This window comes from Marivita sp. S6314, from assembly GCF_023015985.1.
Classification (GTDB): domain Bacteria; phylum Pseudomonadota; class Alphaproteobacteria; order Rhodobacterales; family Rhodobacteraceae; genus Marivita.
Map to the genome: position 1 here is coordinate 171,104 of NZ_JALKAO010000005.1, position 57,671 is coordinate 228,774.

The 57,671-nt window shown below is 60.4% G+C and carries 51 protein-coding genes and 1 tRNA gene (2 of these 52 running past the window's edge); 29 read left to right on the forward strand and 23 right to left on the reverse strand.

The features are described 5' to 3' along the window. Nucleotides 1–728, forward strand: the 3' portion of a protein-coding gene (locus MWU54_RS15015; RefSeq protein ID WP_247085307.1) for a Phenylacetic acid catabolic protein. It extends 34 nt beyond the left edge of the window; 728 of the gene's 762 nt are visible here — the last part of the coding sequence; its start codon lies off the left edge, out of view; the stop codon is at nucleotides 726–728. A gap of 19 nt (nucleotides 729–747) precedes the next feature. Here MWU54_RS15015 and MWU54_RS15020 read toward each other — a convergent pair whose 3' ends face one another. The 4 genes from MWU54_RS15020 to paaG are packed head-to-tail and all read right to left on the reverse strand — an operon-like array spanning nucleotide 748 to nucleotide 3,893. Then, nucleotides 748–1,344: a TetR/AcrR family transcriptional regulator gene (locus MWU54_RS15020; RefSeq protein WP_247085309.1), complete on the reverse strand. Its 597-nt coding sequence runs from the start codon at nucleotides 1,342–1,344 to the stop codon at nucleotides 748–750. Between the two features lie 2 nt (nucleotides 1,345–1,346). Then, nucleotides 1,347–2,657: a phenylacetate--CoA ligase PaaK gene (paaK, locus tag MWU54_RS15025; protein WP_247085311.1), complete on the reverse strand. Its 1,311-nt coding sequence runs from the start codon at nucleotides 2,655–2,657 to the stop codon at nucleotides 1,347–1,349. Nucleotides 2,658–2,679: 22 nt separating this feature from the next. After that, entirely contained in the window at nucleotides 2,680–3,105 is a 426-nt protein-coding gene (gene paaI, locus MWU54_RS15030; protein ID WP_247085313.1) for a hydroxyphenylacetyl-CoA thioesterase PaaI, read from the reverse strand. Between the two features lie 2 nt (nucleotides 3,106–3,107). Then, nucleotides 3,108–3,893, reverse strand: coding sequence for a 2-(1,2-epoxy-1,2-dihydrophenyl)acetyl-CoA isomerase PaaG (paaG, locus tag MWU54_RS15035; protein WP_247085315.1), 786 nt, complete (start codon nucleotides 3,891–3,893; stop codon nucleotides 3,108–3,110). Between the two features lie 95 nt (nucleotides 3,894–3,988). Here paaG and MWU54_RS15040 point away from each other — a divergent pair, with 95 nt between their 5' ends. From MWU54_RS15040 to MWU54_RS15065, 6 genes are all read left to right on the forward strand, one after another. Further along, nucleotides 3,989–5,998, forward strand: coding sequence for an FAD-dependent oxidoreductase (locus tag MWU54_RS15040; RefSeq protein WP_348647657.1), 2,010 nt, complete (start codon nucleotides 3,989–3,991; stop codon nucleotides 5,996–5,998). Nucleotides 5,999–6,022: 24 nt separating this feature from the next. Beyond that, on the forward strand, nucleotides 6,023–7,039 hold the full coding sequence (locus tag MWU54_RS15045) for a TRAP transporter substrate-binding protein (protein ID WP_247085319.1): 1,017 nt from the start codon (nucleotides 6,023–6,025) through the stop codon (nucleotides 7,037–7,039). 76 nt (nucleotides 7,040–7,115) lie between these two features. Then, nucleotides 7,116–7,622, forward strand: coding sequence for a TRAP transporter small permease subunit (locus MWU54_RS15050; protein ID WP_247085321.1), 507 nt, complete (start codon nucleotides 7,116–7,118; stop codon nucleotides 7,620–7,622). Then, nucleotides 7,619–8,971, forward strand: coding sequence for a TRAP transporter large permease (locus MWU54_RS15055; RefSeq protein ID WP_247085323.1), 1,353 nt, complete (start codon nucleotides 7,619–7,621; stop codon nucleotides 8,969–8,971). The genes MWU54_RS15050 and MWU54_RS15055 overlap by 4 nt, the downstream gene beginning before the upstream one ends. Nucleotides 8,972–9,001: 30 nt before the next feature. Further along, entirely contained in the window at nucleotides 9,002–11,038 is a 2,037-nt protein-coding gene (gene paaZ, locus MWU54_RS15060) for a phenylacetic acid degradation bifunctional protein PaaZ (RefSeq protein ID WP_247085325.1), read from the forward strand. A gap of 37 nt (nucleotides 11,039–11,075) precedes the next feature. Then, nucleotides 11,076–11,876, forward strand: a complete 801-nt coding sequence (locus MWU54_RS15065) for a PaaX family transcriptional regulator C-terminal domain-containing protein (protein WP_247085327.1) — start codon at nucleotides 11,076–11,078, stop codon at nucleotides 11,874–11,876. A 47-nt stretch (nucleotides 11,877–11,923) separates the two neighbouring features. On the opposite strand, the gene arfB is transcribed toward MWU54_RS15065, so the two are convergent. From arfB to MWU54_RS15095, 6 genes are all read right to left on the reverse strand, one after another. After that, nucleotides 11,924–12,346 (reverse strand): alternative ribosome rescue aminoacyl-tRNA hydrolase ArfB, encoded by a 423-nt coding sequence (gene arfB / locus MWU54_RS15070; protein ID WP_247085329.1) that lies wholly within the window; start codon nucleotides 12,344–12,346, stop codon nucleotides 11,924–11,926. Nucleotides 12,347–12,610: 264 nt separating this feature from the next. Then, nucleotides 12,611–13,240: a queuosine precursor transporter gene (locus MWU54_RS15075; RefSeq protein ID WP_247085331.1), complete on the reverse strand. Its 630-nt coding sequence runs from the start codon at nucleotides 13,238–13,240 to the stop codon at nucleotides 12,611–12,613. Between the two features lie 91 nt (nucleotides 13,241–13,331). Then, complete coding sequence (locus tag MWU54_RS15080; RefSeq protein WP_247085332.1) at nucleotides 13,332–14,159, reverse strand: esterase-like activity of phytase family protein; 828 nt, start codon at nucleotides 14,157–14,159, stop codon at nucleotides 13,332–13,334. A gap of 23 nt (nucleotides 14,160–14,182) precedes the next feature. Continuing rightward, nucleotides 14,183–15,106, reverse strand: coding sequence for a penicillin-insensitive murein endopeptidase (gene mepA, locus MWU54_RS15085; RefSeq protein WP_247085335.1), 924 nt, complete (start codon nucleotides 15,104–15,106; stop codon nucleotides 14,183–14,185). After that, entirely contained in the window at nucleotides 15,103–16,443 is a 1,341-nt protein-coding gene (locus MWU54_RS15090; protein WP_247085337.1) for an MFS transporter, read from the reverse strand. The genes mepA and MWU54_RS15090 overlap by 4 nt, the downstream gene beginning before the upstream one ends. 60 nt (nucleotides 16,444–16,503) lie before the next feature. Beyond that, nucleotides 16,504–17,049 (reverse strand): acyl-CoA thioesterase, encoded by a 546-nt coding sequence (locus tag MWU54_RS15095; RefSeq protein ID WP_247085339.1) that lies wholly within the window; start codon nucleotides 17,047–17,049, stop codon nucleotides 16,504–16,506. A 139-nt stretch (nucleotides 17,050–17,188) separates the two neighbouring features. Here MWU54_RS15095 and MWU54_RS15100 point away from each other — a divergent pair, with 139 nt between their 5' ends. The 3 genes from MWU54_RS15100 (at nucleotide 17,189) to yaaA (ending at nucleotide 20,979) form a co-directional block, all read left to right on the forward strand. Then, nucleotides 17,189–17,482, forward strand: coding sequence for a YggT family protein (locus MWU54_RS15100; RefSeq protein WP_247085341.1), 294 nt, complete (start codon nucleotides 17,189–17,191; stop codon nucleotides 17,480–17,482). A 639-nt stretch (nucleotides 17,483–18,121) separates the two neighbouring features. Then, complete coding sequence (recQ, locus tag MWU54_RS15105; RefSeq protein WP_247085343.1) at nucleotides 18,122–20,164, forward strand: DNA helicase RecQ; 2,043 nt, start codon at nucleotides 18,122–18,124, stop codon at nucleotides 20,162–20,164. A gap of 35 nt (nucleotides 20,165–20,199) precedes the next feature. After that, complete coding sequence (yaaA, locus tag MWU54_RS15110; protein WP_247085345.1) at nucleotides 20,200–20,979, forward strand: peroxide stress protein YaaA; 780 nt, start codon at nucleotides 20,200–20,202, stop codon at nucleotides 20,977–20,979. On the opposite strand, the gene MWU54_RS15115 is transcribed toward yaaA, so the two are convergent. The 4 genes from MWU54_RS15115 to MWU54_RS18765 all read right to left on the reverse strand — a co-directional run bounded on the left by MWU54_RS15115 (nucleotide 20,964) and on the right by MWU54_RS18765 (nucleotide 26,023). Continuing rightward, nucleotides 20,964–23,111, reverse strand: coding sequence for an ATP-binding protein (locus MWU54_RS15115; protein ID WP_247085347.1), 2,148 nt, complete (start codon nucleotides 23,109–23,111; stop codon nucleotides 20,964–20,966). The genes yaaA and MWU54_RS15115 overlap by 16 nt on opposite strands. A gap of 137 nt (nucleotides 23,112–23,248) precedes the next feature. Next, the gene (locus MWU54_RS15120) at nucleotides 23,249–24,427 is read right to left on the reverse strand and encodes an acetyl-CoA C-acyltransferase family protein (protein WP_247085349.1); all 1,179 of its coding nucleotides are present in this window, start codon (nucleotides 24,425–24,427) and stop codon (nucleotides 23,249–23,251) included. Between the two features lie 68 nt (nucleotides 24,428–24,495). Then, on the reverse strand, nucleotides 24,496–25,830 hold the full coding sequence (locus MWU54_RS15125) for a mechanosensitive ion channel domain-containing protein (RefSeq protein ID WP_247085352.1): 1,335 nt from the start codon (nucleotides 25,828–25,830) through the stop codon (nucleotides 24,496–24,498). Between the two features lie 61 nt (nucleotides 25,831–25,891). Next, on the reverse strand, nucleotides 25,892–26,023 hold the full coding sequence (locus tag MWU54_RS18765; protein ID WP_281496133.1) for a hypothetical protein: 132 nt from the start codon (nucleotides 26,021–26,023) through the stop codon (nucleotides 25,892–25,894). A 275-nt stretch (nucleotides 26,024–26,298) separates the two neighbouring features. Between MWU54_RS18765 and leuC the strand changes: the two genes are divergently transcribed. From leuC to MWU54_RS15195, 14 genes are all read left to right on the forward strand, one after another. Beyond that, on the forward strand, nucleotides 26,299–27,702 hold the full coding sequence (leuC, locus tag MWU54_RS15130) for a 3-isopropylmalate dehydratase large subunit (protein WP_247085354.1): 1,404 nt from the start codon (nucleotides 26,299–26,301) through the stop codon (nucleotides 27,700–27,702). Next, nucleotides 27,702–28,307, forward strand: coding sequence for a 3-isopropylmalate dehydratase small subunit (leuD, locus tag MWU54_RS15135; RefSeq protein WP_247085356.1), 606 nt, complete (start codon nucleotides 27,702–27,704; stop codon nucleotides 28,305–28,307). The genes leuC and leuD overlap by 1 nt, the downstream gene beginning before the upstream one ends. A gap of 98 nt (nucleotides 28,308–28,405) precedes the next feature. Next, a complete protein-coding gene (locus MWU54_RS15140; RefSeq protein WP_247085358.1) occupies nucleotides 28,406–28,924 on the forward strand; it encodes an ATP-binding protein in 519 nt (172 codons plus the stop codon). Nucleotides 28,925–29,187: 263 nt separating this feature from the next. Then, a complete protein-coding gene (locus MWU54_RS15145; RefSeq protein ID WP_247085360.1) occupies nucleotides 29,188–30,024 on the forward strand; it encodes a hypothetical protein in 837 nt (278 codons plus the stop codon). Nucleotides 30,025–30,083: 59 nt separating this feature from the next. After that, nucleotides 30,084–30,983, forward strand: a complete 900-nt coding sequence (locus MWU54_RS15150) for an endonuclease/exonuclease/phosphatase family protein (protein ID WP_247085362.1) — start codon at nucleotides 30,084–30,086, stop codon at nucleotides 30,981–30,983. Nucleotides 30,984–31,040: 57 nt separating this feature from the next. Further along, nucleotides 31,041–32,147 carry a 3-isopropylmalate dehydrogenase gene (gene leuB / locus MWU54_RS15155; protein WP_247085364.1) on the forward strand — a complete coding sequence of 369 codons (1,107 nt, stop codon included), beginning with the start codon at nucleotides 31,041–31,043 and terminating at the stop codon, nucleotides 32,145–32,147. Nucleotides 32,148–32,165: 18 nt separating this feature from the next. Continuing rightward, on the forward strand, nucleotides 32,166–33,143 hold the full coding sequence (locus MWU54_RS15160) for a DMT family transporter (protein ID WP_247085366.1): 978 nt from the start codon (nucleotides 32,166–32,168) through the stop codon (nucleotides 33,141–33,143). 88 nt (nucleotides 33,144–33,231) lie between these two features. Beyond that, a tRNA-Pro gene (locus MWU54_RS15165) sits at nucleotides 33,232–33,308 on the forward strand. A gap of 250 nt (nucleotides 33,309–33,558) precedes the next feature. Next, complete coding sequence (locus tag MWU54_RS15170; RefSeq protein ID WP_247085368.1) at nucleotides 33,559–35,115, forward strand: trimethylamine methyltransferase family protein; 1,557 nt, start codon at nucleotides 33,559–33,561, stop codon at nucleotides 35,113–35,115. Between the two features lies 1 nt (nucleotide 35,116). After that, on the forward strand, nucleotides 35,117–35,791 hold the full coding sequence (locus MWU54_RS15175; RefSeq protein ID WP_247085370.1) for a TetR/AcrR family transcriptional regulator: 675 nt from the start codon (nucleotides 35,117–35,119) through the stop codon (nucleotides 35,789–35,791). Beyond that, entirely contained in the window at nucleotides 35,788–37,038 is a 1,251-nt protein-coding gene (locus tag MWU54_RS15180) for a sarcosine oxidase subunit beta family protein (protein ID WP_247085372.1), read from the forward strand. The genes MWU54_RS15175 and MWU54_RS15180 overlap by 4 nt, the downstream gene beginning before the upstream one ends. 11 nt (nucleotides 37,039–37,049) lie before the next feature. After that, nucleotides 37,050–37,316 (forward strand): sarcosine oxidase subunit delta, encoded by a 267-nt coding sequence (locus MWU54_RS15185; RefSeq protein ID WP_247085374.1) that lies wholly within the window; start codon nucleotides 37,050–37,052, stop codon nucleotides 37,314–37,316. Next, entirely contained in the window at nucleotides 37,313–40,114 is a 2,802-nt protein-coding gene (locus tag MWU54_RS15190) for a 2Fe-2S iron-sulfur cluster-binding protein (RefSeq protein ID WP_247085376.1), read from the forward strand. The genes MWU54_RS15185 and MWU54_RS15190 overlap by 4 nt, the downstream gene beginning before the upstream one ends. Next, nucleotides 40,104–40,631, forward strand: coding sequence for a hypothetical protein (locus MWU54_RS15195; protein WP_247085378.1), 528 nt, complete (start codon nucleotides 40,104–40,106; stop codon nucleotides 40,629–40,631). Before MWU54_RS15190 ends, MWU54_RS15195 begins: the two co-directional genes overlap by 11 nt. Before the next feature lie 26 nt (nucleotides 40,632–40,657). Here the strand turns inward: MWU54_RS15195 and MWU54_RS15200 are convergent, their stop codons facing one another. From MWU54_RS15200 to mutM, 9 genes are all read right to left on the reverse strand, one after another. Continuing rightward, nucleotides 40,658–41,680 (reverse strand): phosphotransferase, encoded by a 1,023-nt coding sequence (locus MWU54_RS15200; protein WP_247085381.1) that lies wholly within the window; start codon nucleotides 41,678–41,680, stop codon nucleotides 40,658–40,660. Beyond that, complete coding sequence (locus MWU54_RS15205; RefSeq protein WP_247085383.1) at nucleotides 41,677–42,906, reverse strand: acyl-CoA dehydrogenase family protein; 1,230 nt, start codon at nucleotides 42,904–42,906, stop codon at nucleotides 41,677–41,679. The genes MWU54_RS15200 and MWU54_RS15205 overlap by 4 nt, the downstream gene beginning before the upstream one ends. A gap of 164 nt (nucleotides 42,907–43,070) precedes the next feature. Next, a complete protein-coding gene (gene gyrB, locus MWU54_RS15210) occupies nucleotides 43,071–45,488 on the reverse strand; it encodes a DNA topoisomerase (ATP-hydrolyzing) subunit B (RefSeq protein ID WP_247085385.1) in 2,418 nt (805 codons plus the stop codon). A gap of 107 nt (nucleotides 45,489–45,595) precedes the next feature. Then, a complete protein-coding gene (gene recF / locus MWU54_RS15215; RefSeq protein WP_247085387.1) occupies nucleotides 45,596–46,705 on the reverse strand; it encodes a DNA replication/repair protein RecF in 1,110 nt (369 codons plus the stop codon). Nucleotides 46,706–46,734: 29 nt separating this feature from the next. Continuing rightward, entirely contained in the window at nucleotides 46,735–47,853 is a 1,119-nt protein-coding gene (gene dnaN, locus MWU54_RS15220; RefSeq protein WP_247085389.1) for a DNA polymerase III subunit beta, read from the reverse strand. Between the two features lie 155 nt (nucleotides 47,854–48,008). Further along, nucleotides 48,009–49,382, reverse strand: a complete 1,374-nt coding sequence (gene dnaA / locus MWU54_RS15225; protein ID WP_247085391.1) for a chromosomal replication initiator protein DnaA — start codon at nucleotides 49,380–49,382, stop codon at nucleotides 48,009–48,011. Between the two features lie 480 nt (nucleotides 49,383–49,862). Next, nucleotides 49,863–50,126 (reverse strand): 30S ribosomal protein S20, encoded by a 264-nt coding sequence (rpsT, locus tag MWU54_RS15230; protein WP_247085393.1) that lies wholly within the window; start codon nucleotides 50,124–50,126, stop codon nucleotides 49,863–49,865. Between the two features lie 143 nt (nucleotides 50,127–50,269). After that, the gene (locus MWU54_RS15235) at nucleotides 50,270–51,046 is read right to left on the reverse strand and encodes an enoyl-CoA hydratase (RefSeq protein WP_247085395.1); all 777 of its coding nucleotides are present in this window, start codon (nucleotides 51,044–51,046) and stop codon (nucleotides 50,270–50,272) included. Between the two features lie 65 nt (nucleotides 51,047–51,111). Next, entirely contained in the window at nucleotides 51,112–51,963 is an 852-nt protein-coding gene (gene mutM / locus MWU54_RS15240; protein WP_247085397.1) for a bifunctional DNA-formamidopyrimidine glycosylase/DNA-(apurinic or apyrimidinic site) lyase, read from the reverse strand. 205 nt (nucleotides 51,964–52,168) lie between these two features. On the opposite strand from mutM, the gene ubiE reads away from it, so the two are divergent. From ubiE to MWU54_RS15265, 5 genes are all read left to right on the forward strand, one after another. Further along, nucleotides 52,169–52,921, forward strand: a complete 753-nt coding sequence (gene ubiE / locus MWU54_RS15245; RefSeq protein WP_247085399.1) for a bifunctional demethylmenaquinone methyltransferase/2-methoxy-6-polyprenyl-1,4-benzoquinol methylase UbiE — start codon at nucleotides 52,169–52,171, stop codon at nucleotides 52,919–52,921. A gap of 1 nt (nucleotide 52,922) precedes the next feature. Then, complete coding sequence (ubiB, locus tag MWU54_RS15250) at nucleotides 52,923–54,455, forward strand: 2-polyprenylphenol 6-hydroxylase (protein WP_247085401.1); 1,533 nt, start codon at nucleotides 52,923–52,925, stop codon at nucleotides 54,453–54,455. A gap of 95 nt (nucleotides 54,456–54,550) precedes the next feature. Next, nucleotides 54,551–55,192, forward strand: coding sequence for a transglycosylase SLT domain-containing protein (locus MWU54_RS15255; protein ID WP_247085403.1), 642 nt, complete (start codon nucleotides 54,551–54,553; stop codon nucleotides 55,190–55,192). Then, complete coding sequence (flhA, locus tag MWU54_RS15260) at nucleotides 55,189–57,276, forward strand: flagellar biosynthesis protein FlhA (RefSeq protein WP_247085405.1); 2,088 nt, start codon at nucleotides 55,189–55,191, stop codon at nucleotides 57,274–57,276. The genes MWU54_RS15255 and flhA overlap by 4 nt, the downstream gene beginning before the upstream one ends. Nucleotides 57,277–57,278: 2 nt before the next feature. Next, nucleotides 57,279–57,671, forward strand: partial view of a flagellar biosynthetic protein FliR gene (locus MWU54_RS15265; protein WP_247085407.1) — the 5' portion only. 309 nt of this gene lie beyond the right edge of the window; 393 of the gene's 702 nt are visible here — the first part of the coding sequence; the start codon lies at nucleotides 57,279–57,281; the stop codon falls past the right edge of the window.

The following is a 57,671-nucleotide window of genomic DNA, read 5'->3' on the forward strand; positions in this document are numbered from 1 at the left end:
CCCAAGGCGGTCGCCTGACGAACCCTGCCAATGTGCCGACGCGCTACCGCGCGGAACTGATGAAGATCATGGCCACATTTGTGGACAGCGAACTGGCGGGTGCTGCGGGCTTTGCCGATGTGATCAATGCCGGTCCCGGTATCAAGGAACGCATCGCTGCCGCGCGGATCGTTCTGGAAAAGACCGACAACGCCGACAAAGTGCTGAAACTGATGGGGGAATTCGGCGCGAACACCGATCGCTATGCCAATCACCATCCGTGGTCGGACCGCCTGCCGCGCGACACCGCGCCGGGCACGACACGCAACGCGCATGACATGCGGCTGTCGGTCCTCAACTATCCGCTGGATGGCTGGGTCGATGCGGTTGTGATGAACATGCTCATGGGGCTGGCCGTCGGTGTGCAGCTGTCGGAATTCCTGACCTCGTCATACCAGCCCTTCGCCGAAGCCATCCGCGAGGTTGTCCCGCGCGAACAGCGCCACACGGAACTGGCTATCGAAGGTCTGCAAAAGCTGATCAATGAGGGCGAGACCGACGCCGTGACCGAAAGCGTTGCCTATTGGTGGCCGCGTGTCAGCGAAAGCTTTGGCGCTGGTGTGTCCGCGCGCAGCGAAGCGCTCAAGGCGATGGGTCTGCGCAGCAAGACCAACGCAGAGCTGCATGATGCCTGGGTCGCCGCGGCGACAGACTCCCTGAAAAGCCTCGGGCTGGACCGCCCGGCATAATCAATGACATGCGCGGCTGTCAGAGGCCGCGCACACCTGTCAATGTCAACCGGGTCACCAGTGTCGCGTATTCATCCCGCGCGGTCTGGTCCGCCGGGCTGTTCCACATGTAAAACCAGTTCAGCATCCCGAAAACCGACATCACCGTCGCGCGCAGTTTCTTAGGGTCGTCGGCGAACACCTCGGGCGCGACCTGTTTCACGATCTCGCTCATCTGCATCACCAAATCACGCTGATAGGCCTTCAGGACCCTTTGCTGATCTTCGGGCAGCAACGGGATGCCTTCGGTCTGGATCTTGTGTTCGTGATCCATGCCTTCATACGCGCGAAGCGTTTCAATCACGATCCGCCCCAGTTGATCAGACGGATCAAGCCCCGCCAGATCAAGACCGATGATCCGGTCCCGCAGCGCAGACAGGTAGGTATCCAGAATGTCGAACAGCAGCGCGTCCTTGCTGCTGTAATAGTGGTAGATGTTGGCTTTGGAGATGCCACAATCCTTCGCCACCTGAGACATCGACGCCCGCGCGAAGCCTTGATCGGCAAACACGCGGGCCGCGATTTTCAGGATATGCGTCCGTTTTTCGTCATGGTCTTTTGCGATAGGGCGCGACACGATTACTCCTTGTTCCGGTTGTCCACCACGCGGACGGCTTTGCCCTGGCTGCGTGCAACCGATCCCGGATCGCCGACCACAACTTCGGTGGACACGCCAACGATGTCCTTGATGTGCTTGGTCAACATACGCGCCGCCGCTGTCTTGGACAATTCGTCTGCCGCATCGGGGTTCGCTTCGACAAAGACCCGCATCGCATCCATGCGTCCGGATTTGTAAAGCTCGATCTGGAAATAGGGCGCAAGACCACCCGTGGCCATCACCTGTTCCTCGACCTGGGTTGGGAACACGTTCACACCCCGCAGGATGATCATGTCGTCTGACCGTCCGGTGATCTTTTCCATCCGCCGCATCGTCCGCGCGGTGCCCGGCAACAGCCGCGTCAGGTCGCGGGTGCGGTAGCGGATCATCGGCATGCCTTCCTTGGTCAGCGTGGTAAAGACCAGTTCGCCTTCCTGACCGTCCTCAAGCACCTCGCCCGTGACCGGGTCGATGATTTCCGGGTAGTAGTGATCTTCCCAGACATGCAGACCGTCTTTGGTTTCGACACATTCGTTGGCCACACCCGGCCCCATGATTTCCGACAGGCCATAGATGTCGACCGCATGCATGTCGAACGCATCTTCGACCTCTTTGCGCATCGCGTTCGTCCACGGCTCGGCCCCGAACACGCCCACTTGCAAAGACGATGAGCGCGGATCAATGCCAGCCTTGTGGAAACCTTCCAGGATGTTGAGCATGTAAGACGGCGTTACCAAGATGCCGGTCGGTTCGAAATCGGTGATCAGGCCCACCTGCTTTTCGGTCTGACCGCCGCCCATCGGCACCACTGTCGCCCCCAGCTTTTCAATGCCGTAATGCGCCCCCAGGCCGCCGGTAAACAAACCGTAGCCATAAGCGTTGTGGACGATGTCGCCTGCCCGCAGACCCGACGCGCGCAGACTGCGCGCCAGCGTGTCGGCCCAGACCTCGATGTCGTTCTTGGTGTAGACCACAACCGTCGGTTTGCCCGTGGTCCCGGAAGACGCGTGAATCCGGACCAGCTTTTCCTTTGGCACCGCAGACAGGCCAAACGGGTAATTGTCCCGCAGGTCGTTCTTGTAGGTGAACGGGAACTTCGCCAGATCTTTCAGGTCCTTGAGGTCATCGGGATGCACCCCGGCCTCATCGAACCGTTTGCGGTACATCGGGACGTTGTCATAGGCATGCCGCACCGACCATTTCATCCGCTCAAGCTGCAGGGCCTGAATTTCGTCACGGCTGGCAATTTCAATGGGGTCCAGATCGGCTTTTGCCGGGCTCAGGTCTTTCATGTGATGTCCTCCATCCCTCGGATTATTCTTCGAACAAGTGGCCTTTGATCGACCGTGACAGGCCGCGCATTTCGGCGATTGTTTCATCGTTCTGATTGCTGACGCGCACGTCATAGATCCCGCTGCGTCCGGTCAGGGACACTTCGCGCGCGGTCGCGGTCAGCGTATCCCCCAAACGGGCAGGCGCGGTGTAGGTGATATGGTTGCTTGCCGCGACCGTCGCCTGATTGCGGCTGTTGCAGGCAAAGGCAAAGGTGCTGTCGGCCAGCGAAAAGGTGATGCCACCGTGGCACATGCCATGGCCGTTGCAGTGGTGTTTCTCGACGGTGAGCGTCATCACGGCGGTGCCCTCGTCGACGGACACAAGCGTCATTCCCAGCCATTTCGATGCCCCGTCGTCTGACCACATTGCGGCAGCGGAACGTGTGGCGCGATCTTGTGGTGTCATGCTCAGGCCCCTTTGAACGCAGGTGCGCGCTTGTCGAGAAAGGCAGACACGCCTTCGGCATAATCGGCGCTTTCCCCGCAGGTTTTCATGTAATCGGCCTCAAGATCGAGGTGATCGTCAAGCGTATCGGTCGCCGCTGCCTGAATGGCGGCTTTGCTCAGCCCAAGACCCAGCGTTGGCCCATTGGCGAACCCTTCCGTCATGGCGCGCGCCTCATGCATCAGGTCTTCGTCAGGCAGCGCCTTCCAGATCAGGCCCCAGTCTTCGGCCTGCTGCGCGGGCAGGGGCTGGGCAGTGAACGCCAACCCCTTGGCGCGCGCCTCGCCCAGAAGGCGCGGCAGATGCCAGCTCCCGCCGGTGTCGGGGATCAGGCCGACCTTGGAAAACGATTGGATGAATTTTGCGCTCTGCGCCGCAACAACAATATCGCAGGCCAGTGCAAGGTTCGCGCCAGCCCCGGCAGCGACGCCGTTCACGGCACACACAACCGGAAACTCCAGTGATCGGATCAACCGGACAAGCGGCGCATAATAGGTGCGCACCGTGGCCCCAAGATCGGGGGGCGATGTCATCTTTGATGGGTCACGATCGCCCAGATCCTGCCCGGCACAAAAGCCCCGGCCAGCCCCGGTCAGAAGAACCGCACGCGTGCCGTTGTCCCGCGCGGACTCAAGGGCTGCGCGCAGGGCCAGATGCATCTCATCATTGAAGCTGTTGAGTCGATCTGGTCGGTTCAGAGTAATTTCTGTCCAGTTTTCATGGGTTTGAACTAGAATCGAATCCGTCATTCTGCGTCACTTTCTGGCTTCCACAAATTCATACTTGCATAAACCGACCGGTTGGTCAATTAATGAAGCATAACGATTCTGGTGGAGGAAACGTCGTGAGCATCGTCGATATACGCTTGGAAGATGACCTGGCCTGGGTGACGGTAAACAATCCCCCGGTGAACGCGACGTCGACAGCTGTGCGGCAGGGTCTGCTTGACGCGGTTCACAAGGTTCAGGGCGCCCGACTGGCCATCCTGCAATGCGCAGGCCGCACCTTTATCGCCGGTGGCGACATGAGCGAATTCGACGCGCCTCCGCAGGAACCCCACCTGCCCGATGTGGTCAACGCGATTGAAGCCAGCGAAACGCCGTTTGTCGCGGTGATGCACGGAACCGTTCTTGGCGGTGGTCTCGAAATAGCGATGGGCTGCGCCTATCGGATTGCCAAACCGGGCACCAAGTTTGGTCTGCCCGAAGTCAATGTCGGCCTGATCCCCGGTGCCGGTGGCACGCAACGCGCACCGCGCCTGTTCGGGTGGGAGGCTGCGATTGATATGGCCTGTTCCGGCAAACTTCTGACGGCCCAACAGGCGTTAAAGCTTGGCGCGATCGACGCAATTGAGGACGATCTGGAGGCGGCTGCAAAGGCGCTGACGGTGGAAGACCGCACACCTGTGTCGCAACGTCCCGTTCCGCCATTGGATGGCGACTGGTTCAGCGAAAAGCGGATCACGCTGAAGAACCGCGCGCGGGGTCAGGCCGCGCCTCTGCACAATCTGGATGCCCTGCACTGGGCCACGCGCCCCTTCGCCGAAGGCCAGCCCAAGGAACGCGCGCTGCACCTGTCGCTGCGCGCCTCGGATGAAAGCCGCGCTTTGCGGCATGCGTTTTTTGCCGAACGCGCTGTGGCGCAGCCTGCGGAAATCGCAGGGGCAACACCGAAAGACATCACCAATATCGCCATTGTCGGCGGGGGTCTCATGGGCGCGGGGATCGCCGCCGCCTGTCTGAGTGCAGGCTATCGCGTGTCCATCATCGAACGGGATCAGGATGCCGCCAAAGCCGCGCGCGACCGCGTGCAGGGCCTCATCGCCGGTGCGCTGAAACGCGGCAAGATGGACCAGGCAAAGCACGACGCACAGATCGCGGCGTTCACTGCGGATGTGGGATACGACGTCGCCAAGGATGCGGACCTCGCCATTGAGGCCGTGTTCGAAGACGTTGATGTCAAGAAAGCCGCTTTTGCGGGTCTGGCAGCGGTTATGGCCAAGGATGCCATCCTTGCGACCAACACCTCGTATCTTGATCCGCGCGATATCTTTGCCGGGATCGACAATCCATCCCGCTGCGTCGGGCTGCACTTCTTTTCGCCTGCCCATATCATGAAGCTGCTCGAAGTCGTGAAGCTGCCCGACACGTCGAAAGACACGCTGGCCACCGCGTTCGCGCTGGGCAAACGGCTGCGCAAGGTGTCGGTTCTGTCAGGCATTTGCGATGGCTTTATCGGCAACCGGATGCTGGCCGCCTACCGCCGCGCGGCAGAATACATGCTGGCTGATGGCGCAACCCCGAAACAGATCGACGACGCCATGCGCGCCTTTGGCATGGCCATGGGCCCGTTCGAAGCGCAGGACATGGGTGGCTTGCAAATCGCCGAAGCCAACCGCCGCCGCCAGGACGCCACGCGCCCTGCCGCCGAACGCTATGTCACCATCTCGGATCAGCTTTGCGCGCTGGGCCGTTTGGGTCAGCGGTCCGGCAAGGGCTGGTACATGTATGCTGAAGGCGACCGCGCGCCCAAGGTAGACCCGGTCGTCACCGACCTGATCACGCGCTACTCGGACGACGCGGGCATCACCCGCCAGACCTACACGCAAGACCAGATCCAAACGCAACTTCTGGCCATTCTCGCCAACGAAGGCGCGCGGATCGTCGAGGAAGGCATCGCCGAAAACGACGCTGCCGTCGATATGGTCAAACTGCATGGCTACGGTTTCCCACGCTGGCGCGGTGGCCCGATGTTTGCCGCCCAAACCGCTGGCGCCCCCGCCATCCGCACCGCCCTTGACGCGCTCGACGCACAGAGCCCCGGCTCTTGGGTGCGCGCGGATCGTTACAGCTAAACCACCATTCACGAGGAGAAAACCATGAATAAGCCGCTTTTGGGCGCTCTTACTGCCCTGTCACTCACCGCAGGTGTCGCTGCGCATGCCGAAGCCGAATACACGCTGGTGTTCTCAAGCTGGGTGCCCCCGACCCACAACATCAACGCGCAAATGCTGCCGCAGATGATCGAAATGATCGAAGAGGCCACAGATGGCCGCGTAACCGGCGAAATCCGCATGGGCATCGCCCCACCCCCTGCGCAGATGGACCTTGTTCTGGATGGTGCGGTTGACGTCGCATACGTGTTCCACGGCTACCAGCCCGGTCGTTTCGTCAGCTACAAACTGGTGGAACTGCCCGGCGTGGACACCACAGCCGAAGCAGCATCGGTCGCCTATTGGAACCTGTTCGAAAACCATCTTGCCGAATTGAACGAACATCGCGGCGTCAAGGTGATTGGTCTGCACACCCACGGCGCAGGCCAGTTGCACACCAACACACCCGTAAACAGCCTTGCCGATATGGAAGGTCTGAAACTTCGTATGCCCGGTGGTGTGGCCAGCGACGTTGGAACGGCCCTTGGCACCACGGGCATTCAGGTGCCCGCGCCCAAGGTCTACGAAACACTGGCCTCCAACACCGCCGACGGCGTGATGATGACCATCGACAGCCGTCAGGGGTTCCGCCTGACCGAGGTTGCCCCGCATTACTTTGAAATCCCCGGTGGCTTCTTCCGCGGATCGTTCGCTTACATCATGAACGAAGACGTGTTCGCCGATCTGCCCGAAGACCTGCAAACCGCGCTTGAGGAAAAGGTATTTGGTGAACCCATCAGCCGCATGTCGGGCGCTGTCTGGGACGACGGGGATGCGTTCAGCATCCAGCTGACCAAGGACACCGAAGGCAACACGATGACCCAGGCCTCGGCCGACGACATCGCGGCGTTCGCGACGATTGCGAATGACGTCAAGGCCAGCGTGATCGAAGAAGTCAGCGCAAAAGGCATTGATGCCGCAGCGGCGCTTGCGTCGTTCCGTAGCGAACTGGGTGTTGAGTAACCCAATCGACCCAAAGGATTGGGCGTCTTGCGATGCCCGATCCCACTTGCACCCCGGCCCGCCAAGGAGGCACCCGATGCCGACGATCAAGAAAATCTATCCTTTTCTCGTGCAGGTTCCGATCTGGCTGGCCTGTGCATCCCTGTTTGTGCTGATGGTGATGACCTTCAGCGACGTGATCCTGCGATCCAGCTTTGATGCGCCAATCGAGGCCGCAACCGAACTGACCCGCATCTTTGTGGCCGTCATGGTGTTCTCGGTCATGCCGCATATTTCGGTCAATGACGGCCATATCGCGGTTGATCTCACCGATGGCATTTTTGAACGGCTGCGTTTGTCGCGGCTCAGAAACGGTGTGGTTCTGATCCTGTCGGGCGGGATGCTGTCCTGGCCCGTCGCACAGGTCTGGAAACTGGCCGAACGCACACGCGGTTATGGCGACGTTACCGAATATCTCGGGCTGCCGCAGTTTCTGACCATGTACCTGATCGCGGCGGGCATCACTCTGGCCGCCATTGCCATGGTGATCGCCGGGGTTTTGACCCTGATCGCACCCAGTGTTCTGAGGGAGTTGAAGACATGACCGCTGCACTGATCGGTTTTGGCGTCGTTCTTGTTCTTGTGCTGCTGCGTATGCCCATCGTGTTCGCGATGGGGCTCGTCGGCACACTTGGCTTTGCCTATGAACGCGGCGGCAGCTTTTTTGACGAACGCGGGCTGCGCGCGTCGCTGTCCATGGTCGGTCGGCAGATCACCGACACGGCACAGGATTACGGATTGTCCGTGATCCCGCTCTTCATTCTGATGGGCCTGTTTGTGAACAAGGGCGGCATGGCACGCGAACTTTACGCCGTGTCCAACGCCTTTCTGGGCCACATGCGCGGCGGTCTTGCGATGGCGACCGTGATGGCCTGTGGCGGTTTCTCTGCGATCTGCGGATCATCTTTGGCCACCGCCGCGACCATGTCCAAGGTCGCGATGCCGGAAATGCGCCGCTTCAACTACTCCGACAGGCTCGCCACCGCGTCCATCGCGGCGGGTGGCACGCTGGGCATTCTGATCCCACCGTCTGTGATCCTGGTGATCTACGGAATCCTCACCGAAACCTCGATTGGCAAGCTGTTCATGGCCGGGATCATTCCGGGCCTCCTGGGTATCCTCTTTTACCTTGGTGCCGTCCGCTGGACCGTCTGGCGTCAGCCCGAGGCCGGCCCCGCAGGCGAACGCACCGCGTGGCCCCAGCGGATTGTTGCGTTGAAATCGGTCTGGGCGGTGCTGCTCTTGTTCTTCCTTGTCATCGGTGGACTTTACGGCATCTTCGACTTCGAACCGCTCAACCTGACCTTCTCCCCCACCGAGGCGGCAGGTATGGGCGCGATGGGCGCATTCATCATCGCGCTGTCCCGCGGCGGATTGGATTTCTCGGGATTGATCGACGTTCTGAAAGAAACGGCGCTGACATCGGCGAGCCTTTTTGCTGTTCTGATCGGCGCACAGGTCTTTTCGAACTTCGTCAACGTCGCAGGTCTGCCCGAAGCCCTGATTGACCTGGTCACCGCCTACGATGTGTCACCCATGATGGTGATGATGATGATCCTGCTGGTCTATGTCGTTCTGGGCTGCGTGTTCGAAAGTATGTCGATGCTGCTTCTGACCGTGCCGATCTTCTTCCCGCTGGTCACATCGCTGGGCTTTGATCCGATCTGGTTCGGCATCGTCGTTGTGGTGGTCGTCGAGATTTCGCTGATCACACCGCCCGTCGGGTTGAACGTGTTCATTCTCAAGGGCGTCGTCGGAAACGTGTCCACCGGCACGATCTTCAAAGGCGTCACACCGTTCTGGATCGCCGACATCATCCGCCTCGCGCTGATTGTCGCGCTGCCGATCCTTGTACTTTACCTGCCAAATCAAATGGGCGGCCTTGGACACTAGCTGTCCGCGCCGCGCACGAAAGGAAATGTCATGAGCCTTCTGGAAGTGAAAAGCTTTGCCGCCGGTCAATGGGTCTCTCCGGATGCCAATGCCCGGATGATTGAAAACGCCGTCACCGGCGCGCCTTTGGGGCGTGCGGGCAATGATGCGCTGGATGTGCAGGCGATGCTTGATTACGCGCGCAACACTGGGGGTCCGGCCCTGCGCGCGCTGACGTTCCATGACCGCGCGCGCATGCTCAAGGCGCTGGCGTCCCATCTGGGCAAGCACAAACAGGCGCTCTACGATCTTTCTTTTGCCACCGGCGCCACGCAATCCGATCACATGATCGACATTGACGGGGGCATCGGCACGATGTTTGTCTTTGCCTCCAAGGGCCGCCGCGAAATGCCCGACGCGCATGTCTATCTGGACGGTGACGTCGAACACCTGTCCCGCAATGGCACCTTCCTTGGCCAGCACATCGCCACCTCATTGCAAGGCGTCGCGGTCCATATCAACGCCTTCAACTTCCCCGTCTGGGGGATGCTGGAAAAGCTCGCGCCAACCCTGCTGGCCGGTGTGCCTGCCATCGTTAAACCGGCCACGGCGACCTGTTACGTCACCGAACTGGCGGTCAAGATCATGCTCGACAGCGGCATCCTGCCTGCAGGTGCCCTGCAGCTCGTCTCGGGTGGCTTGGGCGACATGCTCGACCGGCTGACCTGTCAGGACGTGGTGAGCTTCACGGGCTCGGCTCAAACCGCGTTCAAACTGCGCTCGGCCCCGCATATCCTGCGCAACTCGATCCGCTTTGTTGCCGAACAAGACAGCCTGAACGCCTCCATCCTTGGCCCCGATGCGGTGCCCGGCACGCCGGAATTCGACCTGTTTGTCAAAGAAGCCCACCGAGAGATGACCACCAAGGCCGGTCAGAAATGCACCGCCATCCGCCGCATCATCGCGCCGCAAGCGCAGGTTGACGCGGTGATCGAAGCGCTAAGTGCGCGTCTGGCCAAGACCGTGATCGGTGACCCGCAAGCGGAAGGCACCCGCATGGGCGCGCTGGTGTCGAACAGCCAAAAACGTGACGTGCTGGAAAAGGCCGGGATCATCGGCACCGAGGCCGAACGCGTGTTCGGCGATGCCGACAAATTCGACGTGCAGGGCGCGGACGCCGACAAAGGCGCGTTCCTGCCGCCGATGCTGTTTCATTGTGCCAACCCGGATGCCGCAGAGCGCATCCACGACACCGAAGCCTTCGGCCCGGTGTCCACCATCATGGGCTACCGCGATCTGGATCACGCCATTGCCTTGGTCAACCGGGGCGAGGGGTCGCTTGTGGCCTCTGTCATCACCCATGACCCAGAGGTCGCGCGTGACGTGGCGCTTGGGGCCGGGGCGTTCCACGGACGGCTTTACTTCAACAACCGCGACAGCATGAAAGAATCCACCGGGCACGGCTCACCTTTGCCCCACATGGTCCATGGCGGACCGGGCCGCGCAGGCGGCGGTGAAGAAATGGGCGGTGTGCGCGGTGTCATGCACTACATGCAGCGCACCGCCATTCAGGGCAGCCCCGATATCCTGACCGCCATCGGTCAGAAATGGGTGCCCGGTGCCACCGAAACACTCGCCCCGGCGCATCCGTTCACCCGCACCTTCCACGAGCTCCAGATCGGCGAAACCATCCACACCGATCCGCGCACGATCACCCTGGACGACATCGAACATTTCGCCAATTTCACCGGTGACACGTTTTATGCCCACATGGATGACGCCGCAGCCAAACGGAACCCGTTCTTCCCCGGACGTGTCGCCCATGGCTATCTGCTGCTCAGCTTTGCGGCAGGCCTGTTTGTCGAACCGAACGAAGGTCCGGTTCTGGCCAACACGGGTCTGGACTCCCTGCGTTTCATGAAACCGGTCGAGGCCGGTGACAGCCTCAAGGTGCGCCTGACGGTCAAGCACAAGACACCCCGCAATGACGAATATGGCGAGGTGCGCTGGCACGCGACGCTGACCAATCAGGAGGATGAGCTGGTCGCAGAGTACGAACTCCTGACGATGAACGCCTACGCACGTTAAGCTTGGAAACCAGCGATTTGCGGATTACCAACCGCATATGAACCGTGCGTCTTTCGACACCATCGTCACCACGTTGACCCAAGATCAGACCCCCCGGGTCTGGTCTTTTCTTGTTTCCGTGTTCGGTGATCTGGCCCAGCAAGAGGACGCACAGATCAGCGGTGCGTTGCTGCGCCAGTTGACAGAGCGTATCGGCATCAAACCCGAAGCGGTGCGCGTGGCGATCCACCGTCTGCGCAAGGAAGGCTGGATCGACAGCCGTCGCAGCGGACGCACAAGTGTCTACTTCCTCACGCCCTGGGGCCGCACCCAAAGCGCGCAGGCCTCGCCGCGCATCTACAGCGCCGATGAGGGGGCAGAGCGCGCCTGGCTGGTCCTGTTCAACCCGGCAAAGCCTGCGCCCGGCACCGATGACTCCGGGGCGTGGATTTCGTCGAACATGTTGATCACCTCGGTCAAACCCAAGGACGGGGCGGCCTTCGCAAGCGCGCTGACGGCCGATACCCCTGTGCCCGGCTGGATGACCAGCAAGGTCTGCGAAACGCCGACCGTTCTCATGTCGCAAGACTTCGCAACCGCACTGGACGGTGTTGCGCGCCAACTCGACCCGATGCCGATGCTGCAACCAGTGGACATTGCCGCGCTTCGGGTGCTGCTTGTGCACAGCTGGCGGCGTATCCTTCTCAGAACACCCATCCTTCCGGACCACGTGTTCCCCGACGGGTGGTGCGGCGCGGACTGCCGCGCCAAAGTGGCCGAATTGCTTGCCCGCTATCCGAACCCGGGCTTGCAAGCGCTTGAGGCAGATGTGGATGCACCAACCCGGGACACGCCGTAACACCCGGTCACACAGCGTTAAGCGATCCAGAGTGACGGATCTCTGCCTTAACTGTCTGGTTCGATCTTGCCGCGCAGTGCCTTGACCTCGCCGCGCACCTTCTTGGCCTTCAGGCGGCGCTTTTTTGATCCAAGTGTTGGTTTGGTCGGCACCCGCCGCTTGGGCGGTTTCAGGGCCGCCACGATCATCTGCTTCAGTCGATCCCGCGCGATATCCCGGTTGCGCGCCTGCGACCGTGTCTCGTCAACCTGAAGCACCAACGCGCCGTCCTTGGTCCATTTCCGCCCGGCAATTCGCCGCAATCGCGCTTTCACGGGGCCAGGCAGGTTCGGAGACCGCTCGGCCTCGAACCGCAATTCGACGGCCGTGGACACCTTGTTGACGTTTTGCCCACCCGGCCCGGAGGCCCGGATAAACTGCTCCGTCAGCTCCCAGTCTTCGATGGTGATGGTGTCCGAGACAATGATCATCCCAAGGGACATAGCGCCAAACGCGACACACAAAAAGGGCCACCGCGATGCGATGGCCCTTCGAGAACAAACGGAGGTGGGGTCTGGTTAGGTTCCTCACCAATTCGTGGGGTTCATCACCCAGGGGCTGCCCTAGATGTGTGCCTCCCGAACTGTTCCGACACCTCTCTCCAATACCTCTCTCGACACTGGATCACCTCCTTTCAGCTGTTACAAAACGCCCCCTCAGCGTGGCACGGTTTTTCATAACTGCAAGCGATTTTTTCAGGTGCGGACCGAGTTTCCGCGAAATCGCAGAACAATGAGTCGAAATGGTACCAGTGCGATCAGGGCCAAAGCCAGCTTGACCATCCAATCGGCAACCGCCAGCGACACCCATAGCGGCGCAACCGGCCCCGCACCCAGCATCGGCAGCATGTCCCCTGCCCAGGACACATCGTTTTCGGGTTCAAGGAACACCAGCGTTCCGGAAAACGCGATGGTAAAGAACAGCGCGGTATCCACCGTCGCACCCACCAGCGACGACGCAAGCGGCGCGCGCCACCACGCGCCTTCGCGCATGCGGTTAAAGATCGCCACATCCAGAAGCTGCGCTGTCAGAAACGCCACACCCGACGCCAAGGCAATGCGGAAGGTCACCAGAGGCCCGAATTCTCCTTGGATCTGCGTGCCGACAAGCGAACAGAACACACCGACGATAAAGCCGATAAACACCACCTGACGGGCCGGGCCGGCACCATACAGACGGTTCATCAGATCGGTCACCAGAAAGGCAAGCGGATAGGTGAACGCCCCCCAGGTCAGCCAATTGCCAAACAGGAACTGGACTAGGATATTTGAGGCCAACACGATGAGGGCCATGGCAAGAATGCCAGGAATATGAGCGCGGGTCATTTTGGCTCCCGTTTTTGCAAGGTTGCGGGGACTTGATTCCCGTCATTCGGGAATGGCGCGACCCATAGCGCGACATTTTGGCAGGCACAAGTTAGTTACCGACCGCGTATTCCACGATTTCTGTCCTCTGGAACCGCTGAAAGTTGTCGTCCGACACCATGGTCAGCCGCACTTGCTTGTCCGGTGTCATCCAGACCGACAGCCCTTCCAGATTGTCGTGCACCCGCGCGCGGGTGGTCAAAAGAACCTCGCCGCTGATCTCTCCGGCGTCCCGCATATCGAACCTGCGCACCTGGCTGAAAAACCCAAACCCGGCGAATCCACGTTCCAGCACATACAACCGGCCATAGATATCGAAATCCGACCCAACCGGAAGGAACCCCGGATGGCGCGAAATGCGCAACTCCGTGTCCCAGCCCGCACCTTCGCGAAACCGGTAGACGGTGAACGGCGTCAACAGCCCGTCCGACACTTCGGGAATGGCCAGCACCGCGCCATCCGGCCCAATGGCCAGCGCTTCCAGCCCCTTGTTCTTGGGCAGGGCCGTGATTTCCGGATGGGTCGGCAGCAAGGACCACGTTCCGTCATGCTCCTGCCGCGCGATCCTGTTCTCATGTTCGAACGACACGTAAAGCCGCCCGGACGCATCGCGCGCGATCCCTTCGGTGTCGGTTTTCGGTCGCTTGCCGAACAGCTCTTTCGGAAAGGCGAATTTCGTAATTTCCTTGCTCCGCACCCCGATGATCGTGTCGTTGTGCCGAAAAATGCTCCCTTCGATCAGATGCCCCCTGTCGCTCATCACGACAAAGCTACTGCCATCGTCAGACAGCTTGATCGCCGAATACCCGCCGAAATGCTCGCGGTCCTTGGTCCATTCAAACGACGAAAGGAACCGCGCGGCTTGGGGCGTGCGTGTCATGGTGTATCCAGCGGTCACGGAGGTCAGTTGGACGACAGCACAGCAGAGCACTGCGCAGGCAGATCACCCAATGTCAGTTCCCGGCGCGGCTTTGGTTTCGGCGCGTTCGGGTCCGGGGGCGGCGGGTTGAGGATATTGTTCACCCATTGCTGCGCATCGGCACACCCGTCCCCCCGTGGCGGCGGGGACTGGTCCACACATCCGCGCATCCCGCGCGGGCAGGACAGACGGACATGGAAATGATAGTGATGCCCCCACCAGGGCCGGATCTTGCGCAGATAGCTGCGGTCCCCTTTTTCGGCGTTGCACATCGCGACCTTGGCCCCGGGAAACACGAAAATCCGCGACACACGCGGGTCTTTTGCCGCCGCTTTCAGGATATTGTGATGCGACTTCGTCCACTTGTCGTTGGTGAACGCCCCATTGGCCCGGCGCATAGAAATCGACGAGATGTTTTCGCGTTCACTGCGTGTCAGGTTGAGCCGGTCCGGAGGCAGCATCCAGATATCCGCATCCAGCCCGATCTGATGACTGCGATGCCCGGTCAGCATCGGCCCGCCGCGCGGCTGGCTCATGTCGCCCACATAAAGCCCCTTCCAGCCCGGTTCGCGCGCCGCGATGCGGGACAGGTCCTGCACAAAATCCACGGTGACCGGCAGCGCCCAGTTGCGGTTCCGCGACAGGCGCATGGCCTGCCATGTAGGCCCGGTTTCGGCCAATTGCACACCACCGGCCATGCAGCCTTTGGCATAGCCCCCGTAGGCGGCGGCCGATTGCGCCGATCCGTTGCTCATGCCGCCGAACAGTTGCTTGGCCTGCCGCGTGCTCAACACACCCGCGCTGCGATTGGCCGATACCCCGGCAGAGCTGTTCGAGGACGGAGCCTCGGCCCCGCCACATGCCGTCAAAAGAAATGCCAGTCCGAATAAGAGAGAAAACCGTGTCATGCTGCCGCCCGCTGCCCGTTTGGTTTCACCCAGACTAGCAAGACTAACCCGATCAGGAAAAGCCCTATCACCGGGCTGACCCCCAATTGCTGTGATCCGGTGGCATAGGTGGTGATCCCGATCAGCAACGGAGCCAGAAAACTGGTCGCCTTGCCCGACAGCGCATAAAGCCCAAATGCTTCGGTCATGCGGTCAGGGTTGGCCTGTCGCACCATCATGGTGCGGCTGGCCGATTGTATCACACCCCCGGCCGCGCCAATCACCGCGCCGATGATCATGAAGGCAATGTCAGGCACCACAGACCCTTCGGCCAGCGGAATGCCGAAAAACGCGTCGCGCGAAATCATCACGATGGTAATCCCAACCGCGGTGAGGATCAGGATGCACAGCACGATCACCGGCTTTGGCCCAAACCGCACATCGGCCTTTCCCCCCAGCCACGCCGCAATCGCACCGGCAATGATCGCCACGATCCCGAAAGTCCCGGTTTGCTGCACCCCCCACCCCAGAACACCTGCCGCATAAATGCCGCCAAACGCATACATGCCGTTCAGCGCATCGCGGTAAAACATGGCAGAGGCCAGATAGGCGAACAGCGATCTCTGCCGGGGCAACCGCACAAGCGTTGCGCGCAGATCCCGCAGCGCTTGCCTGATCGCGCCGTCAGGCGCCTTGCGGGTTTTCGGATCGCGGACAAACAGGAAAAACGGAACCATGAAGACCGCGAACCAGATCGCGGTCAGCGGTCCAACCGCTCGCGTGCCTTCGCGCAGGTCCGGGTCAAGGCCAAATGCCGGGTCCCGCCCGATCAGTGTTCTCCCGGTCTCTGCGCTTTCGGCGAAAAACAGCAACATGATCGCCAGCGCAATCAATCCGCCCACATATCCAAACGCCCAGCCGTTGCCGGAAATGCGCCCGATCTCTTCGGGTGTTCCAAGGTCGGGCAACATCGAATTGGTGAAAGTGGTCGCAAACTCCATGCCGATCAGGCCAATGGCAAAGAACACCAACACGACAAAAAGGTTGAATTCACCGGGCACGGCAAGCCACAGCCCACCAGCCCCCAAGATATACATCAGCGAAAACAGCCAGATCCAACGCTGGCGATTGCCACCGGTATCCGCCAGCGCCCCCAGCACCGGGGCCGCCAGTGCGATCACGATACCTGCCGCACCCACGCCAAACCCCCACGCAGACTGCGCAGTGGTTCCATCGCCGATCAGCTCTTTGATGTAGGGGCCAAAGATAAACGTCAGTAGAAGCGTGTTATACGGCTGACTGGCCCAATCAAAAAAGAACCAGCCCCAAATCCGTTTGCGTAGACCACGTTGCACCATCCTGCGTCCCCCTGACCGGGTTATGGGCAGGAAACCAGGGTCCGGCAAGTCAACAAGCGCTCAGGTAGCATCCTGCATCGGGGGCCACGGACGCGCCTCTTCGGCCTCAAGCCAACGCGCCACCCAAACGGGCATCTCGGGTGACGTGACACCGGCAAACCCCATCGCATCCGCCACCCGGTCCGCCGCGACGATCCCGTTCCGGTCAGTGACCGCAGACCGGTACACCGCATGGTTCGCGCATTCGCCATCGGCTTTCCACATCGACTGTTCGATATAAAAGAACCGCGCATCCCAGCAGATCAGCCGACTGCGCATTTCGATCTTCTCAAAAGTCCGGATCCGGCGTCTGTACCGCACGACAACGCCCGCCATGGTCAATCCCCAGCGCTCTTTGCGGATCACGTCCAGCAAGCCGTTCTTTTGCGCCAGAGGGATGCGGCCAAGGTCATACAGCGTCAGCGTGCGCCCGTTGTTCAGCTCCATCCACATGTCGATATCCCACGGCCAGCAGCGATGGTGCGACACATAGGTGTCCAGCAACCCCATGTCCGGGGCTTTTCGGGCGGTCCACATGCTGTGGGCCATACGGATCAGCGGGTACATACGTTTACTCCTGTTGCGCCTTCAGTTGACCTCACCGCCGATCACGTCAACCGCGACCTCGCGGCAACTGCTCTCTCTCTTGTTCTTCGGCCCGGATGCCCCTACCTCTTGGCCTGCGACAGACAAAGGAACACCCACGATGCAATCGCTGTTTCAGATCCTCATGCTGCTTCTCGACATCGTGTGGTTCTTCATCATTGCCCATGTCATCATGAGCTGGCTGATCAACTTTCAGGTGCTCAACCTGCGGCAACCCATCGTTGCCCAGATCTGGGATGCGCTGAACCGCATTCTCGAACCGCTGTATTCGCGCCTGCGCCGGATCATCCCGCCCATGTCGGGGATCGACCTTGCCCCGCTTGTTGCGCTGATCGGCGTCTATATCCTGCGCATCGTCCTGGCGAATAATGCGGGCTGGTTCTACAGTTTCTAATGCCGCTTACGTTTCACCCGCATCCGGGTCATGTTTTGGTTTGCGACTTCCGTGGCTTTATCGCCCCGGAGATTGTTAAGAAACGACCGGTCATTGTTGTGTCTTCCAAGCTTCCTTACCGATCCGGTTGGCAACCGTCGTTCCAATCAGTCTGACTGAGCCTCGGTTTGAGGTGGCTTATGCCGTAAAGCTGACCAAGAACTACCATCCAACTGAAGACGATGCTGTGGCGTGTTGGGCGAAGTGTGATCTCCTCGCAAATGTGTCGCTTGAGCGATTAGACCGATTTAAAGTTGGTCGACGGCAGTATTTTGCGCCAAAAGTGAGTGAAGAGGACTTGGCAGCTGTGAGGGAGGGTGTGCGGGCGGCGCTAGGCTTATATTCTTGAAAAATTAATGGTTCAGACATATATCACGACTTGTAACCCGGTATCGGGCTTGAAGACCTAGATCACTAGGCAGGCTGGCCGCTGAGCGATGACAAGCTCTGGTCAGTCTAGATTGTGTCACTGTCCTGAGGCCTCGTCTATGCGAGGCCTCAGTCATTTCAAAATGCCTTGTTCACCTATCCTTAGTATGAGACTGTCAGGCTCAGAGCAGATTTAGTTAAGAACCTGACAGGTCACCCATGCCCCGCGATATGTCCGACGCAGACAGCATTCTGCGCGACGTCTTTGGATTCGACAGCTTCCGTCCCGGCCAGTCCGAGATTGTAGAGGCTGTGACGCAGGGTGAAAACGTGCTTGCCATCATGCCCACGGGGGGTGGCAAATCGCTGTGCTTCCAATTGCCCGCGCTGGTGCGGTCCGGTGTGACCGTGGTGATTTCCCCCTTGATCGCCCTGATGCGCGATCAGGTGCGCGGATTGCGTGAAGCGGGTGTTGCGGCGGGTGCTTTGACCTCGGCCAACACGGACGAAGAAAATGACGCCGTCTGGGACATGCTGCATTCGGGTGCGTTAAAACTGCTGTACCTTGCGCCCGAACGGCTTGCCTCGGGCGGAACCCAGCGGATGTTGGCCCAGGCAGGCGTGTCCCTGATCGCCGTAGACGAGGCCCACTGCGTCAGCCAATGGGGCCACGATTTCCGCCCCGATTACCTGCGCATCGGCGAACTGCGCCGCGCGCTGGATGTGCCCTTGGCGGCCTTCACCGCGACGGCAGATGCAGAAACCCAGGAAGAAATCGTAAATCGCCTGTTCGATGGTCAATCCCCCCGCACCTTCCTGCGCGGGTTTGACCGGCCCAACATTCACCTGATGTTTGCGCCCAAGAACAAACCGCGACAGCAAATCCTTGAATTTGCCGCCGCTCGCAAGGACCAGTCCGGCATCGTCTATTGCGGCACCCGCGCCAAGACCGAAACGCTGTCTCAGGCGCTCAACGCCGAAGGCCACACCGCCTGTTTCTATCACGGCGGCATGGAAGCCGATCAGCGCCGTCACGTGGAAGCGCGGTTTGCCACCGAAGACGGGTTGATCGTGGTCGCCACCGTGGCCTTTGGCATGGGTGTCGACAAACCCGATATCCGCTGGGTCGCGCATGCCGACCTGCCCAAATCCATCGAGGCGTATTACCAGGAAATCGGCCGCGCCGGGCGCGATGGCGCACCTGCCGAAACGCTGACACTCTATGGGGCCGACGACATCCGCCTGCGCCGGTCCCAGATTGACGAAGGGCTGGCCCCGCCCGAACGCCGCCATGCGGATCACGGACGCCTGAACGCGTTGCTGGGTCTGGCCGAAGCGCTCGAATGCCGCCGCAAGACCTTGCTTGGGTATTTCGGCGAACATGACATCACCTGCGGCACCTGCGATCTGTGTGACAAACCGGCCGAGGTGTTCGACGGCACCGAAGCGGTGCGTAAAGCGCTGTCTGCCGCGTTGCGCACGGGCGAAAGCTTTGGTGCCGGCCACCTGATCGACATCCTGCTGGGCACCAAGACCGAAAAGGTGCTTGCCCGCAGTCATGACCAGTTGCCCACATTCGGCGTCGGTAAAGACCTCAAACGCGGGGAATGGCAGGCGGTGTTCCGCCAGATGATGGGGCACGACCTCATGCGCCCCGACGCCGAACGGCACGGCGCGTTGGTGATGACGGAAAGCGCCCGTCCGATCCTGCGCGGTGAGGCGTCGATCACCCTGCGCCGCGACAGCATAGACGCCGCCAGCGAACGCCGCCCCAAGGTGCGCACGTTGGTCAGCGACGAAGACGCGCCGCTGATGTCGGCGCTCAAGGCCAAACGCCGCCACCTGGCCGAGGAACAATCAGTTCCCGCCTATGTCATCTTCCCGGACCGCACGCTGATCGAAATGGCTGAAACACGCCCGCAAACGCTGGATGATATGGCGCGCATCAACGGGGTTGGTGCCAAGAAACTTGAACGCTACGGCCGCGCGTTTCTCGAAGTGATCGCCGGAGAGGTGCAGGACACCCATCCCGCCCGCCGCAAACTGGCCAGCAAGGGCGCGGGTGGTCTCTATGATGCGCTGCTCGACAGTCAGGCGGCGCTTTTGCGGGGGGAATGCGGCACGCTGAAGCCGATGTCTTGCGAAGCAGGCCAACTCGCAAAGCTGGCGCAGAACAAACCCCGTGACGAAGACGGCATCGCCCGCATCATCGGCGACCGCCGGGCCGAGCGATTTGCCCAGACGTTTCTGGACGTCCTGCGCGCGGCGGACTAGATCCTGATCGAACTGCGTTAACCAAAGGTGCTGCCATGCTCGTCGTGATTTCCCCGGCCAAACGTCTCGATTGGTCCGAGCGTGATGTTGAGATGACCACCCCGGTGTTTCAGGACGATGCCAACCGTCTGGCAAAAACCTCGCGCAATCTGACGCTGGGCAATCTCAAGGCTTTGATGGATCTCAGCGATGATCTGGCCAAGCTCAACCGCGACCGCTTTCGCGCGTTCGAGGACGCACCTTCACAAGACGATGTGCGTCCTGCCGCGCTGGCCTTTGCCGGGGACACCTATCAGGGGCTTGAGGCCGACACGCTGGATGCCGATGAAATGCGCTGGGCGCAGGATCATCTGCGCATCCTGTCGGGGTTGTACGGTGTGCTGAAACCGCTGGACGGGATTCAGGCGTATCGGCTTGAAATGGGCAGCCGTCTGAAAACCCGGCGCGGCGGAAACCTTTATGACTACTGGCGTGACCAGATTGCGAAGGAACTCAAGCGCGAGGCGTCTGACCTTGGCACCGACACGCTCATAAACTGCGCCAGCCAGGAATATTTCGGCGCGGTGCCACCCAAGGCGCTGGGCCTGCGGATCATCACACCGGCGTTTATGGAAGACAAAGGCGACGGCAAGGGCCCCAAGATGGTCAGCTTCTTTGCCAAGAAAGCCCGCGGCGCGATGGCGAGGTTTGTGATTCAGAAGCGTCTCACCGATCCGGCGGGTATTCTGGATTTCGACCTTGGCGGATACGCCTACCGCGAGGACCTGTCCGACGCGGACAAACCCGTCTTCGTTCGTCCTTACGAGGCGAGTTGAACCTGCGGGCAATAAAGCTCCAGCTTTTCGATCAACGCGGCCTTGCGCAGAGGTTTGGTCAGGTAATCGGTTAACCCCGCCGCAAGGATCTGTTCCCGGTCCCCCTCCATCGCGTGCGCGGTCACGGCAATGATCGGCACCTGTGGGCCGGGTCCTTCGATCTGCCGGATCTTGGCGGTGGCCTCTTTGCCATCCATGCCGGGCATGGAAATATCCATGAAAATCACATCAGGGCGGTCGTCCTGAAACGCCGCAACCGCTTCGAACCCGTCCTTGGCGGTGCGCAGATCGATGTCCAGTTTCCCGACCATCTTGCGAAACACCATCTGGTTGGTGCGGTTGTCCTCGGCCAGCAGCACTTTGGGCGGGCCAAGTGACGACAGTGCAGGTGTGTCGGTCTGTGTCGGGAGGGGAGGCGCGACCGCTGTGGACTGGATCGCCTCCAGAAGCGCCGCGCGCGACACCGGGCGCTGGATGACATGTGTGCCGTCCGGACAGTGCCGGGATGCGGCTTTCTGATCTGTTGCCAGACACAGGATCGGGGGTGGGATGGCACACCCGTGCAACCGGTTCAGGACGTTGTCAAAATCCGGGGTGCCCGGCTCTAGCGCCAGCAGGGCAAGGCTGACGTCTTGCAGCATGTCGGGCGTTAGATCCAGGGGATCAGTACAAACAATCGGTTTCGCCCCAATCGCGCTGACCTGATTGATCAGACGCGTCGCGCTGTCCTGATCCGAAGGTTCCACCACAAGGATCCGCGTCAGGTCCGGCGACAACTGCGGTTGGGTCGTGTCACTTTCGTCAATGGGCAGAGTCACCTGAAAGCCAAAGCAACTGCCGACGCCTTCTTCGGAAACAACCCAGACCTCGCCCTGCATCAATTCGATCAGGCGTTTGGTGATGGCAAGGCCAAGCCCGGTGCCTTCGAATTGACGATTTCGGTCGTCTTCGACCTGATTGAACTCTCCGAACACGTGATCGACCTTGTCGGGCGAAATGCCGATGCCGGTGTCTTCGACCGTGATGTGCAGGGTGGTTTGGCCGTCCGGACCGGGCACGCCAACGACGCGCAACAGCACTTCGCCCTCAAGCGTGAATTTCACCGCATTGCCCATCAGGTTGGTGATGATCTGCCGGATGCGACCGGGATCCGCCACAAACCGGGTGGGCAGGAAAATGTCGTAGTCGATCCGCAGGGTCAGTCCTTTGCCCCGCGCCGTGGGCTGCAACAGCATCACCACCTCGTGCAGCGTCTTTTCAAGATCGAAGGGTTCGGGGTGCAGCACCAGCTTGTCGGCGTCGATCTTGGAATAGTCGAGCACATCGTTGATGATCACCAACAGCGCTTCGCCAGAGTTCTTGATGGTTTCGACGAACAGCCGCTGTTCGCTGTCCAGATCGGTCTCGGTCAACAGATCGGCCATCCCCACCACGCCGTTCATGGGGGTGCGGATTTCGTGGCTCATATTGGCAAGAAACGCCGATTTCGCGCGGTTCGCGGCCTCGGCCCGTCGGCTGGCCTCGCGCAGTTGCTGTTCGTAAAGCACGCTTTCGGTGATGTTGAGACCAAGGCTGACCACGTCCCCCGACGGACCGCGCCGGTCAAACACGCGGATGTGCTGGCCGTTCCACAGCTCAAGCTCCATCGGTTCGGGCACGTCCTGCTGCCACCGGTCCTGCATCCGGGCGCGCCATTCGGCAGGGGGGCCGTTGCCGATATTGACGATGCCTTCTTCGGTCAGAAGCTGAAGAATCCGTGGATAGGTGATGCCGGGCCGCACCTCTTCCAGGCCATCAAAGATCGCCAGATAGGCCCGGTTCGCCACGATCATGCGGTTGTCGGCGTCGAAAAAGGCAAAGCCGTCTTGGATGGTTTCAATCGAATGCCACAGGCGGCGTTCGGCGATCTGGATCTTTTCGTGTGCAACCCCCAGTTCGGTTTTCACCCGCTGGTTTTCGCCCCGCACCATCGCCACTTCGGCGCGGGTTTCGACGATTTCTTCGCTCAGCTGTTGGGCGTGATTGCCCAGCTTGCGATTGGCGGCGAAAAGCTCGGCCTGTTTGAGTTCCAAAAGGCGTTCCGCAGCAAGCCGCGCGCGCCGTTCCTCGGCCAATTTGTTGGCGAGACTCATCCAGACCTCCGTTTTCGTCGCTGCGACTTTCGGGGATCATGGTGAAAAAGAAATTAACCCGGCTGAACGATGTCAGCCGGGTTCAAAATACAACCTATGCGGTTACCCGTGGGTTACACCGCCTAATTTTTAGGCGATTAAAGCCGTTCAATGGCCAGCGCAATGCCCTGCCCACCGCCGATGCACATGGTGATCAGGGCTTTGGACCCGCCGATCCGTTCCAGTTCATACAACGCCTTCACGGTGATGATGGCACCGGTTGCGCCCACCGGGTGGCCCAGGGCAATCGCACCGCCATTCGGGTTCACCTTGGCCGGGTCAAGGCCAAGCCCCTTGTTGACCGCAAGTGCCTGTGCGGCGAAGGCTTCGTTGCTTTCGATGACATCGAAATCACCGATTGACAGACCCGTGCGCTTGAGAAGGTTCTCGACCGCTGGCACCGGGCCGATGCCCATCACCTCGGGTCGGACACCTGCGTGGGCATAGCCCAGCACCCGCGCGCGGGGTTTGAGACCGGCTTTTTCCGCAGCCCCTGCCGTTGCAAGGCAGATCGCGGCAGCGCCATCGTTGATGCCTGATGCGTTGCCCGCCGTGACCGTGCCGTCCTTCTGGAACACCGTGCGCAGGCCGCCGAGTGTTTCCAGGCTGGTCGCCTTGGGGTGTTCGTCGGTGTCAAACGCCACCGTCTCGCGTTTCTTTTTCACGTCGACGGGCACGATCTGGCTGGCAAACCGGCCTTCGGCGATGGCCTTGGCGGCGCGGTCCTGGCTGGTCATTGCAAACTGGTCTTGCATGTCGCGGGTGATGTCATGCTCTGCCGCGACGTTTTCGGCGGTGACACCCATGTGGCCGGTGCCAAACGGGCAGTTGAGTGCGCCCAGCATCATGTCGAGCGTGCGAATGTCGCCCATCTTGGCGCCCCAGCGCTGGTCGGGCACGATATAGGGCGCGCGGCTCATGGATTCGGCCCCGCCTGCCAAGGCGAAGTCCGCGTCACCCAGCATCAGCGACTGGATCGCCGACACAATCGCCTGCGCGCCTGATCCGCACAGACGGTTCACGTTCATCGCCGGGGTGGTGTCGGGGATGCCCGCCTGCATGGCGGCGACGCGGCTCAGGTACATGTCGCGCGGTTCGGTGTTGATGACGTGGCCAAAGACGACGGTGCCGATCTGGCCGCCGTCGACGCCCGACCGCTCCATCGCGGCTTTGGCGGCTGTTGCGCCCAGATCAATCGGTGGCGTGGCGGCAAGTGAGCCTCCAAAGGTGCCAATCGCGGTGCGCGCGCCGTCAAGGATTACAATATCGTCTGCCATGGAAGTCCCCCAATTCTGTTGCGCGCAGTATGGGCAACCGTCGGGGCGGAGTCAGCCACAACGTCCCGTCAGTCGGCAGGACCATTTGTCGCCAGCACCGACCCTTCGAGCATTTTGACCTCGCGCTGCGGGAACGGGATCGAAATGCCGTGTTCCTGAAACGCGTCCCAGAGGGCCAGGTAGACATTGCCGCGAATGTTGGTCAGCCCGCCGGTGGGGTCGCGGATCCAGAACCGCAGGATGTAGTCCACCGAGCTGTCGCCAAATCCGACAATGTGGCACACCGGGGGTTTGAAGCTGAGCACCCGGTCAACAGATTTCGCCGCTGCGATTGCCAGTTCGCGGACTTGGTGGGGATCGTCCTGATAGGCGGTGCCGAAATAGATATCGAGGCGGACAAATTCGTTGGAATGCGACCAGTTCACCACCTGCCCGGTGATCAGGTCTTCGTTGGGAATAAGGTATTCCCGCCCGTCGCGTGTAACCACGCTGACATAGCGCGCGCCCAGAGAGTTGATCCAGCCAAACGTGTCGCCCAGTGAAATCACGTCACCGGGTTTGATCGACTTGTCGAGCAGGATGATGATGCCGGACACAAGGTTCGACACCACCTTCTGCAAACCAAAGCCGATGCCGATACCGATGGCACCGGACAGAACGGCCAGACCTGTCAGGTCAAACCCGACAATCCGCAGCGCGATAAAGAACGCGGCCCCGTAAAGCGTGACCTGAAGGAACTTGATCGCCAGAACCTGCATCGAGGGCGAGATGTCTTCGTTCTTGCGAATGGTGGCGGCGGTAGAGCTGCTGATCAGGCGGGCGATGGCCAGAAGGACGGCAAGAAACACGATGGCCTGCAGGATGATCCACAGCGAAAACCGCGATTCGCCCAGATCAAAGGCGGCGCTTTCCAGAAGCGATTGCGCCTCGTCTGCAAGGCCGGTGATCGACAGCGTGACCCAGATCCACGCGCCGTAGCGCACGATGCCCCGGATCAGCGTGTTCGAGATCAGTCGCGTGGCAAGGACGATGAACAGCCAGGCTGTCGACAGGTTTGCAATGATGCTCAGCAGATAGGATCGTGAGGGCCAGGTGATCTCTCGCATCGCGAAAACGACGATCCAGATCAGCAGGACAAACAGGATCATCCGCAACCGTCGATGCAACACGACGAGGATGCGCATGCGCCATTTCGGCCAGCCCTCGCGGGTGCGCATCCAATCGTGCATGCGTGGCTTGAGCAGAGCGGCAAGCAGATGCGCCGCAACGAACACGCCCAGCGCGATACCAAGCTGGTAGGCGTTCCATGGCCGCAACAGGTTGTCGACAAACGCCTGCACCCACGCGAACGAGCCCAGGGCAAGTTCGGTCAGTGCCTCGGTGGTGACGGCCTCTTGTTCCATGGTGCGCTACCGCTGCTTCTTTTGGTGCAGCGTCGCATTGCGGTTGCGATGGCGCAACCGGTTAGGAACTGATGAACGGCAGGATCACAGGTTCCGGCCACGCTGACGTGTCGGCCCCGGCGGTATGGACCGCAAGAATGCCTGCAAGCAGGGCGATCAGCCCGAGATTGATGATGTTAAGTTTGGTCAGCATAAGTCCCTCGCAGTGATAGGTACGCGTGTGGACGTGGTCCGGATCACATTTTATCTGGCGCGCGGCCGCGCCACGTGGCTCAGGCTTGCGACTGGCCGGTCTGATGATGTAGGACAGCGTGCATGACGATGGTTTTTGACATGGATGATCGCGCGCGGTTGCGTGAACGATTCTTCGGTGCGGCGCACACGGTGCGGGCGCGACTATCCTGACGCGCATCCGCGCGAGACCCCGACCAACACATTCACATTGCTTTGCTGTAAGGGAGAGGACAGATGTCCCCCAAAACGCTCTATGATAAAATCTGGGATGCCCATGTCGCGCATGAAGCCGACGATGGCACCTGCCTGCTTTATATCGACCGCCACCTTGTTCACGAAGTGACAAGCCCGCAGGCCTTTGAAGGTCTGCGCATGGCGGGCCGGTCGGTGCGCGCACCGGACAAGACGATCGCGGTGCCGGATCACAATGTTCCGACAACGCTGGACCGTGCCAACGCGGCAACCATGACCGAAGACAGCCGTGTTCAGGTTGAGGCTTTGGACAAGAACGCAAAGGACTTTGGCATTCATTATTACCCGGTGTCCGATGTGCGGCAGGGCATCGTGCATATCGTCGGCCCCGAACAGGGTTGGACACTGCCGGGCATGACGGTTGTATGCGGCGACAGCCACACCGCGACTCATGGCGCGTTTGGGTCTTTGGCGCACGGCATCGGCACATCCGAAGTTGAGCACGTTCTGGCGACGCAGACGCTGATTCAGAAGAAGTCCAAGAATATGAAGGTCGAGATCACCGGCAAGCTGCGCCCCGGTGTGACCGCCAAGGACATCACCCTGTCCGTGATCGGTGAGACCGGAACCGCCGGTGGCACCGGTTACGTGATCGAGTATTGCGGTGAAGCGATCCGCGATCTGTCGATGGAAGGTCGCATGACGGTCTGCAACATGGCGATCGAAGGTGGCGCGCGCGCGGGTCTGATCGCGCCGGATGAAAAGACGTTTGAATACGTGAAGGGCCGCCCGCACGCGCCGAAAGGGGCACAGTGGGAAGCCGCTTTGGCGTGGTGGAAGACGCTCTATTCCGATGACGATGCGCATTGGGACAAGGTTGTGACCATCAAGGGCGAAGACATCGCGCCTGTTGTGACATGGGGCACGTCACCCGAGGATGTTCTCCCGATCACAGCCGAGGTGCCTGCTGCCGAGAGCTTTGAAGGTGGCAAGGTTGGCGCGGCACAGCGGTCTTTGGACTATATGGGTCTTAAGCCCGGACAGAAGCTGTCGGATATCGAGATCGACACCGTGTTCATCGGCTCTTGTACCAATGGTCGGATTGAAGACCTGCGCGCGGCTGCGGAAATCCTCAAGGGCAAGAAGATCGCCGTGAAGCGTGCAATGGTTGTGCCCGGATCAGGCTTGGTTCGTGCGCAGGCCGAGGAAGAAGGTCTGGCGGACATCTTCAAGGACGCCGGGTTCGAATGGCGTCTTGCAGGCTGTTCCATGTGCCTTGCAATGAACCCCGATCAATTGCAGCCGGGTGAGCGCTGTGCGGCAACATCCAACCGGAACTTCGAAGGCCGTCAGGGCCGGGGTGGCCGGACGCACCTGATGTCGCCTGCAATGGCTGCGGCTGCGGCTGTGACCGGGAAACTGACCGACGTGCGGGAGATGATGTAATGGAAAAGTTCGAAAAACTCACCGGGATCGCGGCGCCTATGCCGTTGGTGAATATCGACACCGATATGATCATCCCCAAGCAGTTCCTGAAAACGATCAAGCGGTCGGGTCTGGGCGTGAACCTGTTTGACGAGATGCGCTATGATGATGACGGCAACGAGATCCCTGATTTCGTGCTGAACAAGCCGCAATATCGTGAGGCAGAGATTCTTGTTGCCGGGGACAACTTTGGCTGTGGATCGTCGCGGGAACACGCGCCTTGGGCGTTGAAAGATTTTGGCATCCGGGCGGTTGTGTCGACCTCGTTTGCCGACATCTTTTACAACAACTGCTTCAAGAACGGCATTCTGCCGATTGTTCTGCCGCAAGAGGCCGTCGACGTGCTGATGAAAGATGCCGAGAAGGGCTCGAACGCGCGGATGACGGTTGATCTGGAAAACCAGGTTGTGACCAGTTCGGACGGCGAGAGCTTTTCGTTCGAGGTGGACAGCTTCAAGAAGCATTGCCTGATGAATGGTCTGGACGACATCGGTTTGACGATGGAAAAAGCCAAGTCCATCGACACGTTCGAAGCGCAGGCCGAACAGGCGCGTCCCTGGGTTTAAATCCCTTAGGGTAAACTTTGAGAGGTCGTCCCGGTGGGGCGGCCTTTTTTTGTGTGATACGGGTTGTGCGCGTGCCCGTGGTTCGCAAGATTGCTGGTATGGCAAAGGACAGTCCGACCCTTCACATGATGTGCGGCAAGATCGCGAGCGGAAAGTCGACGCTTTCGGCGCGATTGGGTGCGCAGCCGCGTACGGTCGTGATCGCAGAAGACGTGTGGCTGCACGGGCTTTATGCGGATCAGCTTGCATCGGTTGCGGATTACATGCGGGCGATGGCAAGGTTTCGCCCGATGATCGGGCCGCATATCGCGGACTTGCTGACTGCCGGTGTGTCCGTCGTTCTTGATTTTCAGGCCAACACCGTGGATGCGCGGCGCTGGATGCGGGGGATTGTTGAGCAGACACAGGCGTCCCATGCGCTGCATGTTCTGGACGTTCCTGACGAGGTCTGTCTGAAGAGGTTACACGCCCGCAACGCGGCGGGGACGCATCCCTTCACGGTGAGCGATGCACAGTTTCATCACGTTTCGGCGCATTTTGTACCGCCATCCGACGACGAAGGGTTCCATATCGTGCGCCATTCCCACGGCGATGGCCCGATGGGTGAGGGTGCGTGAGACCGTATTTGGCGAGCTTACAACATGTTGTGGGTTCTTCTGCGATTGCCACATTTGGCATCGGTCGTTGATGTATTCGCGCACCAGTTATTCTGCAAAAACAGGGATTTCGTAGACCCGACCCGCAGTAGGCGTTGAGCGGGAATCCGAACTTGGGCAACAATAGGGCAATAATGAGGCAGGCCGTCCCATCCGACGGTCACAAAATTTGGAACAAGGGCACGGCATCGTATCGCGTCCGTCCAAGTTGAGAGGAAACCAGAGTGGTCAAGCGGATCATTGGATCAGCTATCCGTGCGCTATTGATGGCGTTCCTTGTGGCGATTCCGTCGCTTGTGTTGCCGGGCACGTCCAGCGATGCCGCGCAGATGGCGGCGCTTGTGGCGCTTGTGGCGGCGGTTGTGACCTTTGCCGAGTATTACAGCGAATACCCCACCTTTCTTGAGTTCCGGGACGCTCCGCCCTTTAACCGGCTTCGGTTCCTGGGGCTGTTCTTTTGCGTGATGTTCGCCTCGTTGCTGACCGCGTCGGACGGGCGTGGCGCGCATGTGCCGCAGACCTTGCTGCAGGGGTGGTCGCATGATGCGGCAGTGGCCTTTGATTTTCCGTTTTCGCCGGTGCACCTGATGTCGATTGCGTTTGGCGATCTGCCGCAGCTGTTTGATGTTGCGGCTGTCACACGCATGGCGAGCGTTCTTTTTGCGGTGACGCTGATCACGCTGTGTTTGTTCTGGGTGCACGCCCGGTTCATTTTCTGGCCCATCCGCAAGAAGGCGTTCAATTTCTGGATCAATCTGCCGTTGTTTGACCCGACCTCTGGCAAGGATGTTCTGTTTCGGTTGAAACGCGATGCACATATTAACCTGGCTTTAGGGTTTCTGCTGCCATTCCTGATCCCGGCGCTGCTGCGGATGTGGATGGGGGCGTTCGATCCCACCATCCTTACGGTGCCAGAGGTTCTGATCTGGGTTCTGTGCGCGTGGGCGTTTCTGCCACTGACATTGATGATGCGGGGCATTGCGTTGTTCCGGGTGGCGGCTCTGATCGAAGAGAAACGTCGCCGCGCCTATGCGCAGGAAGACGAATTGCAAATCGCCTGATCGGGTGTGTCTGTATTTTCCTGATCTTTGCCGGAGCGGCCTTTGCGGGTGAGCTGCGGTTGGCGCTGTGGCATGTGCCGTTTTCGCGCGAGGGCCCCGGACTTTTGTTGCGCGATCTGCGCAAGGAGCAGGCGTCGCTTGTTGCGCTGGCCGACGCGATCCGGACGGCGGATGCCGATATCGTTGTCCTGACGAAATTTGATTACGACGCTCAGGCACTGGCGCTGACCGCGTTGCGGGATCTGGTGGGGGATGGGCATCACCATGTTCGGGCATTGCCGTCCAATTCCGGCCTTCCAACGTGGCACGATCTGGATGGGGACGGGCGTTTGGGGGAACCCGAGGATATGCACGCGTACGGGCTGTTTCCCGGGCAGGGCGCGTTGGCAATCCTATCGCGGTTTCCGATTGTCGACCATGAGATGGCATCGTTCAATGCGCTGCTTTGGAAGGACTTTGCGGACACGCATGTGACGCCGATAGATGTGGGTTGGGAGGACCGCCGTCTGTCCAGTGGAGGGCATTGGGTTGTCCCGGTGCAGGTCACGGACGGGATGCGTCTGGACCTGCTGATCGGGCATGCCGGTGCGCCGGTGTTCGACGGGCCGGAGGACCGCAACGGGCGGCGCAATCTGGATGAGCTGCGGTTGTGGAGCCAGATCATCGAAGAGCGGCGGGATGGGGCGCTGGTGTTCATGGCGAATACCAACCTTGATCCGCAGCGCGGCGATGGATACCGGGACGCGATGGAGACGTTCCTGCGCGACGGACCGTTTCAGGACCCGCTACCCGAGACCCCCACGGCGATGTGGGACCGACCGGGGCCGATGCGGGTGTCTTATCTTTTGCCATCGAGGAACATGGCGGTGCGGCAGGCGCGGGTCTGGCCGCTGGTGCCGGATCAAAAACACCGCCTGATCACCGTGGACATCCTGCTTCGGAATCGCCCGTCACCTTGACCCTCGGAGCAAGCGGGTCTAGGCGAAGCGCAACTTGGATGACAAAGGAGTCCCACGATGAGCAACGCTTCGCTTCTGATTTTGCCCGGTGACGGGATTGGCCCCGAGGTAATGACCGAAGTGCGCAAGATCATCGATTGGTACGGCGCGAAACGTGACCTGCAATTCGACGTGAGCGAAGACCTTGTTGGGGGTGCCGCGTACGACAAGCACGGCACGCCGCTGCATGATGACACGATGGCAAAGGCGCAAGAGGTTGATGCGGTTCTGCTGGGGGCTGTGGGTGGTCCGAAATACGACAACCTTGATTTCAGCGTGAAGCCGGAACGTGGCCTGCTGCGATTGCGCAAGGAAATGGACCTGTTTGCAAACCTGCGCCCGGCGCAGTGCTTTGACGCGCTGGCGGATTTTTCGTCGCTGAAGAAAGACATTGTTGCGGGCCTCGACATCATGATCGTGCGCGAACTGACGTCGGGCATCTATTTCGGAGAGCCACGCGGCATCTTTGAAGAGGGCAACGAACGCGTCGGCATCAACACGCAGCGCTACACCGAAAGCGAGATTGACCGCGTGGCGCGGTCGGCGTTTGAACTGGCGCGGCGTCGCGGCAACAAGGTCTGCTCGATGGAGAAGGCCAACGTAATGGAATCGGGCATCCTGTGGCGCGAAGTTGTGCAGAAAGTGCATGACGAAGATTACCCGGATGTCGAGCTGAGCCACATGTATGCCGATGCCGGTGCGATGCAGCTGTGCCGCTATCCCAAGCAGTTTGACGTCATCGTGACGGACAACCTGTTCGGCGACATCCTGTCGGACGCGGCGGCGATGCTGACCGGGTCGCTGGGTATGTTGCCCTCTGCGAGCCTTGGCGCGCCGATGGCGAACGGTCGTCCCAAAGCGCTGTACGAACCGGTTCACGGATCGGCCCCGGACATTGCCGGGCAGGGCAAGGCGAACCCGATTGCCTGTATCCTGAGCTTTGCAATGGCACTGCGCTATTCGTTCGATCAGGGCGATGAGGCGGCGCGGCTGGAAGCGGCGATTGAGACCGTGCTGGCAGACGGCGCGCGCACCGCGGATCTTATGGGGCCCGAGGGCGGCACACCGATGTCCACCACCGACATGGGTGATGCGATCATCGCGGCGCTGGACGCGAGCTTGTAAGCAGAAAGGGGGCCAGCGATGTCGTCCAACGCCAAGGGCGCTGTGCTGGCCCTGATTGCCTTTGGGCTGTTTTCGACCCACGACGTTTTTATCAAGACGTTGGGGGCGGTGTATTCCCCCATCCAGATCGTGTTCTTCAGCGTGTTGCTGAGCTTTCCGCTGGCGACAATCATGCTGATGCGTGATGCGAAACCGGGAACATTGGTGCCGGTGCATCCCTGGTGGATGGCGGTGCGGACTGTTGCGGGCGTGGTGACGGGGGTGTCGGCGTTTTACGCCTTTGCCCATCTGCCACTGACGCAGACCTATGCGATCCTGTTTGCGACGCCGCTGATCATTACAATCCTGTCGATCCCGATTCTGGGGGAAACGGTGCGGATCATGCGCTGGGCGGCGGTGATTGTCGGGTTGCTTGGGGTGTTGGTGGTGCTGCGCCCCGGGACCACGGATTTGACCGCCGGACACATCGCCGCGATCCTTGCAGCCTTTGGTGGGGCGTTTGCGTCGATCATCGTGCGCAAGATCGGTGCCGAGGAACGCACGGTGGTGATGCTGCTGTACCCGATGGTCGGCAATTTCGTGGTGATGGGGGCGGCACTGGCCTTCGTCTACAAGCCGATGCCGATTGAGCATCTGGGCATGTTGGCGGTGATTTCCGTCATGGCGTGGATTGCCGCGCGGTTCATTATCGCGGCCTATCAAACCGGAGAAGCGGCCATCGTGGCACCCATGCAGTATTCGCAGATCCTGTGGGCGACGGTGTACGGGTTGCTGTTCTTTGACGAACGGCCTGACCTGTATACGGCGGTTGGTGCAACGATCATCATCGCGTCCGGCCTGTTTATCGTGTTCCGCGAAAGCAAGGTTGGCACGTCGAAAACCACACCGGTTCTGCGTACCCGGACGCGGGTTGGCACGCCGTCGACCTTGCGGTTGAGCGGATTGATGACCTCAGGGCGGTTTCGAGACAAAGTTCCACCTGAAACAGATGACTGAATTGCGGGTCGCATGGCACGTGATGGGGCCTGCGTCGAAAACAACGCTTGTCAAAAAGCCGGTGCGGCAGTAATTCCGCCCCCACGGTCGGGCTGTAGCGCAGCCTGGTAGCGCACCTGCTTCGGGAGCAGGGGGTCGGAGGTTCGAATCCTCTCAGCCCGACCAATTTCCAATCCTCATGGTTCTGAACCGGTGCAGGTGATCTGCCCGGTCAGTCCCGTTGGTTTTTCTGGACAGGTGTGTCCATTCATGCTCAGCTTTGGAAATGGACAGGACTGTCCAGACCAGTCGGGGACCGGGTGTCTGTTTTGGTTGGTCCACTTGGGAGCGCACCACATGAGGTCGGGGTATCGGACTGTTTTGCGGCGCACGCGGCTGATGGTCGGCATGCGGACTGCCGGGTCGGAGTGCGCGCGTGGGTGTTGAGTCGTCCACGCCAGCGCGCGGCGGGCGTCGTCGTGGCCGGGCGGCCAAGGCGGATGCAGCGCCAACGCGCGAGGTCGATTATCGCACCCTGAAGAACCCGTTCCCGCCAATGGACGTGTTTTCCACCGACCAGATCGCCAACATGCACGACACCGCGTTGCGCATCCTTGAAGAGCTGGGGATGAAGGTTCTGTTGCCAGAGGCGCGCGCGATTTTCGCGCGGGGCGGGACGCGTGTCGATGAGACCTCCGAGATGGTGTTTATCGGGCGCGACCTTGTCGAGGCCGCGTTGCAGACCGCGCCGAAATCCATCCTGTGCAAGGCCGGTGCGCGTCGGCGCGATGTTGTGCTGGAGCTGGGCAGCCTGGTGTTTCAACCGGGGGCCGGTGCGCCGCATGCGACCGATCTTGTGCGCGGGCGGCGTCCGGGCAGCGGGCAGGATTACCGGGAATACACGCAGATCGCGCATCACTTTGATGTCTTTCAGATGATGTCGCCATCGGTGGAACCCCAGGACGTGCCCACCCATCTGCGCCATTACTTTACCACCGAAGCGCAGCTGACGCTGACGGACAAGTTTCCGTTTATGTTTGCGCGGGGTACGCCGCAGACGGTGGACAATTTCGAGATGCTGCAGGCGTTTCGCGGGCTGTCTGACGATGCCTTTGTGGCGCAGCCGCACAGCTATACGATCATCAACACCAACAGCCCGCGCATGTTGGATGTGCCGATGGCGCAGGGGTTGATTGATTTTGCCCGCTTTGGCCAATTGTCGATTGTCACACCGTTTACGTTGATGGGGGCGATGGCCCCGATCACCGTGGCGGGTGCGATCACGCTCAGCCATGCCGAAGCCTTGGCGGCGATCACGCTCACCCAGTTGACGCGTCCCGGAGCGCCCATCTGTTATGGGACGTTTACGTCGAATGTAGACATGAAATCCGGCGCGCCTGCGTTTGGCACGCCGACGCATTTTCAGGCGTCCCTGGCGGCCGGTCAGCTGGCGCGGTTTATCGGGATGCCGTGGCGGTCGGCGGCGGGATCGGCGTCGAATTGCAACGATGTGCAGGCGGCAAACGAGAACCAGTTTGGCCTGTGGGGGTGCCTGATGGCCGGGGCGACCGTGGTGATCCATTCCGCCGGGTGGCTGGAGGGGGGATTGTCGGTGTCTTACGAAAAGCTCGTCACGGATGCCGAAGTGCTGAACATGGTAGCCGAACTGTGTGCCGGACGGCAGGCCGAGGCGGATGAGATCGGGTTTGACAACGCGCTGCTGCATGTCGATCCGGGCGGGCATTTCTTTGCCGCGCCGCAGACGATGGAGCGCTACAATTCGGAATTCTACGAGCCGATTGTGCATGACTATGCCAATTTCGGAACCTGGACTGAGCGCGGTGCGCAGGATGCGTCAACGCGGGCGACCGGGGTGTGGCAGGCGATTCTGGCCGAAGACAAACGGCCGGATCTGGAGGATGACCGGGTTGAGGCGCTGCGGGCCTTTATCGAGAAGCGGACCGCCGAGGGCGGCGCGCAACCGGAAAGCTGAGATGGCACAATCGCGCACGCCTGTTCTGCACCGGGATGATCCGGAGAAAGATCCGCTTGTCGGTCATGTCAAAGTCACCCGCGAGGATTGGCTGAACCTTGCCCGCAATGTGCTGGTGCAGGAGGGCGTGGGCGAGTTGAAGATCCTGTCGCTGAGCACCCGGATGGGTGTGTCGCGGTCCAGTTTCTATTGGTATTTCAAGAACCGTGCCGATCTGCTGGCGGCGTTGCTGGACGAGTGGGAGGCGCGGAACACGCGCACGATTGTCACCCATTGCGAGATGCCGGCAGATGACATCAATGCAGCGGTTTGCAATTTCTTTCGTTGTTTCGTGGATCCGGCGCTGTTTGACCGGGGTTTGGATTTTGCCGTGCGCGACTGGGCGCGGCGGGATGTGCAGGTCAACCAGCGGATCGAAGCCGCAGATGCGCAGCGGCTGGAGGCCATCAGCGCGATGTTCGCACGGTTTGGCTATGACGCGTATGACGCGGATATTCGGGCGCGCATCCTGTATTTTATGCAGATCGGCTATCATGCCGTGGAACTGCGCGAGCCGATGGAGGTGCGGATGAGCCGACTTGAAGGGTTTCTGCGCGGGTTCACCGGGCGTGAGCCGACCGAGGACACCATTGAGGCGTTTCGGGTTTTTGCCATGGCGACGGAGGCCCGACCATGACGCAGTATTCGGCCTTCCGCCTGTTTCGTGAGGGGCTGCGCGGGCATAAAGGTTGGGGCAAGGCCTGGCGGTCGCCCACGCTGCAACGTGCGTATGACGTCGTGATCATCGGCGGTGGTGGGCATGGGCTGGCAACCGCGTATTATCTTGCGCGCAATCACGGCATAAGGCGCGTTGCGGTGCTTGAGAAAGGCTGGCTGGGCGGCGGCAATACCGGGCGCAACACAACGGCGATCCGGTCGAATTACTTCTACCCGGAGAGTGCCGCGCTTTATGATCTGTCGGTGCGGCTGTACGAGGGATTGTCGAAAGAGCTGAACTACAACGTCATGTTTTCACAGCGCGGGATGCTGGTCTGCGCGCATTCCGAACATGACATGGAGATGGCAACCCGGCAGTACAACGCGATGCGGTTGAACGGGATTGATGCGGAATTGCTGACCCGCGAGGAGATCCGCAAACGCGTTCCGATCCTGAATGTCAGCGACACTGCGCGGTTCCCTGTCCATGGCGGCGTGAACCAGCCGCGTGGCGGGACCGGGCGGCATGACGCGGTTGCCTGGGGCTATGCGCGGGCGGCGGATCGGCTGGGGGTCGATATCATCCAGAACTGCGAGGTGCAGGGCTTTGTCATGGAGGCGGGGCGCTGCGTCGGGGTGCAAACCTCCCATGGTGAGGTGCGTGCGGGCGTTGTTGGCGCGGCCGTTGCGGGGCATTCGTCGGTTCTGGGACAACTGGCGGGGTATGATTTGCCGATCCATTCCTATGCGCTGCAGGCGTTTGTGTCAGAGCCGATCAAGCCGGTGCTGGATACGGTGGTTCTTGCCCCGGCCTATGGCACCTATGTCAGTCAATCCGACAAGGGCGGTTTGGTGCTGGGTGGTGGGTTGGACCGGGTGCCGTCTTACGGCCAGCGCGGCAACATGCCGGTGCAGGAGGGTGTGATCGGGAGCCTGATCGAGATGATGCCTGCTTTGGCAAAGGTGAAACTGCTGCGCCACTGGGGTGGGATCGTGGATGTGACGCCGGACAGCTCTCCGATCCTTGGGCCGTCCGGGGTGGACGGGATTTACCTGAACTGCGGCTGGGGGACTGGTGGGTTCAAGGCTATCCCGGCGGGGGGGTACCTGTTCGCGCATTTATTGGCGACGGGGCAGCATACCGACATCAGCCGCCCGTTTGACTTGAGCCGTTTCAAGACCGGGCGTTTGGTGGATGAAAGCGCCGCGTCCGGCATTGCGCATTAAGGGGATTTGGCATGCAGATTTTCACATGCCCGTTCTGTGGCCCGCGCGATGAGCGGGAATTCCACTTTGTTGCAGAGCAAGGCAAGGTGCGCCCCGACACCACGCAATCGGTGTCGGATGCGGATTGGGCGGCGTACCTGCACACGCAGCGCAATGAGAAGGGCCGGGTTCGGGAGGTGTGGATGCACACCACCTGCGACGAGGTGTTTGTGATGGAACGGCATTCCGTGTCGATGGAGGTTCTGGCCACAACCGCGTTGCGAAAGGAGTCGACATGACATCGTTCCGCATGCCCACAGGCGGGTTGATTGATCGGACACAACCGATCTCTTTCACGTTTGACGGTACAGCTTACCAGGGCTTCGCGGGCGACACGCTGGCCTCGGCCCTGCTGGCCAACGGGGTGCGCGTCATGGGGCGGAGCTTTAAGTACCACCGCCCGCGCAGTGTCTGGGGTGCGTGGGTTGATGAACCCAACGCGATCATGACCGTGTCGCTGGACGGGCGGGACCTGCCAAATTGTCTGGCAACCACAACGCCGCTGGAAGACGGGATGCAGGCGCGGTCGGTCAATGCCTGGCCGTCGGCGCAGTTCGATATCAAGGGCGGTCTGGACCTGTTTCATCGGTGGCTGGCGGCGGGGTTTTACTACAAGACGTTTATCTGGCCCGACTGGCATCTGTTCGAGCCGTCCATTCGCCGGATGGCGGGGTTGGGGGCCGTAAGCCACGACGTGCTTGATGGGTATATGTCGGACCAGATCCATGATCGGTGTGACGTGCTGGTGGTGGGCGGAGGACCGGCGGGGCTGGTCGCGGCAGTTGCTGCAGCGCAGTCCGGGCAACAGGTGGTTCTGGTCGATGATCATCCGACACTGGGCGGCAGTGGTTACCAATACGACCGGATCGAGGACATGGACCCGCAAGGCTGGGTCGCGGCACAGGTGCAGGCACTGACGGCGGCAGGCGGTCGGCTCTTGCGCGGGACAACGGCGTTTGGGGTCTATGATCACGGGTTGGTGGGTCTTGCAGAAGCAGGCCCGTTCGGCACTGCGCCCCGGCTTTGGCGGATGCGGGCGGATCGGATCATTCTGGCCAGCGGCGCGCTGGATCGGCAGATCACCTTTGCCAACAATGACCGCCCCGGTGTGATGTCGCTGTTCGGTGCCGCGGAGTATCTGGCGCGTTACGGGGTTATGGCCGGGCGCGATATCGCGGTGCTGAGCAACCATTCCTTTGCGGATCGCGTCACGCAGCGGCTGACAGATGCCGGTGCGCGGATTGTGCCGGTTGATCCGGTGACAGACACACCGCGAGTGATCGGGGTGAAGACGCTTAAGGCCATCGACACCGGAACGCGGACGCATCCGGTGGATACGGTGCTTGTTTCCGGGGGGGTCACGCCCTTGGTGCATCTTTGGCGACATGCGGGAGGCAAGCTGGATTGGTGCGACCAGCGGCAGGCCTTTGTGCCGGGTGCGGCCCCAAAAGGCATGGTCGCCGTTGGAGCGGCAAACGGGACGTTTGATCTTGAGCCGGCGTTGGAAGAGGCGCGCGGGGTTGGCGCAGCTGAGACAACGACCCGTCCGTCATGTTCGATCAAACTGACGCGCCTGGTGCCAAAGCTGGGAACAACGGCACGGCAATGGATCGATCTGCAGCATGATGTGACGCTCAAGGATATCGAGATGGCGGCGCGGGAAAACTATGTCTCGGTCGAGCATCTGAAACGCTACACGACGCTGGGCATGGCGTCGGATCAGGGAAAGACGTCGAACATGGCTGGGTTGGCCGCAATGGCGGCGGTGCAGGATGTGGCGCTTCCCGAGGTGGGCACAACCACCTTCCGGCCGCCTTTTGTGCCGATCCCGCTTGAGACCTATCACGGGCGGATCTCAGGAGAGTTGCGTAATCCGGTCAAACGCCTGCCGCTGGAGGCGCGGCATCGCGCGGCGGACGCGGCGTTGTGCGAATATGGCGGGTGGCTGCGGCCCGGTTGGTACGGAAGCGGCGATCCGAAGCAGCACATTCAGGCCGAGGCGAAGATGGCGCGCGAAACGGCGGGTATTCTGGACGGGTCGCCTTTGGGCAAGATCGAGGTCATGGGGCCGGATGCCGAGGCGTTTCTGAATTTTGTCTATTACAACACGATCCGCACAATGAAACCGGGGCAGATCCGCTACGGGTTCATGCTGACCGAAGGCGGGATTGTCTATGATGACGGTGTGGTCAGTCGCGTCGGTCAGAACCGGTTTATCGTGTCCTGTTCATCCAGCCATGTGGACGGCGTGCGGGCGCATCTTGAGGCGTGGCGTCAGGATGGGAATGATCCGGACCGGATCTTTGTTCACGACCTGACGCAGCACTGGGCAACGGTGACGGTCACCGGGCCAAAAGCGCGTGATCTCGTGGGTGCGCTGGGGCTGGAGGTTGATCTGTCGGCAGCGGCGTTCCCGCATATGACCTTTCGAGAGGCGCGTTTCCACGGCCATACGGTGCGCATCGCGCGGGTGAGTTTTTCCGGGGATCTTTGTTACGAGATGTCGATCCGCGCCAGTCAGGCGGAGCGGCTTTGGGATGCGGTGGTTGCGGCGGGACAGGCCGTGGGGGCTGCGCCGATCGGGATCGAGGCCATGTCGATCCTGCGGGCCGAGAAAGGCTACATCATCATCGGCAAAGACACAGATGGCGAAACGATGCCGCATGATCTTGGGGTGTCCGCGCCGCGCGACAGGAAGACGGCCGCCTATATCGGGGATCGCAGCTTGCAGAGTGAGACGGCACAGGAGGCCTGTCGCAAGACGCTGGTCGGATTGGCGGTGGCTGAAGGGGACGCGCCTTTGGTGACCGGGGCGCATGCCATTACCACTGGCGGGTCGCCGCGATCAGTTGGGTATGTCACGTCGAGCTATTTCAGCCCGTTTCTTGGCCATCCGGTTGCCATGGGATTGATCGAGGGCGGCGCCGCGCGCATCGGCGAGACGATTGAGGTGTGGCATGACGGTGAACGCAGAACCGCCACGCTTTGCGCGCCGTGTTTCTATGATCCGGACGGGGGCAGGCTGCATGCGGGATGATCGCAACAAATGGGCTGCTTCCGGTACGTTGGGGGATGGCTTCGAGATCGGGGATGTTGTCGTGTCGCGTGTGCGCGTTTCCCGGCAGCTTTTGGTGTCCGGGCCGCGTGTGCGGACCCAGATTGATGTGCCGACTGTGGGCTGGCCGGAGATCTGTGAGGCGACCACCTATGCGCTGAGCCTGCGCCGCGACCGGGTTCTGGTGGTGAACGGAGACCCCGTAGAGGACGGCTGGGACGACGCGACATCGCAAGCCCGCTCTGACGCAAGCGATCTTTACAGCGTGTTCGATCTGTCGGGGCGCGATGCGTTCAATGTTGTGAAGCGGGGCACCGAGATTTCGATGGAGTCGCCGTCCAGAAGCGTGTTGCGGCGGTTTTTTGGGCTTCAGGTGATGCTTTACCGTGTTCAGGCGGAAGACCGGTTTCGGTTGCACGTTGCGCGCGCGTCCGAAGATGCGCTGCTTGGGTATCTTGAGAGCGCGGCTGGGTCTGCATGGGCGGCGCGGAGCCGTTGACCGTCGGGTCGTGACGCGGTTTTTGGTTACGCGGAGGCTGCGGCTTTCAAGCCGCCTGCGGCAAAGGTTGGAACATACGCGCCCAATTGCGCGGCACGTTCCGGGTTTGACGCATTGCCATCCAAGGCGCGGCGTTTGACGCCTTGCAGGATCGAGGCCATCCGGAAAAAGCTGAAGGCGAGGTAGAAGCCGAACCGGTCGATACCCGGCAGGCCCATGCGTGCGCAATAGCTGTCGATGAAATCCTGGTCTTCGGGGATGCCAAGTGCGGTGCGGTCCACGCCTGCCAAGCCGCGTCCGGAGTCGCCCGTGGGCAGGGACCATTGCATGATGACGGCGGCGAGGTCGGCAAACGGGTGGCCCAGCGTCGACAGCTCCCAATCCAATACGGCGACGCATCGGGGCGCGTCTGGCGCAAACAGCAGATTGTCGATGCGGTAATCGCCATGCACCAGCGTCACGCGGCCATCGTCGTCGGGCAGATTCGAGCCCAGCCAGTCGATCAGGGCGTCCATGTCTGCAACCGGTTCCGTTTCGCTGGCGCGGTATTGTTTGGTCCAGCGGTCGATCTGGCGCTGGTAATAGCTGCCTTGCGGTCCGTAATTGGCAAGGCCTGTTGCCGTCAGATCAACTGAGTGAATCGCGGTGAGGACACGGTTCATGTCGTCGAAAATCGCGGCCCTGTCCGCGGCGCTGACATCTGGCACACGCGGGTCGACGAAGGTGCGGCCGTCGACATGATCCATCACGTAGAACATCGCCCCGGTGACGGTATCGTCGTCGCACAGCGCGTGCATCCGGGTGACGGGAACATCGCTGTCGACCAAGGCCTGCTGCACCCGAAATTCGCGGTCGACCGAATGGGCGGATTTCAACAACTGGCCGGGCGGTTTGCGACGCAGCACATAAGCGCCCGATGGGGATATCAATTTGAAGGTTGGGTTCGACTGCCCGGTGGCAAACTTGGTGGCGTTGAGCGGACCGCGAAACCCGGTCACATTGTCGGCCATCCATGCCGCGATGGCGTCTCTATCCAGCAAGTCTGTCATGCGTTGGAGTATTTGCGCAGTTCGGCGCGGGCCACCTGACGACGATGCACGGCATCGGGACCATCGGCAAAGCGCAGGGTGCGCAGATGTGTCCACATCCGCCAAAGCGGGGTGTCCTGACTTATGCCGGTGCCTCCGTAAAGCTGCATGGCCTCGTCCACGACTTTCAGCGACATGAGCGGGGCGACCACCTTGATCTGGCTGATCCACGGTTGCGCGGCGCGGGTGCCTTGGGTGTCCATCATCCATGCGGCCTTGAGACAGAGCAGGCGCGCCTGTTCGATCTCCATCCGCGCATTGGCGATGATGTCGTAGTTGGCACCCAGTTCGATGATCGGCTTGCCAAATGCCTCGCGTTGCATCCCGCGCTGGCACATGAGTTGCAGGGCTTTTTCGGCCAGACCGATAGAGCGCATACAGTGGTGAATACGGCCCGGCCCAAGGCGGCCTTGCGCCACTTCGAACCCGCGCCCTTCACCGAGCACGATGTTCTTGGAGGGGATGCGCACGTCGGTGAATTTCAGGTGCATATGCCCATGCGGGGCGTCGTCTTGTCCAAACACATGCATGGGGCGCAGCACCTCGATCCCCGGCGTGTCGGCGTCCATAACGAACATGGTGTGACGGCTGTGCTTGGATGCGTCCGGGTCCGAACAGGCCATGAGGATGTAAAGCGCGCAGCGCGGATCGCCTGCGCCGGAAATCCAGTACTTTTCGCCGTTCAGGACCCAATCGTCGCCGTCCTTCTTGGCTTCGAACGCCAGTTGCGCGGCGTCGGAGGAGGCGACATTGGGTTCGGTCATCACGTAGGCGGAACGGATGTCACCGTCGAGCAACCGCGTCAGCCAGCGGTCTTTCATCCACTGCGCGCCGTAGCGTTCGAGCACCTCCATGTTGCCGGTGTCGGGGGCGGAACAGTTGAACACTTCTGCGGCGAGATGCACTTTGCCCATCTCTTCGGCGAGGTAGGCGTATTCAACGGTAGTCAGGCCGTGGCCTTTGTCACTGTCGGTCAGCCAGAAGTTCCAGAGACCGCGCGCTTTGGCTTTGCCTTTCAGTGCATCCAAAATCGCAAGCTGTCGGTCAGTCAGTTGAAAACGATCTCCGGACGGATGCTTGCCAACTTCGTCGTGGTATTCCGCATCCAGGTGCGCGATCTCGGTCTCGACCATATCGCGCACCTGATCGACCAGCGCCTTGACGCGATCTGACATTCCTAGGTCCATAAGGCTTCTCCCTGCCGCATAGCTGTCACGCTACGGCGTGTGACACACAACATCCAGATCAGACATCTCTTTCCTCTTGCCGAAAATACCTCGGGAGTGTGAGGGCAGAGCCTTCACATGCGTCAAAGGCGCATTCCGGTCGGATTGGCGAAGCCAATTCGAAATCAGAAGTCGAGGTTCTCGACGCTCAGAGCGTTCTGTTGAATGAACTCCCGGCGGGGTTCAACCACATCACCCATCAGCTTGGTAAAGAGATCATCCGCCTCGGTCATATCATCGACCTTGACCTGCAACAGCGTGCGCGCATCCGGGTCCAGCGTGGTTTCCCAAAGCTGATCGGGGTTCATTTCGCCCAGACCCTTGTAGCGCTGGAGGGACAGGCCTTTTTCGCCTTCCTCAAGGATCGCGGTTAGCAGGTCGAGCGGCCCGTGAATGACCTGCCGCCGATCCTTGCGTTCCAGCATGGCGGGTTTGTCATAGACGGCCTGAAGGCTTTCCGTGAAGCTGCCGGTCTTGCGCGCCTCGCCAGAGCGAAGCATCGGGCCGTCCAGTGTGCGCACTTCTTCAACACCGCGCAGGATACGCGCCAGTCGGACGCCACGGTCCTGCGTGATCCGGCCCTGCCAACCGCGTTCATATTCAAGCGCGATGAGGTCAAGACGTTGGGCCACCTTGTCGGCCACGCCTTGCAGGTCGGCATCTACAGCGCCCGATACAAACGCGCCTGCGATGGCGGCTTGTTCAAGGATGTGGCGGGGGTAATGCGTCGGGAAGGCGTCCAACACGCGGCGCAGCTGGCGGGCTTCTTCGACAACGCGCTTGAGGTCTTGGCCGGTGATGACCTCACCATTGCCTTGTCGCAGCTGCGCACCATCGACGCCTTGCTCGATCAGGTAGTCGTCCAGCGCGGCCTGATCCTTGAGATACACCTCGGACTTACCGCGCGCGACTTTGTAAAGTGGCGGTTGCGCGATGTAGAGGTAGCCGCCTTCGATCAGTTCGGGCATCTGACGGTAGAAGAACGTCAGAAGCAGGGTACGGATATGCGCGCCGTCGACGTCCGCGTCGGTCATGATGACGATCTTGTGGTAGCGCAGCTTCGAGATGTCGAATTCATCCCGACCGATCCCGGTGCCGAGCGCCATGACAAGGTTGCCGATCTCCTGGCTGCCCAGCATCCGGTCAAACCGCGCGCGTTCGACGTTCAGGATTTTCCCGCGCAGGGGCAGGACGGCTTGCGTGCGACGGTCGCGTCCGGTTTGGGCAGAGCCGCCAGCGCTGTCGCCCTCGACGAGGAAGACTTCGGTCAGCGACGGGTCCTTTTCGGAGCAGTCTTTCAGTTTGCCCGCCAGGTAGTTCACGTCCATCGCCGTCTTGCGCCGGGTCAGTTCGCGCGCCTTGCGGGCGGCTTCACGGGCGAGGGCGGCTTCGATGATTTTGCCGACGATGATCTTGGCCTCGTTGGGGTTCTCTTCGAACCATTCGGCGAGCTTTTCGTTCACAAGGCTTTCGACGGCGGGGCGCACCTCGGAAGACACCAGCTTGTCTTTCGTCTGGCTGGAGAATTTCGGGTCCGGCACTTTGACGGATAGCACGCAGGTCAGGCCTTCGCGGGCGTCGTCGCCGGTGAAGCTGACCTTTTCTTTCTTCGCGATGCCCGAAGACTGCGCGTAGTTGTTGATCGTCCGCGTCAGAGCGCCCCGGAAACCCGCCATATGCGTGCCGCCGTCGCGCTGGGGGATGTTGTTGGTGAAGGGCAGGACCGTTTCGTGGTAACTGTCGTTCCACCACATCGCGACCTCGACGCCGATGCCGTCTTTTTCGCCCACCATGAAGATCGGTTCCGGCATGATCGAGGATTTGGAGCGGTCGAGGTATTTCACAAACTCGCGCACGCCGCCTTCGTAGAACAGCTCGGACTTGAGAGGTTCTGCCGGGCGTTCGTCTTCGAGAATGATGCGCACGCCCGAGTTCAGGAACGCGAGTTCGCGCAGGCGCTTTTCCAGAGTATGGAAGTCGTATTCGAGGTTCGAGAAGGTCGTTGTGGACGCGAGGAAACGCACTTCGGTGCCTTTTTCGCCGTTTGCGTCGCCGACGACTTCAAGGTGTTTGACCGTGTCGCCGCGTTCGAAGCGCGCGATGTGTTCCTTGCCGTTGCGCCAGACGCGGAGTTCGAGCCAATCGGACAGGGCGTTGACCACGGACACACCGACACCGTGCAGACCGCCGGAGACCTTGTAGGAGTTCTGGTCGAATTTACCGCCCGCGTGCAGTTGGGTCATGATGACCTCTGCCGCAGACACGCCTTCTTCCTCGTGGATATCGACGGGAATGCCGCGCCCGTTGTCGCGCACGGAGACGCTGCTGTCGGCATGGATTTTGACGCGCACAAAGTCAGCGTGACCGGCCAGAGCCTCGTCAATGCCGTTGTCCACGACTTCGTAGACCATGTGGTGCAAGCCCGAGCCGTCGTCAGTGTCGCCGATATACATGCCCGGACGTTTGCGGACGGCTTCCAAGCCTTTGAGAACCTTAATGGAATCCGCGCCGTATTCTTCCGGTGCCTGTGCGGGGTCTGCCATGGATTTACCCTTTGTTATTCTCGCAATTTTATACGCGAAACGCAGAGGGTTGTCACGCAACTGACACAAGATTTAGCGGTTGGCTGTTCGCGGGGGCGGACGCCGCGTCAGGCGGGGTTCACCTGTGTCACGGATGTTTGGCCAGCGGTGTCGGTGACTTCGAAATACTGCGCGCGCGGGCCCAGTTCGGTGAACAGTTCTGCGCCGGTTCCCGTCATCCAGGCCTGCGCGCCAAGAGCGCAGATTTCGTCATAGAGGGCAGCGCGGCGTTGGGCATCCAGATGGGCTGCGACCTCGTCCAGTAACACGATGGGCGGCGCGCCGAAGTCTTCGACCAACGCGCGGGCGTTTGACAGCACAAGCGAGATCAGAAGCGCCTTTTGTTCGCCCGTGGAACTGTCGGCGGCAGGAACACCCTTGGCGGCGAACACGCCGTAGAGATCGGCGCGGTGTGGTCCGACCAGTGTGCGCCCGGCGGCCAGATCGCGAAAGCGGCTTTCCTCGAACGCGGCGCGCAGGTCATCTTCGGTGTCGGGCATTTCGCCTTCGGTTTGGGTCAGGTCCAACTGCGCCGCCGGGAATTGCGTGCTGGCCTGATCCTGTGCCTGCGCGATCCGGTCCAACGCGCGCTGGCGGTTGTGGTGGATCACGATACCGGAAGCCGCCATCTGGGCTTCGAGTGCCTTGTACCACATCGGATCGCGGACCTGATCCTTGAGCAGCCGGTTGCGTTCGCGCATCGCCTTTTCGTAGGTCAGCGACGCTTCGGCATGGTTCGGAAAAAAGCTGAGGGTCATGCGGTCCAGAAACCGCCGCCGCCCTTCGGCCCCTTCGATCCAGAGACGGTCCATCGACGGGAGCAGCCACAACAGGCGCACGAGTTCACCCAGGCGGGATTGCGGTGCGGGTTTGTCGTTGATCTTGACCTGACGCGGCGCGCCCTGGTCGGACGTGAACGCGATGCCTTGAAGTCCTTCGGGAGTTTCCACCAGTCCGCTGATCTTCCAGCCCAGTGCCTCTGGCCGGCGTGTCATGTCCTGCGCGGAGGCGCGTCGCATCCCGCGACCGGGAGAAAACAGCGACACCGCTTCGATCAGGTTTGTCTTGCCCGCGCCATTGGGGCCGTAGAGCACTACGGGACGCGTGTCAGGTTCCAGAGACACATGGAGATGTGACCGAAAATGCGACAGCGTCAGGCGATGGATACGAAGCGGCAATTGCGCCCCCGTTCAAAGGCGCAATGGGGTCACACCCGCATTGGCATCACGACGTAAACGGCGCTGGTGTCGTTGCCTTCGCGCATGAGCGTCGGGTCGCCTGCGGAGTTGAACATGAAGACGGCGTTTTCGCGGTCGACCTGGCTGGCGATTTCAAGAAGGTACTTTGCGTTGAAGCCAATCTCCAACCGGTCATCGCCGTAAGCCACGGCCAGTTCTTCTTCGGCAGCGCCGCTGTCGGGGGCGTTGACGGACAGGATCAGGCGGTCTTCGTCCAGTTGCATTTTCACCGCGCGGGAGCGTTCGGACGATACGGTGGCGACGCGGTCCACGGCTTTGGCGAATTCGGCAGCGTCGACTTCAAGCCGCCGCGTGTTGCCTTGCGGAATGACGCGTGTGTAATCCGGAAAGGTGCCGTCAATCACCTTGGAGGTCAGGGTGATGTCGGGCGTGGCAAAGCGGACCTTGGTTTCCGAAACGGAAACGGCGATCTGCATATCGTCATCGTCCAGAAGCTTGCGCAGCTCGCCAACCGTTTTGCGCGGCACGATCACGCCGGGCATGTCTGCCGCGCCGCTGGGCAGTTCGGCATCAATGCGCGCGAGGCGGTGGCCGTCGGTGGCAACACAGCGCAGCGCTTTGCCGTCTTCGCCATCCGCCACATGCATGTAGACGCCGTTGAGGTAGTAGCGTGTTTCCTCTGTCGAGATGGCGAATTTTGATTTGTCGAAGAGACGACGCAGGGTTGGCGCCGGGGCCGAGAAGTTCGCGGTGTATTCGGACGAAGCCATGACCGGGAAGTCTTCTTTTGGCAGCGTCGCCAGAGAGAAGTTCGAACGACCGGCTTCGACGGTAAGGCGACCGGAAGCGCTGTCCTCGGACAAGGACACCAACGCGCCGTCGGGCAGTTTGCGGACAATCTCGTGCAGGGTCACGGCCGAGACCGTGGTTGCGCCTGCACGTTCCACCTGCGCCACGGCGCGATCAACCACTTCGATGTCGAGATCGGTTGCGCGGAACTGAACCGTTTCGCCTTCGGCTTCGATCAGGACGTTTGCCAGGATCGGGATGGTATTCCGCCGCTCCACCACGGATTGCGCTTGCGAGACAGCTTTCAGAAGCGTCCCTCGTTCCATGCTGAATTTCATGCGTTCATCCCCCGACTGGCCGGACGCCGACAGTAACCCCCATTTGGGTTGCTCTCCAAGCCCTTAGTTTTGCAATTTCTTGGCTGGATTCCGCGCAGGGTCAAGGGCAGGCGTGCAGTAAGACACGCAATGCCCCCCTTTGTTGTGTCTGGGACTCAGGCTTCGAGCGATCTGCGGAGCAGTTCAACGTCTTCGGCGATCTGCGCGTCCTGCTTCTTGAGTTCTTCGATGCGGCGCACACCATGCATGACCGTCGTGTGATCGCGCCCCCCAAAATGACGGCCTATTTCGGGAAGCGAACGCGTTGTGAGTTGCTTGCACAGATACATGGCGATCTGACGTGGACGGGCAAAGGTCCGCACGCGCTTGGGCCCGACCAGATCGGAATGACGGATCAGGTAGTGATCCGCGACCTTGCGCTGGATCTCCTCGATGGAGACCTTGCGTTCGGACACGCGCAGGATGTCGGTCAGGCATTCTTGCGTCAGGTCCATCGTGATCGGTTTGCCGATCAGCGAGGCGAAGGCGAACAGACGGGTCAGCGCGCCTTCGAGGATGCGGACGTTGCTGACAATCCGTGCCGCGAGAAATTCGAGGATGCCTTTCTCGACTTCGAGGCCGGGATACATCCGGCTGTACATTTCGGACTTCGACTGAAGGATCCCAAGTCGCAATTCATAGTCGGTTGGGTGCAGGTCCACCACGAGCCCGCTTTGCAGGCGTGATCGGATGCGGTTCTCAAGATCCTTGATTTCGTCCGGGGCGCGGTCAGCGGAGATGATGATCTGCTTGTTCTGATCGACCAGGGCATTGAACGTGTGGAAGAACTCTTCCTGTGTGCTGTCCTTGCCGGCGATAAACTGTACGTCGTCAACCATCAGCACGTCGACCGAGCGGAACAGTTCCTTGAAGTCCATCATCTTGCGGTCGCGCAGGGCCTGTACAAAGCGATACATGAACTGTTCGGCCGACAGGTTGAGGACATTCAAGTGCGGCTGGCGCGTGCGCAGTTCCCAGGCAATCGCGTGCATCAGGTGGGTTTTGCCCAAACCGACGCCGCCATAGAGAAACAGCGGGTTGAACGTGACAGGGCCACCTTCTGCCACGCGCTTGGCGGCGGCATGTGCAAGTTCGTTGGGCTTGCCAACGACAAAGCTGTCGAAGGTGAAGCGCTTGTCGAGGGGTGATCCGTTCAGCGCGTCAGACTGCGGCGCGGTTTCTTCTTCTCCGACGAATTGCGGCGCAGCAACGGGGGCGGGCGCGGCTGCTTTTGGCGAGGCAGCCTTTGGAGCAGATGTTTCGAACGCGATGCGGCGGATGGTAGGGTCGACGTTGGCGACCTTTGACAGGATTACGTCGCCAAAGTTCTGGGACACGTAGTTGCCCATGAAATTTGTGGGAACCTGAAAACGGGCGATCCCGTCTTTCGTACCCAAATAAACCAGCGGCTTTATCCAGTTCTTAAAGCTGTTCTCACCAAGCGTTTCACTAAGCTCTTTCCGAATGGATCCCCATTGATCGCCAGTCATCGTATCCCCTGTCCCAACACTGTCTGTCGCGTGCTTGAACACACGCTGGTTCCGCTTTTCGAGGCAAATTATGCCTCTGCGATGCACATCAGTGGGCGAAAGAATGACAATGGCGTCCGGGGCATCCCGGACACAAAGCATCAGGCGTGCAGACCCGTTATTCGGGGGTCTGCAACAGCCAATCTATCAATTTGGACAAGGCATTTGATCGCTGATCAAACTGCAGAGCCGGTTCTTCGTTGAGGCAGTTTTCGTTCAACGTCGATCCGGCGGGACCTGTCCCCCCAAGTGCGATGTGACTCGCTGGGAAGACGTTATCAGTCTGAAATTGGCCCCATCAACAGTTCTTATTTCTTGACTCCGGAATCGCTGAAAAAGAATCTCAAACCGGTGCAAAGCTGCGCAAGCATCAGCAAAAAACGCCGTCCCTCTCGGAACGGCGTCTTGATTTTCGAGAACGGTTTTGTCAGCCGCCGATTCTTAGCCGAGCGCTTTGACGCGGGCGGAAAGGCGCGACACTTTGCGGGACGCTGTGTTCTTGTGGAAGACGCCTTTGGTCACGCCGCGCATGATTTCGGGCTGTGCTGCGCGCAGGGCGGCTGTTGCCGCTTCCTTGTCGCCGGACGCGATTGCTTCTTCGACTTTGCGGAGGAATGTACGGATGCGCGAACGACGCGCTTTGTTGACGGCGAAGCGCTTTTCGTTCTGACGTGCGCGCTTTTTGGCCTGGGGCGAATTTGCCATGTGATCAGTTCCTTGGTCTTTGGTTCGAATTGGGGTGCACAATGAAAGCCAGCCCGGATCAGAACCGGAACGAATCTTGCCAAGCGGGCATCACGCGCATTTCTGGGGCGCGTATAGCCCCAGTTTCGGTTGGTGAAAAGAGTTTATCTGTCGCGGAACTGTGCCGTGCGCTTTTCGAGGAACGCCGCCATGCCCTCTTTCTGATCTTCTGTCGCAAAAAGCGAATGGAAGAGACGGCGCTCTGCCAGCAAACCTTCGGCAAGCGTGGTCTCATAGGCGCGATTGACGGCCTCTTTCACGGCAAAGGTGGCTAGCATGGATTTCTCGGCGATTTTCGCAGCGGCAGAGTGCGCTTCTTCCATCAGAGTCTTGGCGGGAACAACCCGGCTGACCAATCCGGCGCGTTCGGCTTCTTCGGCATCCATGAAGCGCCCGGTGAGGTGCATGTCCATGGATTTCGATTTGCCGACAAACCGTGTGAGGCGCTGTGTCCCGCCGATGCCTGCGACAACGCCAAGGTTGATTTCCGGCTGGCCGAATTTGGCTGTGTCAGAGGCGATGATGAAGTCGCACATCATGGCAAGTTCGCACCCACCGCCCAGCGCATAGCCCGACACGGCCGCGATAATCGGTTTGCGGGTTTTGACGACCGCTTGCGATTCGGCGCCAAAGAAGTCCGACATGAACACTTCGACAAAGCTTTTCTCGGACATCTCTTTGATGTCGGCGCCTGCTGCAAATGCCTTGGAGGATCCGGTCAGGATAATGCATCGGACCTTTTCGTTTGCGTCCGCGTCCTCAAGTGCGCTTGCGAGTTCGGTCAGCAACTGGGTGTTGAGCGCATTGAGCGCGTCGGGCCGGTTGAGTTTGATAGTCGCAATGTGATCTTCGATTTCGACGATGATCGACTCATATGCCATGGGAGAGGGCTCCGTTCGGTGATCTCAGGCACGCAGCCTTACGCATCTCAAGCATGCCGTTCAAGTTATCTTTGGCAGGTCGGGCAGTAGAAAGTGGATCGCCCGGATTGCACGATCCGGCGGATTGTCGAGGTGCAGCCGGGGCTTCGACAGGGTTCATCCTCGCGTCCGTAAACGTCAAAGCTGTGCTGGAAATATCCAAGTTCGCCATCGGCTTGCTTGAAATCCCGCAGCGATGATCCGCCTGCATCTATGGCGTCGTTCAAGACGGTCCGGATGATCGGAACAAGGCCAGAGACACGGGTTTTTGACACCCGTCGCGCCGGTCGAGTGGGGTGAATTTTTGATCGGAACAAAGCTTCGCAGACATAGATATTGCCGAGACCCGCGATGGTTTTCTGGTCCAGCAAGGCTGATTTCATCGGTGTATTCCGGTTGGCAAGCGCCGCGATCAGGTAGTCTTCGTTGAACCCGTTGCCCAACGGTTCCGGCCCGATGGAGGCGAGGAGCGGGTGTGTATCTGACCCGACGGTCGCAAGCAGATCCATCGCGCCAAAGCGCCGGGGGTCGTTGAAGGTGATCCGCGCGCCGTTGTCCATATCGAGCACAACGTGATCATGTTTCTCGGGGGCCGGGTGGTCATGGATGAACTGGCCAAGGGGATCGCCTGACACCAGCATGCGCCCGGACATGCCCAGATGGATCAGCAGTGTTTCCCCGCTGTCGAGATCGGCCAGGATGTATTTCGACCGGCGGCGCAAACCCAGAACACGTGTGCCTGTCAGACGCGTGGCCATGCCTTTTGGGAAGGGCCAGCGCAGGTCAGGGCGGTTGACCCGGGCTTCGGCGATCACTGCGCCTTCCATGGCGGGTGCAAGGCCGCGTCTGACAGTTTCGACTTCGGGGAGTTCGGGCATTCGCAGTCTCTGACGGTTGGGCGCACACACGTCTTTCTTGAACGGTGGCTTCAACGTCAAGATAGGTCGTCTCTCGGCAATTGCGCGGCTGGAATTACTCGGTGGGATCCTGACGCAAAGTTTGCGCCGATTTGACCGTTTGTTCTTAGCCTTACATCTCTGTAGGAGACCTATGACGAAGCTGGGATGAAAGCAGACCTTTCTGATGACGGAACCGCGTGAAAACAAGACCCATTTCGGGTTTACAGAAGTCAACGAAAGCGAAAAGGCCGGTCGTGTTCAGGGCGTGTTCAGCTCTGTCGCGTCGAAATACGATGTGATGAACGATGCCATGTCGCTGGGCATTCACCGCATCTGGAAAGACACGATGATGGACTGGCTGGCGCCGCGCGCGGGACAGGAATTGTTGGATGTGGCCGGTGGCACCGGGGATATTTCGTTCCGGTTTCTCAAACGTGCAGGCCGCGGGCACGCCACGGTTCTTGATCTGACCGAACCGATGCTGATCGAAGGCCGGAAACGGGCCGAGGCAGAGGCGATGAGCGACAGTCTGGATTGGGTGGTGGGTGACGCCATGAACCTGCCGTTCGAAGACAACACGTTCGACGTCTATACGATCTCTTTCGGCATCCGGAACGTCACGCGCCCGCAAGAGGCGCTGAACGAGGCGTTTCGCGTTCTGCGCCCCGGTGGACGGCTGATGGTGCTGGAGTTCAGCCAGATCCCGAACGATCTGATGCAGAAAGTCTATGACCTGTATTCCTTCAACATCATCCCTTGGTTGGGACAAGCGATTGCGAATGATCGCGACAGTTATCAGTACCTTGTGGAATCGATCCGTAAATTCCCGGATCAGGACACGTTTCTGAACATGGTGCGGACCGCCGGGTTTGAGAATGCCAAGTATCGCAACCTGAGCATGGGCATTGCTTGCCTGCACTCTGGCTGGAAAATCTGACGTGAGGGGCCCGCACAATATTCTGCGCCTGATCCGCACGGGTGCCACCTTGGAACGCACCGGTGCGATGGGTGTGGTTCTGGACGCGTTCGATGCACCGAAGTCGTTGCGCGTCGCGGCGCGCTTGCTGGGCTGGCCGTTCAAATGGCTGGGATATCACGGCGACCCGACGATGCCGCCTGCGCCGCGTGCTCTGACAGCCCTTGGGCCCGCCTACATCAAGTTTGGACAGGTGCTGAGCACGCGTCCGGATGTTGTTGGCGATGAGATGGCACAGCAATTGCGGGTGTTGCAGGATAAGTTGCCGCCGTTTTCCGTGGGCGAAGCCAAGGCCATGATCGAAGCCGAGCTTGGCATGCCCGTTTCGGAGATTTTTTCGGAATTCAGCGAACCGGTGGCTGCCGCATCTATTGCGCAGGTGCACAAGGCCAGGTTGACCCAAAGCGGGGAGACCGTGGCGGTCAAAGTGCTGCGCCCCAATATTGAAAAAGACTTCCGCAAGGATATCGACGCCTTTTATTTCGCGGCAGGCATGATCGAGGGGCTGTCGCCATCTTCGCGTCGGTTGCGCCCCAAAGATGTCATCACCCATTTTGAAGGCGTTGTGATGGGTGAACTGGACCTGCGGCTGGAATCGGCGGCGGCGTCGGAATTTGCGGCGAATACCAAAGATGATCCGGGCTTTCAGCTTCCCGAGGTGAAATGGGATCTGTCGAGCCGTCGCGTGATGACGCTGGGCTGGGCCGAAGGTTTGCCCCTGGGGGACAATGCGGCGCTGGACGCGGCGGGTCACGATCGCGCAGCGCTCAGCCAAAGGGTGCTGCAGCTTTTCCTCCAGCACGCTTTGCGAGACGGGTATTTCCATGCGGATATGCATCAGGGCAACCTGAAGGTTGCTCCGAATGGGGACATTATCGCGCTTGATTTCGGGATCATGGGCCATATCGACGAATACACCCGCCGCGTCTATGCCGAGATCCTGTTCGGATTCATCAAGCGCGATTACAAGCGCGTGGCCGAGGTTCATTTCGAAGCCGGATACGTGCCCAACGACCGCGATGTCGACGAGTTTGCACGCGCGCTGCGCGCGGTTGGCGAGCCGATCTTTGGTATGGATGCCACCCGGATTTCGATGGGCCGCCTGTTGGCCTATTTGTTCGAGGTGACCGAACGGTTCGGGATGGAGACGCGCACCGAACTGATCTTGCTGCAGCGCACCATGGTGGTCGTTGAAGGCGTTGCACGGTCGCTGGACCCCAAGATGAACATTTGGGATGTCGCGCGACCCATTGTGGAAGATTACATCAAAACCAGCATCGGTCCCCGTGCGCTTGCCAAGGATCTGGGCAAAACAGCGCTTGTTCTGGCCCGCTTTGGTCCGCGTCTTCCGGGGTTGGTCGAACAGGCCTTGGTTGCCCAGGGGCAGGATGCGCCGGAACCCAAATCGAATACGGGTCGGCTGGTTGCGCTGTGTCTGGGCATCGGGGCGGTGTTTGGCGGGGGTCTTGTGCTTTTGGCCGAAGCGATTTTCTGAACGGACCGGTTGAAGTAACCATTTCCTAACCACCTGTCCCCTAGGTTTCTGCAAATCCGCAGAAGGCGAGGGATCCGGTGTCAGGCTGGTTATTGGTGAAATCCATTTGGGTAGCGGCGTTGTGCGCGGTCTTCGGCGCATCTGCCGCGCATGCCAATCTGTGCGATGCCGCGGCCTATCATGCGGCGGGTCAATCGGGCGTGCCTGCCGATGTTCTGCTGACCATCACGCGGCTTGAAACCGGTCGCGGCCCGGATGCCGAACCGTGGCCTTGGGCCGTCAATCAGGCGGGGCAGGGTACATGGTTCGGATCAGAAGACGATGCCCGCTCTTTCGTGTTTTCAAAGATCAAAACTGGAACCACCAATATCGATATTGGCTGTTTCCAGATCAACTACCGATGGCATGCTGACGGGTTTCGCAGTCTGGACGCGATGTTCAATCCCGAAACAAACGCGGAATACGCAGCAGAATTCCTGACCCGCCTCTACCGCGAGTTTGGCACGTGGTCGGATGCCGCCGCTGCATATCATAGCCGCACGCCGGAATTTGCCGAAAAGTACCGGGCTCGGTTCGAGGAATATCGATCCGGAATCGTGACGGCGCTGCCGTCTCAGCCAACACCTGTGGTTCGGAAGGTCGCGCACGCCGCCAAGGCCAATACACCCCGGCGCGGGTCGTTGTTTCTGGCCGAAACCGCGACGAAACCGTTCATCAATATCGGCAGGCTCAAATGATGGCGGGCAGCTTGCGCACCCTGTTCGGGCAGCCGACCGTTGTGCTTGCGGTTGCGTTGATGGCAATCATCGTGATGATGATTCTGCCGGTGCCTGCTTTTGTTCTGGACATCGGACTTGCCACATCTTTTGCGTTGGCGATCCTCATTTTCACGGTGACCCTGTTCGTCGAACGGCCGCTGGATTTCTCGGCCTTTCCGACGATCCTCCTTGCGTCCTTGATGCTGCGGCTGTCGCTGAACATCAGTTCTACGAAACTGATCATTGGTCAGGGGCATACCGGCACCGATGCGGCGGGGAACGTCATTCAGGGGTTTGCCGATTTTGTCATGGGCGGCAGCGTGTTTCTGGGGCTCGTGGTTTTTTGCGTGCTTCTGATCGTCAATTTCATGGTGATCACCAAGGGGGCGGCGCGCATGGCCGAAGTGGGGGCCCGCTTCGCGCTCGACGGGATGCCGGGGAAGCAGCTTGCCATTGATAGTGATATGGCGGCCGGCGCGATTACCCATGCCGACGCCCGCGCACGACGCGAGGTGGAATTACAGGAAACCACCTTTTTTGGGTCGCTTGATGGCGCGTCGAAATTCGTCAAGGGCGATGCGGTGGCGGGGTTATTGATCACGCTTCTGAACATCATTGTCGGGCTGATCATGGGCACGTTGGTCCACGGCATGCCATTGCGCTCTGCGTTTGAGACCTACGCGATCCTGACCGTCGGGGACGGGTTGGTGACGCAGATTCCGGCGGTGATTATTTCCATAGCGGCGGCACTTCTGCTGGCGCGCGGGGGGGCCATTGGTGCAACGGATCTTGCCATCACGCGCCAGCTGGGGCGCCATCCTGCGGCGCTTGCCACGGTGGCTGTCCTGATGGTGCTCTTTGCACTTGTCCCTGGCCTGCCCTTTGTGCCGTTCCTGACCGGAGGTCTGATACTGGGCGGTCTGGCCTATTGGGTCAGCCAACATCCCCCTGATCCCGCCGAGGTTGAAGAGGTCGATGAGGGCCCGGTGCTTCCAAAGGACCGGCCGATCGGCGACGCGCTTGATCTCGATGACATTCATGTCGAATTTGCACCCGATCTTGTCGACATGGTGCTGAGCCCGATTGACGGGCTGGATTCGCGGATCACGAATATGCGGACCCATGTCGCCAAAAGCTTTGGCGTTATCATGCCCGAAGTGCGGCTGACTGACGACGCGATGCTGAAGGATGGCACCTATGTTGTGCGTATCCACGGGGTCGAAACCGCACGCGGCGTGTTGCACCCGGATCTGATGCTGGCGCTGATCCCCGAAGGCACCACGGATCTGCCCAAGGGCACCGATGTGGAGGAGCCTGTCTACGGCGCCCCTGCGCGGTGGATCCAAAGCGCAGAGCGTGAAGATGCCCAGATGAACGGGTTGACCGTCGTGTCCCCCAGCGAAGTTCTTGCGACCCATTTGCTTGAGATCATCAAACGAAACCTCGGGCGGCTCTTGACGATGAAATCGCTCAAACGGTTGCTCGACGAATTGGGATCGCTGTCAAACACGGTACGCGCCGAGGCAAATCGGACGCTGATCGACCAAACCATTCCGGACAAGGTGCCGATGGACACCCTGCTTCAGGTGCTGAAACTCCTGCTCGAAGAACAGGTTTCGATCCGGAATTTCCAACTGATCCTCGAAGCGATTTCCGAAGCACGCGGGCAGGGTCATACGGCTGAATCCTTGTGTGAACATGTCCGGCAACGGTTGGGCTTTCAACTTGTGGCGTCGATGCGCCGCGAGGATGGGACCATTCCGCTGGTGCATCTGGCATCAGACTGGGAAAAAATCTTTGCGGAAAACGAACTGAAAAACGACCGTGGCGCGCCGGACGTGGCGCTTGCGCCCGGAGATTTCGAAAAGCTGTCCAAAAGCGTTGCCGAGGAGATGAATCGCGCGGGCCAGAAAGGCGTGTATCCAGCGCTTGTTATTCAGGGGCGGCGTCGCAGGTTTCTGAAAAGTCTGCTGGCGGCCAAGGGCATCACCAACCCGGTTCTGGCCTTTGAGGAAATTGGCCTTGATGCGAAACCTGCCATCGTCGGCACAGTGGCGGCCTGACGATGATCGAGGGACTCACCCAAGACCTGAACGCGCAAGTCTGGTTGATGTTCGCCGTCTTCCTGCGGATCGCACCGGCCATTGCCCTGATGCCGGGCTACGGCGAAAAATCCGTGTCACCGCAGATCAAGGTCATGACGTCGCTGTTTCTGGCCGCAGCCGTCGCCCCCATCCTGGAACCCAGTCTGCCACCGGAACGGCTGACCGGGACGGCGCTCATGCAGTTCACGGCGCGCGAGACAACCATCGGCGTGTTCCTCGGGCTGATCTCACGGGGGATGTTGTTCCTGTTGGAAAAGATCGGCGCGGTGATCAGTCAGACCGTATCCTTGTCACAGATGCTGGGGAACGCCATTGATCCGATGCCAGTGATCAGTCACGTTTTGACGATCACC

Excerpts from the sequence above, each read along its gene's own strand:
- leuC (WP_247085354.1), top strand. The coding sequence starts at position 26,299 with ATGTCCCCCAAAACGCTCTATGATAAAATCTGGGATGCCCATGTCGCG.
- gyrB (WP_247085385.1), bottom strand. The coding sequence starts at position 45,488 with ATGGCAGACCCCGCACAGGCACCGGAAGAATACGGCGCGGATTCCATT.
- mutM (WP_247085397.1), bottom strand. The coding sequence starts at position 51,963 with ATGCCCGAACTCCCCGAAGTCGAAACTGTCAGACGCGGCCTTGCACCC.
- MWU54_RS15190 (WP_247085376.1), top strand. The coding sequence starts at position 37,313 with ATGACATCGTTCCGCATGCCCACAGGCGGGTTGATTGATCGGACACAA.
- yaaA (WP_247085345.1), top strand. The coding sequence starts at position 20,200 with ATGCTCGTCGTGATTTCCCCGGCCAAACGTCTCGATTGGTCCGAGCGT.
- MWU54_RS15235 (WP_247085395.1), bottom strand. The coding sequence starts at position 51,046 with ATGGCATATGAGTCGATCATCGTCGAAATCGAAGATCACATTGCGACT.
- MWU54_RS15205 (WP_247085383.1), bottom strand. The coding sequence starts at position 42,906 with ATGGACCTAGGAATGTCAGATCGCGTCAAGGCGCTGGTCGATCAGGTG.
- ubiE (WP_247085399.1), top strand. The coding sequence starts at position 52,169 with ATGACGGAACCGCGTGAAAACAAGACCCATTTCGGGTTTACAGAAGTC.
- leuB (WP_247085364.1), top strand. The coding sequence starts at position 31,041 with ATGAGCAACGCTTCGCTTCTGATTTTGCCCGGTGACGGGATTGGCCCC.
- paaI (WP_247085313.1), bottom strand. The coding sequence starts at position 3,105 with ATGACACCACAAGATCGCGCCACACGTTCCGCTGCCGCAATGTGGTCA.
- MWU54_RS15195 (WP_247085378.1), top strand. The coding sequence starts at position 40,104 with ATGCGGGATGATCGCAACAAATGGGCTGCTTCCGGTACGTTGGGGGAT.
- dnaA (WP_247085391.1), bottom strand. The coding sequence starts at position 49,382 with ATGACTGGCGATCAATGGGGATCCATTCGGAAAGAGCTTAGTGAAACG.
- MWU54_RS15065 (WP_247085327.1), top strand. The coding sequence starts at position 11,076 with ATGAACCGTGCGTCTTTCGACACCATCGTCACCACGTTGACCCAAGAT.
- rpsT (WP_247085393.1), bottom strand. The coding sequence starts at position 50,126 with ATGGCAAATTCGCCCCAGGCCAAAAAGCGCGCACGTCAGAACGAAAAG.
- arfB (WP_247085329.1), bottom strand. The coding sequence starts at position 12,346 with ATGATCATTGTCTCGGACACCATCACCATCGAAGACTGGGAGCTGACG.
- MWU54_RS15185 (WP_247085374.1), top strand. The coding sequence starts at position 37,050 with ATGCAGATTTTCACATGCCCGTTCTGTGGCCCGCGCGATGAGCGGGAA.
- MWU54_RS15125 (WP_247085352.1), bottom strand. The coding sequence starts at position 25,830 with ATGGAACAAGAGGCCGTCACCACCGAGGCACTGACCGAACTTGCCCTG.
- dnaN (WP_247085389.1), bottom strand. The coding sequence starts at position 47,853 with ATGAAATTCAGCATGGAACGAGGGACGCTTCTGAAAGCTGTCTCGCAA.
- MWU54_RS15055 (WP_247085323.1), top strand. The coding sequence starts at position 7,619 with ATGACCGCTGCACTGATCGGTTTTGGCGTCGTTCTTGTTCTTGTGCTG.
- MWU54_RS15095 (WP_247085339.1), bottom strand. The coding sequence starts at position 17,049 with ATGTACCCGCTGATCCGTATGGCCCACAGCATGTGGACCGCCCGAAAA.
- flhA (WP_247085405.1), top strand. The coding sequence starts at position 55,189 with ATGATGGCGGGCAGCTTGCGCACCCTGTTCGGGCAGCCGACCGTTGTG.
- MWU54_RS15140 (WP_247085358.1), top strand. The coding sequence starts at position 28,406 with ATGGCAAAGGACAGTCCGACCCTTCACATGATGTGCGGCAAGATCGCG.
- MWU54_RS15175 (WP_247085370.1), top strand. The coding sequence starts at position 35,117 with ATGGCACAATCGCGCACGCCTGTTCTGCACCGGGATGATCCGGAGAAA.
- recQ (WP_247085343.1), top strand. The coding sequence starts at position 18,122 with ATGTCCGACGCAGACAGCATTCTGCGCGACGTCTTTGGATTCGACAGC.
- MWU54_RS15200 (WP_247085381.1), bottom strand. The coding sequence starts at position 41,680 with ATGACAGACTTGCTGGATAGAGACGCCATCGCGGCATGGATGGCCGAC.
- mepA (WP_247085335.1), bottom strand. The coding sequence starts at position 15,106 with ATGACACGGTTTTCTCTCTTATTCGGACTGGCATTTCTTTTGACGGCA.
- MWU54_RS15160 (WP_247085366.1), top strand. The coding sequence starts at position 32,166 with ATGTCGTCCAACGCCAAGGGCGCTGTGCTGGCCCTGATTGCCTTTGGG.
- MWU54_RS15045 (WP_247085319.1), top strand. The coding sequence starts at position 6,023 with ATGAATAAGCCGCTTTTGGGCGCTCTTACTGCCCTGTCACTCACCGCA.
- MWU54_RS15080 (WP_247085332.1), bottom strand. The coding sequence starts at position 14,159 with ATGACACGCACGCCCCAAGCCGCGCGGTTCCTTTCGTCGTTTGAATGG.
- leuD (WP_247085356.1), top strand. The coding sequence starts at position 27,702 with ATGGAAAAGTTCGAAAAACTCACCGGGATCGCGGCGCCTATGCCGTTG.
- MWU54_RS18765 (WP_281496133.1), bottom strand. The coding sequence starts at position 26,023 with ATGCTGACCAAACTTAACATCATCAATCTCGGGCTGATCGCCCTGCTT.
- MWU54_RS15090 (WP_247085337.1), bottom strand. The coding sequence starts at position 16,443 with ATGGTGCAACGTGGTCTACGCAAACGGATTTGGGGCTGGTTCTTTTTT.
- MWU54_RS15075 (WP_247085331.1), bottom strand. The coding sequence starts at position 13,240 with ATGACCCGCGCTCATATTCCTGGCATTCTTGCCATGGCCCTCATCGTG.
- MWU54_RS15180 (WP_247085372.1), top strand. The coding sequence starts at position 35,788 with ATGACGCAGTATTCGGCCTTCCGCCTGTTTCGTGAGGGGCTGCGCGGG.
- paaG (WP_247085315.1), bottom strand. The coding sequence starts at position 3,893 with ATGACGGATTCGATTCTAGTTCAAACCCATGAAAACTGGACAGAAATT.
- MWU54_RS15100 (WP_247085341.1), top strand. The coding sequence starts at position 17,189 with ATGCAATCGCTGTTTCAGATCCTCATGCTGCTTCTCGACATCGTGTGG.
- MWU54_RS15115 (WP_247085347.1), bottom strand. The coding sequence starts at position 23,111 with ATGAGTCTCGCCAACAAATTGGCCGAGGAACGGCGCGCGCGGCTTGCT.
- paaZ (WP_247085325.1), top strand. The coding sequence starts at position 9,002 with ATGAGCCTTCTGGAAGTGAAAAGCTTTGCCGCCGGTCAATGGGTCTCT.
- paaK (WP_247085311.1), bottom strand. The coding sequence starts at position 2,657 with ATGAAAGACCTGAGCCCGGCAAAAGCCGATCTGGACCCCATTGAAATT.
- MWU54_RS15050 (WP_247085321.1), top strand. The coding sequence starts at position 7,116 with ATGCCGACGATCAAGAAAATCTATCCTTTTCTCGTGCAGGTTCCGATC.
- MWU54_RS15120 (WP_247085349.1), bottom strand. The coding sequence starts at position 24,427 with ATGGCAGACGATATTGTAATCCTTGACGGCGCGCGCACCGCGATTGGC.